We start from the raw sequence: 57,671 nt of genomic DNA, 5'->3' as shown, positions 1-57,671 counted from the left end.
GAGATATTGAGCTGTGTGGAGAGATGTACCTCCTGCCCTATCTGGCGTGCATAGCTCATCACTGCCACATCTGCCGCAATAACTGCCGAGATGCCCGCCGCCTTGGCTGCATCTACAATAGTGTGCATCAGGGGAATATCGTTGTCGTAGATAATAGTATTTACCGTAAGATAACTCTTCATTCCATGCTCGTCACAGGTCTGTGCTATCTCACACAAATCGTCGATAGTGAACGTATTAGCAGAACGGGCACGCATGTTCAGGTTCTCAATACCAAAGTAGATGGAGTCTGCTCCTGCCTGAATAGCTGCGGCAAGCGATTCACGCGAGCCAACAGGCGCCATAATTTCGAAATCATTTATATTAAAACCCATAAGATATGTAGAAAGCTAATTTGATTTAGGGCAAAGGTAGGCTTTTTTCCGTACTTTTGTAGCGGAATAATCATTTAGTAACATTTTATACATGAAAATAAGCCATATAGAACTAAGCAAATACCCCATCCTCCTCGCCCCCATGGAAGACGTCACCGACCCTGCCTTCCGCCTCATGTGCAAACGGTTCGGAGCAGACATGGTATATACTGAATTCGTATCTGCCGATGCACTCATCCGCTCCGTCAGCAAGACCGAGCAGAAGCTGAACATCAGCGACGAGGAGCGTCCTGTGGCTATACAGATATACGGCAAAGACACAGATACGATGGTGGAAGCCGCACGAATTGTAGAAGAAGCTCGTCCGGATATACTGGACATCAACTTCGGCTGCCCCGTAAAACGTGTAGCTGGAAAAGGTGCAGGTGCAGGCATGCTACAAAATATCCCCAAGATGCTCGAAATCACCCGTGCCGTAGTAGATGCCGTAAAGATACCCGTCACCGTAAAGACCCGCCTGGGCTGGGATGCCAACAGCAAGATTATCGTAGAGCTTGCCGAGCAGTTACAGGATTGTGGTATCGCCGCCCTCACCATTCACGGCCGTACCCGTGCGCAGATGTACACCGGCGAAGCGGACTGGACACTGATAGGCGAAGTGAAGAACAATCCCCGTATGCACATCCCCATCATCGGCAACGGAGACATCACCACGCCCCAACGCGCCAAAGAGTGCTTCGATCTTTATGGTGTAGATGCCATCATGATAGGTCGTGCCAGCTTCGGTCGCCCGTGGATATTCAAGGAAGTGAAGCATTATCTGGAGACAGGCGAAGAATTGTCCCCTCTCAGCTCTGAATGGAGACTGAACGTACTCCGCCAAGAAGTAGACGACAGTGTCAAGTTGCTGGACGAACGCCGGGGCATCCTGCACGTACGCCGCCACCTTGCTGCCAGTCCGCTATTCAAGGGAATACCCAATTTCAGGGATACAAGAATAGCCATGCTACGAGCAGAGACAAAAGAAGAGTTATACGATATCTTCGACAGTATCGCCCCGTTGCTCCCTTAACGAAAGCTGCTATAATCTCATTTGAACATCGGCTGCGCAAACCATCGCTTGAACATCCACGTGGCCACTATATAAATGGCGAAAGCAGAGATGAAGCCTACGATAGAGTCTATCAGATAATGCGCCTGAATATAGACTGTAGCTCCACACAGCAACAAATAAAAAGGCAGCAGGCAGGTAAATAAACGCTTACTTCCACGCCACGCCATAATCATCAGGACAGTGGACATCCCCACGTGCGAACTGGGGAAAGCCGCCGTAGGACGTTCGCCCACTTGCTGGGAGCCTTCTACCAGGTTATAGAAGAAACCATGGTCATAGCCCGGTCCGGGCAATAGTTCCTGATGGTGGTGAAAATAATCGCCGATAGAAGGGAAGATACCTTGTGTCACATTGTCATCGCCAATAGCAGGGAAATAGAACTGCGGACCGGCAACAGGCACGAATATATAGATGAGATAATAGATAAAGAAAGCAGTAACCACAACAAACGACACCTTTTCGAAAAGGTCGTAGCGATAAATAAAGTACCACACCACTACCACCAGTATCATTGGATAATAGGCAAAGTAACCCATATTAAGCGGCTCGCTCACCCACATCTCGGGGAACTTGGCACAAAACCATACAGCCGGCTGACCTCCGAAAATCCATTGCTCGGCCGAAGCAAACACGTGGTCGAGATTAGGGAATACCCGGTTGAACTCAAAAGTATCTGGATACCAATAGGAGAGCAGGGACATCTGAATAGCGATACGTATAAACGCGGAGAATTTACAGGGCGCCAAACGATACAGATACATCAACAGGAACGTCATTCCTGCAATCATAGCACGGTCTAAGAGCATCTGCCCCGGATGATCCATTTCCTGATAAAGAAATAGAATGAGAATAGATGTCAATAGATTATATATCAACGTGATCTTCTCGACTGCAAAAAGCCCTTTACGGGTTTCCACCCTTTTAAATAAATCTAAAGCCATCCTTGTTCTTTATACCAAGCAATTGTTTCTTTTACTCCCCGCTCTAAATCGTATTCAGGACTGTAACCCAGTTCCTCGACTGCCGGAGTAATGTCGCACTGCCAGTTGCGTTGTTTCATTATTCTATATTTATCCGAATTGAGCGTACTGGTCGTATGCTGACGCTTCGCCCAAAATTCAGCGAGCAAAGATACTACTTTCAGAACAATTAACGGACATCTGAAGCGAATAACAAACGGATTACCCAATTCTTTCCTTATTAAATCGGAAAAAGTACGACTTTGGTATACCCCGCCGTCCGCCAAAAAGTAAGAACGGCGGCACACTTGTTTGTCGATTCCCAGGAATACTGCCTGCACTATATCTTTGACATAGACAAAAGTCAGGTCTTGCCGACGAAAACCCACCGCAAAATCGGTATGTTGCTGAATGGACTTCGCCATTAGGAAATAATCTTTCTCACGTGGACCGTAAACACCGGTAGGGCGATAAACGACGTACGGAAAGCCCGGTATACTCTGCAAATAAAGTTCGGTTTTCAGTTTACTGAAGCCATATGCCGTATTGGGCACGGGACTATCATCTTCTGCTATCGGTGTGAAATTTTTCTCACGGGCAGGACCGTATACGCTCAAAGTACTGATAAAGATAAACTGCTTCGGAATCATATTCAGTTCTCTCAGCGTATCTACAAAGTATTTGGTTTGCAGGAAGTTCACCCGGTCGAAATCGTTCTTATCGACGCATTTCGTAACGCCGGCACAGTGAATAATGTAATCGAACTTATTATATGTACCCTTGTGTCCGGATAATTGCGCCCGGAGTTCGTTGGGATGTGCAAAGTCCAGTTCCAGGATATGTATCTTACGGTTCTGCAAGTATTCACGACTACTGGAGGAGCGAACGCCTGCCCATACACCAAACTTACGCCTCAACGCCTCTTCAACGATGAAACTCCCGATAAATCCGCTTGCACCTGTAATTAGAACCGATTCCATGAATTTAATATATCATTTAGCGTTATAATAAACAAATCACTTATAACTCTCCCCTGTCTTCTTCCTTTATCGGCTCTACGTGGATACCGATGTGAGTACCCCTGCCAAATTGCTCCCTCAACTTGTTCTCAATAGCTGTTGCCGTACGATGAGCTTCTTCCAATAGAATTTTACCATTCATGCGCACATGTACTTCGATAGCATAATAATTACCAATACGGCGTGTACGAAGATGATGCGGCGAACTCACTCCGGGAAACGAGAGAATGGTTTCCTCTATTTTTTTCTCTACTTCGGCAGGTAAAGATTTCTCCAGCAATTCTTCGACACAAGGTATCAGCAACTGAACAGCCACTTTCATAATGAAGAAGCTGACGATTACTGCTGCTACCGGGTCTAATACCCGCCAATGACTGCCCAGAAGAATGGCTCCGCCAATACCGATAGCGGTTCCAATGGACGAAAGAGCATCGCTCCGGTGATGCCATGCATTGGCCAAGACTGCTTGGGAGTTTAGTTTCTTCCCCTCGTATATAGTATATTGATAAAGAATTTCTTTTGAAACAATGGATATCAATGCTGCAATAAACGCAAACATTCCCGGTTCGGGCAGAGAAGCGCCATTCAGGAAATGATAAATGGACGTAGCCCCATTCCAAAAGATGCCGAAACCAACAAACAACAAGATTATACCAATGATGGCAGTTGCCAACGTTTCATATTTACCATGCCCATAGTCATGCCCTTCATCTTCGGGTTTCGAAGAGATACGGACAAAAGCAATGACAATAATATCTGTTATAAAATCGGAAAGAGAATGAACTGCATCGGCAAGCATAGCCGCACTGTGTCCCATGATTCCTGCGAAGAACTTAAAGATAACCAACAGAAAGTTGACCAAACTTCCTACTATTGTCACCTTATAAATACCTTTTTCCCGTGCAACGTCTTCCGGATTCTTGTTTTGTTTTTCCATTTGCTCATTTGCTTAGTCGTTGCAAAGATAATGCAAACCGAGAGTAAAAACAAGCAAGCTTGTTTTTACCTTGGCGCAGCTCATCTTTGCTGCGCAAATATAGTACATAAATCGATTACGAGCGGTTGTTCTACTATTATTTTAGCAGTATAACAAGATTTTAGGGAAAGATTGAACGAGTAAATGCATTTATTTGTTTACTTTGCATTGATCTAAATATAAAATGTTATGGCTAAGAATAAAGAAAAGAAAGCCGGCAAGCGAATGAAGAAGAAAGAACTTGTCAAAATCGTGCTGGAGTTTTTCCATGCAAAGCAAAATGAAGTACTGTCCCTGAAATACATCTTTGAACAGCTCCACCTTACAACACATCCTCTGAAAATGTTGTGTATGGACATCTTGTCCGAATTATCTGACGACGACTATATCACCGAAGTAGATAAGCATAAATATAAACTGAATAATCATGGGGTTGAAATGACCGGCATCTTCCAGCGCAAAAGCAATGGAAAGAACTCTTTCATACCCGAAGGTGGTGGCGACCCCATCTTCGTTGCCGAACGCAACTCGGCACATGCCATGAACAATGACAAGGTGCGCATCGCCTTCTACGCCAAACGTCGCGGACGCGAAGCCGAAGGAGAAGTCATCGAGATATTGGAACGTGCCAACGATACGTTTGTAGGCACACTGGAAGTAGCTAACTCATACGCCTTCCTGGTGACGGAAAACCGCACGCTTGCCAACGACATCTTCATCCCCAAAGAGAAGTTGAAAGGTGGCAAGACCGGCGACAAAGCCATTGTAAAAGTAGTAGAGTGGCCCGACAAAGCCAAGAACCCCATCGGACAAGTGATTGACATCCTAGGCAAAGCAGGTGATAACACCACCGAGATGCACGCCATCCTTGCCGAATTCGGGCTGCCGTATGTATATCCTTCTGCCGTAGAAAAGGCTGCCGACAAGATACCCGCCGAGATCTCCGAAGAAGAGATTGCCAAGCGTGAGGACTTCCGGGGTGTAACCACCTTCACCATCGACCCCAAAGATGCCAAGGACTTTGACGACGCCCTCTCCATCCGCCACCTCAAAGACGGACTTTGGGAGGTAGGCGTACACATTGCGGACGTCACCCACTACGTGCTCGAAGGCGGCATCATCGACAAGGAAGCCGAGAAGCGCGCCACTTCCGTTTATCTGGTAGACCGCACCATCCCGATGCTGCCCGAACGGTTGTGTAACTTCATCTGCTCCCTCCGCCCCGACGAAGAGAAGCTTGCCTACTCTGTTGTCTTCGACATCACCGAAAAGGGAGATGTAAAAGACTCGCGTGTAGTGCATACCGTCATCAAGAGCGACCGCCGCTTCACTTACGAAGAGGCTCAACAAGTCATCGAAACCGGCAAAGGCGACTATAAAGAGGAAATCCTCGAACTGGACAAGCTAGCCAAAATTCTGCGCGAGAAGCGTTTCACCGCCGGTGCCATCAACTTCGACCGCTACGAAGTGAAGTTCGAGATAGACGAGAAAGGCAAACCTATCAGCGTCTACTTCAAAGAATCGAAGGATGCCAACAAGCTGATCGAAGAGTTCATGCTACTTGCCAATCGCACCGTTGCCGAGAAGATAGGTCGTGTGCCCAAGAACAAGAAGGCGAAGGTATTGCCTTACCGTATCCACGACCTTCCCGATCCGGAGAAGCTGGACAACCTGGCACAGTTCATCGCCCGCTTCGGCTACAAACTGCGCACCAGCGGAACGAAGACCGATATATCCAAATCCATCAATCACCTGCTGGATGACATTCAAGGCAAGAAGGAGGAGAATCTGATAGAAACCGTCTCCATCCGTGCCATGCAGAAAGCACGCTACTCGGTGCACAACGTAGGACACTACGGCTTGGCATTCGATTATTATACGCACTTCACTTCGCCCATCCGCCGCTATCCGGATATGATGGTGCACCGTCTGCTCACCAAATACATCGACCTGGGTGGTCGTAGCGTGTCCGAACAGAAGTACGAAGCGCTTTGCGAGCACAGCAGTTCGATGGAGCAGATAGCTGCCAATGCCGAACGTGCTTCCATAAAGTACAAGCAGGTAGAGTTTATGACTGAACGTCTGGGGCAGACTTACGATGGTGTTATCTCCGGCGTAACCGAATGGGGCTTGTATGTAGAGCTGAACGAAAACAAGTGCGAAGGTATGATCCCCGTTCGTGACCTTGACGATGATTACTACGAATTCGACGAGAAGAATTATTGCTTGCGCGGACGCCGCAAAAACCGGATATACAGTTTGGGAGACGCGATAACTATTAAGGTGGCACGCGCCAATCTGGAGAAGAAACAGTTGGATTTTGCACTCGAAGAATAAGTCCTGGCAAGCATATACTATATTTAGCAATCTTGAGATAATCAGTAATTGATCTACTAAGTAGTTACTGATTATCTCAAGATTTTTCACAATACAGCATTAACACGTCCGCTCTTTACAAACAAATTTAAACCATCCATTTATATGAAAAGTTCTTTTATACTAATCATTCTGTTATTATGCCTACCCTTTGCAACGATTCATTCAATAGGCAAAAATGACAGAAATACATTACAAGTAAAAGAGAATTTAGACAGTCTTGACAAATATATCCTCCATACAGATATTTATAAAAAACAAAAAGAAGAGAGAATCTCTGTCCTTTCTGAACGATTGAAAGATACAGGCCTCTCTTTGGATGAACAATACAGATACACCTACCTGCTTTTTGACGAATATTCTACTTATCAATCTAAATTGATGTACACCAGTGCTAATCGACTTATCGAATTGTCCTCACGCATGAATGACAAGAATAAAGTAGTTGATTCTGAAATCCAATTAGCATATAGCTATCTTTGGTGCGGAGCTTTTAAAGAAGCATACGAGTATGCTAATACGATTGATACAGTTGGAACTACCAATCACACGAAAGTCTATTACCTGATGTTTCGATTGAATTTGGAATATGAATCTGCCTTATACGTTAAGCCACTTCATTTTTTTCTCCAAAACTACAATAACAGCATGTGCCGGATCATTAATCAATTGGAAAAGCTATTGCCAGCTGATGACGATCACTTACTTGAAGCTCGACAAAAGGCATGTTCGCATAATAATCAATTCAAACAAGCCTACGAATATCTTCAACAACGACTAAAGCACTCATCAGGCGTTTCCCGCGAAATGTCCGCCAAACTGGGCGATGTTGGTTTCTATCACCTGGAAATGGGTGACACAGTAACTGCCATTCAATATATGGTAAAGAGTGCAATAATGGATATTCAAATAGGTTCCAAACAAGCACCGGCTCTTAGAAAAATAGCGGAAGCCATCTATCCCGATGGAGAAGTGGAGAGGGCCTATAAGTATATACAATTGTCAATGGAAAATGCAGTTTTCTTTGACTCAAGATATCGCATGTACGAATCCAGTATTACTTTGCCCTTAATCGACAAAGATTTATATGAACTAACAAAGAAGCAAAAAGATACTCTGGCCATTACTGTTTGTTTCATTATCCTATTCATTATTACTCTATTTATATCTTTCTTGTTTATCTGGAAACAAAACAAGAAACTCAAGAGTTCTGCCCTCTTGATTCAAGACCAGAACATGTCACTACTATCCATGAACGCACGTATGACAGAAATCAATAAGGAATTGCAAGATGCAAATAATATCAAAGCTACCTATTTGGGAAGAATATTGTCAGACAACTCTTCCTCTATCAGCGCAATGGAAGAGCTTGTGAAAGTGGTGAGAATCAAAATTAAGGCCAAGCAATTTGACGATATTATACAATTTATCTATAAACATGACTATCTGAAGAAACGGAAAGACATGTTAGCACGCTTTGACGAAATGTTCCTGAAGTTATTTCCCAATTTCATCGAGAAGTTCAATTCTCTTTTGAAAGAGGAAGACCGGGTGATTGTACAAGAAAAGAATATGTTGACGCCAGAACTACGCATATTTGCTTTAGTCAGATTGGGAGTCACCAAAAGTGACACCATAGCTGAGATTCTAGACTTCTCAGCAAGCACAGTACGCAACTACAAAACTAAAATCAGAAATATCTCAATTGTCCCGAATGAAGAGTTTGACAAATGCCTTTTAGAGATAGAATCTGAACCATAAGCTCTCAAAAGCAACTCCAAAAGAGTCCCTTAATTAAGTTTTTCGCTATTTATTACTGTACTCAACCTGCAACATTAACACGCCATACATCACTGATATTCAGCAGATGTATATAATATTATTGTATACTTGCTGTACTTTTTTTGTAGTTCATGTTTGCCTCCCCTACTTTTGCCTCAAGGAAAAATATCTATTAACCAATTAACTTTAGATTTATTACATGGAACATTTAACAAGAAATGTTTTCCGCACAACTTTAATGCTATTAATGTTTTTATTTGGAGTGGCTACTGTTAACGCCCAAACTCCCAAAAGCGTTAAGGGTATTGTTGTAGACAAGGAAAACAACTCCGTTATCGGAGCGAGCGTCTTACAAAAAGGAACTACTAATGGGGTAGTTACTGACATTGATGGTAACTTTGTGTTAGCAATGCAAGGCAATGCGCCAAGTGTTATCATCATCTCGTATTTGGGCATGAAAGTTCAGGAAATCAATGTGACAAAGGCTGATCTTGGGCGCATTATACTTGCGGAAGATGCCGAACTGTTGGACGAAGTAGTAGTTGTGAGCTACGGTAAGCAGTCAAAAAGATTGATTACCGGATCTGTTCAATCAGTAAAAGCCACTGAATTGGCAGACATGCCTGTAGCACAATTGTCTCAAAAGCTACAAGGCAAATTGGCAGGTGTACAAATCAACCAAATCACCGGTATCCCCGGACAAGGTATGCAAATTCGCGTACGTGGTCAAGCATCTATCTCGGCAGGAAGTGATCCGCTGATTGTCGTTGATGGCTTTCCTATCAATTCTGATCTTGCTAACATCAATCCCGATGAAATTGAAACTATTTCCATTCTGAAAGATGCTTCCGCTTCTTCACTCTATGGTTCGCGTGCCGCCAATGGTGTAGTACTGATTACAACCAAACGTGCAAAAACCGGTTCTTCCTCACTCAGCGTCTCCGCTTACATGGGTGTACAGCAAATTCCCAGTGAACTTAAACCGGACATGATGAATGCCCGTGAGTTCGCACAATTCAAGAAAGAAATTGCCGAAGAGAACGGTTGGGATGTACCTGATATGTTTAAGAACCCTGAACAATATGGTAAAGGAACAGACTGGATGGACGTTATCACGCGGTCGGCCTTAATGCAGAACTACTCCATCAACTACACTACTTCTACTGAAAAGTTCAGTACTTCGGCTATTGCCGGTTACATGAAACAAGAAGGTGTATTGCTCAATTCAGATTACGACCGCCTTTCATTGCGCATCAACTCTGATTATAAGTTCAATAATAAAGTAAAGATAGGCTTCAACTTTGCCGGTTCATTAACGACCAATAATACGCCCAACAGTGACGGTACGTGGTATGACTCCCCTAGTGTCATCCAAGGTGCATTGCTCACTTCACCGCTTGCGCCATGGAAGAACGAAGACGGCACAATACCTATCAATGCCGATGATTGGTCCGGTCATAGTTATGGCGCTTCCGCCGGACCGAACTGGTACAATCAAGTACAAATCGTTAAAAATACGGGAAAGAACATCAATGCTACTGCCAATGCTTTTCTGGAGTATGAGCCAATCAAAGGTTTATTCCTGAAGACCAGCCTCAACGGCGAGATATTGAGTTCGGTGGGAGACGCATTTACTCCTTCAACCGCCGGTGGTATATTCAATCCGGGTAGTGAAACGGATGCTTCACGTATCTCTGGTAGTCATAGCAACAACTATACATACTCATGGCTATGGGAAAACACTGCTAATTATTCTTTCAACTTATTCGAAGACCACAACTTCGATGCATTGGCAGGTTGGACTGCACAAAAGGCACACACAGAGACTGGTGTAATGTACGGAAAAGATTATGCGGACAACACCATCCAAACTCTTAACGCCGCCAAGACCATTACAGGTTCCACTGACATTCAATCGTGGACATTGCTTTCATTCGTGGCTCGTCTGAACTATAACTACAAGCATAAGTATTTGCTTTCATTATCTTATCGTACAGATGGTTCCTCTAAATTCGGTGTAGACAACCGTTGGGGAGGATTCCCTTCTGCCTCAATAGGATGGATTGTCTCAGAAGAAAAGTTCATGAAAGCCATTAAGCCTATTTCTTACATGAAACTGAGAGCCAGCTACGGTGTGGTAGGTAATAATAATGTAGGTAATTACACCCAATATGCATCCATGGTCAACACTAACGCCGTCATCAACAACCAGTACCTGAGCGGCAAAAGCCTGGGAGGTTTCAATAACGCAATGTTAGGTTGGGAAAACACCAAGGAATGGGACTTAGGCGTAGACTTCGGTTTCCTTAACGGTCGTATTAACTTCAGCTACGATTACTATCACAAGACAACAGAAGACTTACTCTACAACGTAGAATTACCCATATCATCGGGATTCACCAACTTCAACACCAATATTGGCAAACTCGCATTTTGGGGACATGAATTCATGGTAAGCACACAAAACTTTATTGGAACTTTCAAGTGGAATACCGATTTCAATATCGCTTTCAATGATAATAAAGTGCTGGCACTAGGTACTGCAAATGCCACCCTTTATGGCGATAATACCATCAATGAAGTAGGGCAACGTATCGGGCAACTCTGGGGACTGATTCAAGACGGTGTATACTGGAACCAAGAAGACTTTGACAACTCACCCAAGTATATCGGTGCACAAGTGGGTACTATCAAATACAAAGATATGGATGGAAGCAAGGATATCACCAACGATGAGCGAGACAAACGCCCCATCGGACGCACATCACCGGTTGCAACTTTGGGTATGACAAATACTTTCAGCTATCGCAACTTTGATCTTTCCATTGTGATGTCAGGAGCCTTCGGTCATAAAATGTACAATAACATGGAACGGTTTGTTACTAACCTCGACGGTTCGTTCAACGTATTAAGAGAAGTGAACGATCGCTGGCGTTCAGAAGACAATCCGGGCAGTGGAAAACACGGCAAGGTGATTTCGGGTACAACCGGCCAGGAAAGAGACTGGTTCAGCACCAACTTTGTATATGATGCGAGTTACCTCACAATTAAAAATATAACATTGGGCTATACCGTGCCATTGAAAAAGTCTGCTGCTATTAAGAACATGCGTGTCTACGGCAGCATACAGCAAGCTTTGGTTATTACAGGTTATCCGGGCAATAACCCCGAAGCATCGGCATCAGGTGGCGTATCGGCAGGTATCGACCACACAAGATATCCCGTTCCAAGAACCTTTACCTTGGGTATAAACTTAAACTTCTAATCAAATAATACTTCAAGTGATATGAAAACAAAAACAATATTACTCGCACTTCTTACTGGTTTTACAATCAGTTCGTGTAGCGATTTCCTTACGCAACTACCAGAAACCAGCGTACCCAAAGAAAACTTCTATAAAACAGAAGCCGACTTTGCGCAAGCAAACATAGGTATCTATCAAATGTTACGTACCATTTATGGAGCCGGTGCCGCCAATTATGGTTCATGGATGATGGGGGAGATGCGTTCTGACAACACAACTTATCTATATAATCTGGAAAATCGTGGATATGCAGATAGAGAATATATAGCTCTTTTCACCGATGATGCTAATGGAGGCGCTGTTAGTAATAAGTACAACAATACGTATTACATGATTCAGCGAGCTAATCAGGTTATCCAATATATTGAGGATGCCAATATCAGCGAAAGTGCCTATAAGAATTATAAAGGACAAGCTCTCTTCCTTCGTGCACTCGGCTATTTCGACCTTGTACAATATTTTGGCGGAGTTCCGTTGATTACTGTTGCCCCTACGTCTTACGGGCAGACTATGGTCCCTCGTAATTCTGCAGACGAAGTTTATGCACAGGTTATTGCCGATGCCACCGAAGCAGCCAACATACTACCACCCGCAGCCGAACAACAAAAAGGCTATGCTTCACAAGGATCTGCAAACACTTTGTTGGGTAATGTATATATCGTGTTGAAAAGATGGTCTGATGCCGAGACCGCACTCAAGAAAGTGACTGGGTATAGCTTGGTAAACAACTACGCTGCTATTTATGATCCAAACAATAAAAACAATGAAGAATCTATCTTCGAGATTCAATATTGGGACGACCAAGCAGCCGGTCAACAGAGTGATTTTGCTTACAATTTCCTGCCAATACTCTCTAACCCCGGACTGGTAGAGGGCTTCCCGGATGGCAATACAAATAACTACGCAGGTTGGAACATACCTACTCCAGAAATGATTGCCGCTTACGAAATAGGTGACAAGCGCAAGGAAGCATCCATCGGTTTTTTTACCGGAGATCCTGCTCACAACTATATTGACTTCCCTTATGTCAAAAAGTATGTGCACGGTGCCGTACAGGCAGGTTACTGTAATGATAACTGGCCGGTATATCGTTATGCCGAAGTATTGCTTTTCCTTGCCGAGGCACTCAACGAACAAAATAATCCTGAAGCACTGGGTTACCTCAACCAGGTACATGCTCATTCACGCACAGGTTTGTCACCTATTACTACTACTGATCAAGCTGAACTGAGAGAACTCATTCAGAAAGAACGTCGTGTGGAGCTGGCATTTGAGAATAAACGTTGGCCGGACTTAGTACGTACAGGTAAAGCCATAGAGGTTATGACTGAATTTGGTAAAAGGTTCAAGGCAGACCCTACAAAGTACTACTACCCTAAAAATGTTTTCCCGGCCAAGGAGGCCTTTACAGTGACTAAAGATCGCTTGTTATTTCCCATACCGCAGCGTGAGATTCGTCTGAATCCGGACATTATGAAACAGAACCCAGGTTACTAATTAGTCAAATGTGGGATATGTACTCATATCCCACATTTTAATATCTTTTATCCATGGAACGACGTACCTTTCTAAAGATTATATCATCCGCAGGCATAGTGAGTCTGGTTAGTCCCGCCTTTGCAATAGAAACTTGTAGAAACCTATCATCTGCCTCCTCCACTACACTTTCGGAATCTACCTTCCTAAATCCACCTTTCTCATCGGGAGTATATACCTGGTGGCACTGGATGAATGGCAATATAACCAAAGAAGGAATAACCCGCGACCTTGAAGCCATGAAAGCAAACGGCATTGCAGGTTATCAACTTTTTGAAGCAGGAAGCGGCATACCAGTCGGTTCGGTAGAATCACTTAGTAACGAATGGATAGACCTCATTCTGCATACACTCAAGGAATCAGAGAGATTAGGTCTGGAGTTCGCAATGCATAACTGCCCTGGCTGGTCATCCAGCGGTGGTCCGTGGATTACTCCGGATAAAGCCATGCAAAAGATTACATGGAGTGAGACAAAACTAACAGGAGGCAGAGAGATTAGCCTGCAATTATCTATTCCTGAACATCTATTCAATTATTACATAGATACCTACTGCTTGGCAATTCCTGCAAATACTGGGGTTGTATCGAGATCATCCGTCATAGACCTCACGAATCAACTCAAAAAGGATGGCATTCTGAAATGGAATGCTCCTACCGGTGAGTGGTTAATTCTACGTTTTGGCCAGACAGCCAAAGATCAAAAGAATCATTCAGCTCCCACTAAAGCGACCGGATTGGATTGTGACAAATTCAGCACCGAAGCATTAGATTATCACCTGGATTGTATGTTCAAGAAACTAATGCCAACAATGCAGAAAATAGCTAAGCATTCCAAAGTTGGCTTACTCATTGATAGTTATGAAATGGGTGATCAAGATTGGACACGTGATATGCCAGATTATTTCGAGCAAAAGCGTGGATATTCTCTGTGGTCATTCTTGCCTGCATTAGCAAATAAAACCATAGAAAGCAAAGAAAGCACACAACGCTTCCTATTCGACTTCCGTCGTACTCAGGCAGACATGTTTGCGGACCGTTATTACTCTCACTTTCAAAAGCGCTGTAAGGAGAAAGGAATCATCACCTATACCGAGCCTTATGGCGGCAGCATGATGGAAGAACTTCAAGTAGCCCAACGGCTCGATATTAATATGGGAGAATTCTGGTGCGGTCAAACAGTACTTTGGCCCAATTTCCTACTCAACCGTACCGTTAAGCAAGTGGCATCCGTAGCACATACTCTCGGAGGAAATGTGGTAGGTGCCGAAGCCTTTACATCTGAGCCCGATTCTGACAAATGGCTACTATACCCATACGCTTTAAAGTCATTAGGGGATTTTATGTTTACCAAGGGACTTAGTAGAATTTATTTCCATCGCTACGCCCACCAACCACATCCAACTGCTGCACCCGGAATGACAATGGGTCCTTGGGGATTGCACTTTGACCGCACCAACACATGGTGGAAACCCGGGAAAGTATGGATTGATTATTTGAACCGCTGCCAACATATATTCCAGTGTTCCACTTTCTATGGCGATATTCTTTATCATAGCGGTGACAACACTTTTGGTACTACCATTGAGCCGGAACAGACTCCATTGGCCCCTCCTGCAGGATATGACTACGATATCATTAATACCGAAATACTCAAGAAAGCGCATATCAGGAATAAAAAGATAGTTCTTCCTGCTACACGCTTTGAAGGATACAAACTTTTGGTTTTACTCCAGTCGGAAGCAATGTCGCTTGAGACTCTGCGAACGATAACCCGGTTAGTAGAAGACGGCATGGCGCTCATAGGTCAGAAGCCACAACATACACTTGGACTGCTTGATGGAGATAACGAAAACGAATTCAAGACATTGGTAAACCTAGTCTGGCAACATTCAAATGTGTATCAAACTGAAGATTTACAAAACGTGCTTACCCAACTGAGCCTGTCGCCGGATTTCAGCTACCATTCCACAAACGCAAATACAGCTATTCATGCAGTTCATTACCAACAAGAGGAAACAGACATCTACTTTGTTGCAAATCGCAAACGAACGTATGAAAAAGGAACGGCACATTTCCGCATAAAAGGTTATATTCCTGAACTTTGGAATCCATATACCAGTGAAATACAACACTGCCCGGTTTATAGAATCGACAATGAAGGTATAAGCATATCACTCAATCTTGCTCCTGCCGAATCCATGTTCATCGTTTTCAGGGAAAAGTACAAGCATCAAACGTGGACCGACATAAAGTACAATGGCATATCTCTGTATCCAACACCCGAAACGTCATTGGCGGAAACTCCCATCTCAACAAATTTCAGTATAACCTGTTGGATTAAACCCGAGGCAGACATCGCTTTGACGGAAGAGCAAGAGTTTGGCAGTATAAGTACCAGATGTTTCGCCATCTATCCATCGAACGGTGAGAGACGATACGGGAAAGGACATAGTATCGTCGGATTATCCGTTGGTCGAAACGGAGTTGTCGTATACGAACGGACTGCACTCAACAAAGCGGTCTACAGACAAGTTATGCCATTATCGGGGTGGACACACTTGGCCCTTGTGTACAAAGATAATACACCACACCTATGGATAAACAGCCAATATATTTCAGCAGGAACACCCTCAAACAGCACTGTGCACATAGAAACGAACATTTCAGATCATCTGGGCAAAGCTGACGCTTATGAAGGTGAACTATGCAACCTATGCATTCATCCATTTGCTATAAGCCAATCAGATATTACTGATAATCATCAAAAAGGGATACCTGAACCATCTCTACAGAACGAAACAACGATTTCATGGTTACCCGATTACCGGTTTATAGCATGGGAAGCGGGTGTTTACGAACTAACTTCAACACACACAAACCTACAAAAATATATCGATAATCTTCCTGCTTCCATACCTTTAAAAGGAACTTGGACAGTCCGGTTCCCTAAGAATATGGGAGCTCCTGAAGAGATTACCCTAACGAATTTACATTCATTGCACTTGGAAAAGGACTTTGGTGTACGCCACTTTTCAGGCACGATGACCTATCTCTATTCGCTATCTTTGGACGATTTATACTTGCAAGATAATCTCCGCCTTCGTTTGGATTTGGGCAGGGTGGAAGTGATTGCCGAAGTACGGGTGAATGGTAGTATTGCCGACACCTGCTGGGCACCGCCTTATACCACTGATATACAACATCTGTTGCATAAAGGAGATAATGAAATCGAAGTTCGTGTTACCAACTTATGGGTTAACCGCCTGATTGGCGATGAACACTTGCCTAAAGAAAACACCTACAATTACCAGCCTGTTTCGGATAAATTCTCAACTTTATACAATGGTGGTATTGAAAAGCTACCCGACTGGTATGTACAAGGCAAACCCAAACCTCTAAGTGGCAGAATAGCATTTACCACTTGGAAGCATTATGATAAAACATCGCCACTCGTAGAATCAGGCCTGCTAGGACCGGTAGTATTAAAAGTGGGAAAAATAGAAAACATAAAAATTAGTGAATCATGAAGAACTGTATTTTATTCATCTTAAGTTTAATATTCCTCACTGCTTGTTCAAGTGAAAAATCCCTCTCTACTTGGTCGGATAAGGATTTTCTGAAAACAGATGGGAAACTCATCCGGAACAATCATGGTAAAGGGGATACTGTCTTACTGAAAGGAATCAATCTTGGTGGTTGGCTGTTACGTGAAGGATGGATGGATCCTATCGGATTTGATTATACAAGTACCGAAGAAACATTGGATGACTACACCTCACGCCAGATCATGATGGAACGCTTCGGCGAACAGGTAACCGATGAAATGTTGGATATATATCAAAAAATATATATTCAAGCATCCGATTTGGATGTTATCCAATCATTAGGACTAAACTTCGTGCGTGTGCCTTTCTACTGGCAGGAGGTGATGAACCCACGGGGAGAGATCAAGACTTATGGTTTCGACCAACTTGATTGGGTAATCGAAGAATCCAAAAAGCGTGGAATGTATGTTATCATCGACCTACACGGTGCACCAGGCGGACACTCCGACGGTTACCTCACCGGCGGACAATCCGGTTCTAACCTGTTATGGACCAATCCTACCTATCAGCAATGGACAGAGACTATTTGGAAAACAATTGCCAAGCGCTATAAAGAAGAGCCTGCTGTACTTGGTTACGATCTTCTCAATGAGCCCGTAGCATCCAAAGAGAGTAATCTTTCTATCATAGACATGTACGATAGACTATATAAAGCAGTGAGAGCCATTGATCCAGATCATATTATCTTGATGGGAGCCTTTTATAACTTTGAATTTCTATGCAATCCTGCCGACAAAGGTTGGACAAATGTCGTTTACCAGACACATCCTTATGGAGCGGATAATCGTGACAATAAAGAAGTACAAAAGGAATTTATGACGGGACAACTGGCATATCTGAAGAAGTTTCGTGACGAATGGAATGTACCTGTTTACGCAGGCGAATACAACCTCTGGATTCATTACGACCTTTGGGAAACATGGATGACTTCTCTTACAGAAGAGAATATCATGTGGAGTAGCTGGACATATAAGAATATCGAATGCTCTCCAATAAATAATTGGGGCATATACATATGTAATGAGAACCCTAAACCCGATGTCCGCCACGACGAGCAGGAGGAAATTATTAAGAAATGGCAGATGTTCAGTTCGTCTCACTATAAGAAGAATGACGAGCTCTACAAGATAATACAAAAATGTGCAATGAAATGAGAGACTATTTGAATATGAATAATTATCGGCTATTATTGGGCTTAATCACCCTACTTTACCTTGTCCCGGCTTCGGCACAACAAAAAGTCCCACAATTAGGATCCTCATCTATAGATGAAGTGGTGCGGGCAATGACGTTGGAAGAAAGGATCACATTACTCATTGGTGGCGAGATGGGTGGAAAAGCAACAACTATCGGTGCTACGGGAGTAACCCAAAACCTTGTTCCCGGAGCAGCCGGCACAACGCATGCTATCCCCAGATTGGGCATCCCCTCTATTGTGCTGGCCGACGGACCTGCCGGTTTACGTATTCAGCCAATGCGAGACAATGACTCCGCCACCTATTACTGCACTGCATTCCCCATAGCCACCTTGCTGGCTTCAACCTGGAACACCGAACTGGTGGAACAAGTGGGACAAGCCATCGGCCAGGAAGTAAAAGAGTACGGAATAGATATTTTACTTGCCCCTGCACTCAACATCCAGCGCGACCCACTCTGCGGGCGTAATTTTGAGTACTACTCCGAAGACCCTTTCCTTTCCGGAAAGATAGCTACATCCATGGTTCGCGGAGTACAAAGCCACGGAGTAGGCACTAGCATGAAGCACTTTGCCGCCAACAATCAGGAAACCAATCGCATGGCAACCAACGCCATCATTAGTGAACGGGCGCTACGTGAGATTTATCTCAAAGGCTTCGAAGCAGTGGTTCGTGAAGCACAACCCTGGACAGTGATGACTTCATACAACTACATCAACGGCATTTATGCCTCGCAAAGCCGCGAACTCCTGACGGACATCTTACGAGAAGAATGGGGATTCAAAGGTTTGGTAGTAACCGATTGGTTCGGCGGACAAGATGCAGCGGCACAGATGCATGCAGGCAATGACCTGCTTATGCCGGGACGCCCCAACCAATACGACGACATACTGGCAGCCGTGAAAAATGGCAGACTGAGCGAAGAGGATATAAATACGAACGTCTGCCGTATGCTGCAACTGATACTCGCTTCTCCCCGTTTCAAGAAATATCCTTTCAGCAACCAACCCGATTTGAAAGCTCATGCAACCATAACCCGCCAATCAGCGACCGAAGGAATGGTATTACTCGAAAACAAGTTGCAGACTCTGCCACTTGCCGCTTCGGTGCATAACATCGCTGCTTTCGGCACAACTTCCTACGACTTCATTGCCGGAGGATCGGGTGCGGGCGATGTTCACGAGGCTTATACAGTATCACTGGTAGAGGGTCTTTCCAATGCAGGCTATCATCTTGACAAAGCAGTCTCCAGTTGGTATAAACAATATATGGCCGAAGAATCCGTAAGGATGAAACCACAAGGTACAAATCCTCACTTAGCATTCTTCAATCATCCGCGTATAGGTGAAAGCGTTCCGCAAAAAGAACTATTGGAGAAGAGTGCAAAAACATCCGATATGGCCATTATCACCATCGGACGCAATGCCGGGGAATATGTAGACCGCAAGGTAGAAAATGACTTCCAGCTCACTGCCGAAGAAAGAGCCCTCATGCAAAATGTGTGTCTGGCTTTTCATGATGCAGGCAAGAAAGTAGTGGTTATTCTTAATGTATGTGGTGTTGTAGAAACTGCTTCATGGAAATCACTCCCCGACGCCATCTTGCTGGCTTGGCAAGCAGGACAAGAAGGTGGTAATTCGGTTGCGGATATTCTGAAAGGTAATATCAATCCGTCAGGCAAGCTGCCAATGACCTTCCCGTTACAATACATGGATGTTCCTTCGTCTGCCAACTTCCCTTATAATTATGAGGCCGATCCCGAGCAAATAATAAACTCCATCTTTACCAACCGCGGATTAAAACATGAACTGCGCAATGTCGATTATACCGAATATGCCGAAGATATTTTTGTAGGCTACCGCTACTTCGACACCTACCATAAAGCAGTCTCCTATCCCTTTGGATATGGATTATCCTATACTCAATTCAGCTTTGGAGAGCCTGTTGTTCAGCAAACAAAGGAAGGCTACACAGTCTCAGTTGAAATTACCAACAAAGGACAAAGAGCCGGAAAAGAGGTGGTGCAACTCTATGCCAAGGCGCCTAAAGGTTCCCTCACTAAACCGGAGAAGGAACTGAAAGCTTTTGCCAAAACCAAACTGCTACAACCCGGAGAGACGCAAACAATATTATTGATATTAAAAACTGTCGATCTAGCCTCGTACGATGAAGGCAAACATGCATGGGTCGCAGATACAGGTTGTTATCAATTGAAGATAGGCAATTCTGTTGCCAACATTACATGTAGTTCCGAAATAGTAATTCCATAAATATTCTATCATGAGAAAAATATACTTCCTGCTGATACTGTACTGGGCAGCATCAATGAACGCTATGACCTCCATTTCCAATCTTCGCGTGCAAGGCATCAAAGAACCCCTTGTTATCGAAGATGCCCGCCCCCTATTTAGTTGGCAAATACTCTCGGATCTTACCGGACAAGAGCAAAAAGCTTATCAGATTATCGTCACCCGCGAAAGCGATAACCGCATGGTATGGAATAGCGGAAAAGTAGAATCGGGTATCTCAAACAACATTAAATATCTTGGTTTGGCGTTACAACCAGAAACCGGATATTCATGGGAAGTAACTGTTTGGGATGTAAACAATAAAGCCTATACAGAAGCATCCCGCTTTGAAACCGGACTGATGAATCCAACGATTGCAGCATGGGAAGGGGCGCAGTTCATCGGCTCGAAGGCTATTTCACTGGATGCCGCTTCGCACAACTATTTTGAGATCTCCACCAAGTTTCAGTTGCAAAAAGGCAATAAAGCTTCTCTTATTCTGGGAGCAAACGATTTCCGGTTGGCAGATGCTTTTCAGAACCCTGATAACCTGGCAGGAGAGAACTATGTCCGTGTGGAAATAGACCTTTCAGGAGTAGGCAGCCCACAAGGAGCAATATTAAATATCTATCGTGTAGGTTATGCTAAGAACGACCGGGCTGATAGCCCTTTTATCAGCCTTTCGGCAGCCAACTTTCCACAAACCAATATCAATGAAATCTTCACAAGCGAAAACAAAGGAGCAGAGCATACATTTTCGCTCTTTATTGAAAACAGCAACATCTATTTCGTTATTGATAATAAAGACGTATTGAGCGTTCCCACACAATATCATGCTTTCTCCTCGGGTTTCTCAGTAGGTAATTCGAACCTGAAAGTACGCAACGCCACACGTTTTCAAATAGGTCCCTGGGGGAATACACACGACTATAACACATTACCCAATCTCTGCTCGGTAGGTTTTGCCGCCATGCCCGAATGTGAAGTGGTATATACTGACTATCAAATAAAAAACTGCGGACACAGCATAAGTAACATTGCTTTCGATGAAAGACACTACGCCGCTTTCAAAGAAATACCAAACACGAAAGTGCTCGGCAACAAGATTGTAGTCAGCAACCCTGCAAGTAAAGCAACAATAGGTTACGCCGACCCCAGTCATGGAGCGTTGACCATGCTACGATCTACCTTCAACCTGACCAAGAAAATAAAGAAAGCCAAACTATATGCCACAGCAATGGGTGCTTATGAAATGTTTATCAATGGTAAACGTATAGGTGAAGATTGGTTTGCTCCCGGCGATAGTCAGTTCAGAGAGATTCTAGGGTATCATGCTTACGATGTAACGAACTTGGTAGATAACGGAATGAACTGTATAGCCGCACAACTCAATCCGGCATGGTACATCGGCTATATGACATTCACTATCAGCAACTTCAACTTCTTTGGTGATAACGAAGCTCTATTGGCTAAATTAGTCATTACTTATGAGGATGGCAGCAAACAAGTAATTGTTTCTAATCCGAATTCTTGGAAAGCATACAATGACGGTCCTGTACGTTATGGTAGTTTCTTCAATGGTGAACGCTATGACGCCAACAAGGAAACCGGTATCATAGGTTGGAATACCACAGCCTTTAAGGATGAAGAATGGAAGAAAGCCGATCCCATAGCGTGGCGCGATTGGATTCATTTCGACATCCATGCACGTTACGATTCGCCAGTGAAAGTACGTGAAACTCTTACAGCCATCAAGCAAATGCCTGCACATAGCAGAGACCAATATACCTACATTTATAATATGGGAGTCAACATGGTGGGTGTTCCCTCTATCAGTATTCCTGCAGGGTGGTTGAAAGCAGGTGACACTGTCATTCTCCGTTATGCAGAACAACTCTATCCCGGTTTTAAGGGAGACGAAAAGTATTATATCGATACTTACGGAAGTAAAGGCAAAAATATAGCAGGCAGACCACTTTACGAAACGCTACGCGCCGCATTGGTCACTGATTTCTATACTGCCAAAAACAGTGATGCGGTAGTTATACAGCCCAGCACAACTTACCGTGGTTATCAATACATTCAAATCACCCTCCCCAGCCACAAAGGTGCTTTACCCCTCGAAAACATAAAAGGTCTGGTACTTTCGTCCGATGAAATATCGACCGGTACTTACGAAGCAACCACCAGTGACGGAAATAAAACAGCCGGACTGGTCAACCAACTATTCAAAAATATCCAACGCAGCCAGCTTGGTAACTTCTTCACCATTCCTACCGACTGCCCGCAACGCAACGAGCGCATGGGATGGACCGGTGACGCCCAAGCTTACACACGAACCGCCACTTACAACTCGGATGTAATGAACTTCTTCCGCCAATGGATGATGTCTCTCCGTGCCGATCAGGGAATTGGAAGCGCTACAGAAGCACCGGGCGGTATAGGCAGCACCGTGCCAACTTACAATCAAACGGATGACACCAACTTTGCCGACGGCACCACTTGGGGAGCAGCTATTTGTATGGTTCCCTGGCAACTTTACAGTCAATATGGCAATACACAAATCATAGAAGAAAACATCGAACCGATGATGAACTGGCTCAATGGTATGGATTTTTATGATTTCAGTGAAACCTATCCGCATCTTTCAGACAAAACAACCGGATTGGCCGACTGGCTGGCAATGGACGAACGAACTCCGGCTGATCTGGTGAACAATGCCATTTATATCTACATGATGGAACTCACAGCCCGAATGGCAGATGCTATCGGTAGGGCAGATTATGCTGACATCCTCCGCAAACGTCATGCGCTAGCAAAAGCCGAATGGAACAAGGCTTATGTAAATCCTGAAACCGGCAAAACAAAAGCTGTTGACGGCACTCTTATCCATTCACAGTCCTCGTATGCCACCCCACTCAGTTTCAACTGCTTCGATGCAGTGAACCAGCCTAAGGCAGAGGCTTATTTGGCTGAACTTGCCGCTAATCCGTCGGCAAGCGGTTTGGGCGAGAAGAAGTTCCCTGCATATACAATTACCACCGGTTTTTCGGGCACACCCAACATTCTTCCCGCCCTCAGCCGAAGTGGACGCACAGAGCAAGCATTCCGCATGTTTACATGCACCGATTTCACATCGTGGCTCTATCCCGTAACCAAAGGAGCTACTTCCATTTGGGAACGATGGAACGGTTACGAGGTAGCATTTGGCGAGAAGAACGAAAACCACATGAATTCCTTCAACCACTTTGCTTTAGGTGCTGTAGGGCAATGGATGTACGAATACCAACTGGGTATTACCGGAGGGGAACAAGGGTACAAGCATTTCATTCTTCAACCGAGTGCCGGAGCAAACTACACCTCTTTATCCGGTAGCTACAACTCTAATTATGGAATTATACGCAGCGCCTGGACTGCCGACGGGCGAGGTACAATGCTGAGTTACAAGGCAACCGTACCAGCCAATACAACAGCCACACTCTTTCTACCCGTTACTCTGTCAACAGACAAATTTGACTCAGCACCAGGTGTGAAGTTTATCAGAAAAACAACTCACTTCAATGTTGCAGTTGCTGAATATGAGTTAACAGCCGGTTCCTTTGAGTTCAATATAGAGGAAGGAAAAAGTGTCACAATCAGAAATTGAAAGGAAAATGACCTTACCCATTGTATACATTAGGAAAGTTGCGTAACTTTGTCACAACATGAAGACAATTACCATTACAGACCCTGCCCAGATTGAGGAAATTATTCGCAAATGTCCTTACTGCACGGTTGGAATTACCGACCGTGAGGGCAACCCCTATTTAGTGCCTATGAACTTCGCTTATTGTGAAGGAGTCATTTACCTGCATTCAGGCCCCGAAGGGGGTAAAGTAGAAATGGTTACACACCATCCGCAAGTCTGCATCAACTTCTGCGAAGGACACGAGCTGGTATATATGCACCGGCAAGTGGCATGCAGCTACAGCATGAAGTCGCGCAGCGTCACCTGCCGCGGCAAAGTGCGCTTCATCGAAGATATGGACGAAAAGCGACGGATACTCGATATACTAATGAAACAATATACCGAGAATGAATGCGGATATGCCGAACCGGCCGTACGCAATGTGAAAATATGGGAAGTACGGGTAGAGGAAATGAGTTGCCTATCCTTCGGACTACGACCTAGTGAACTCTAAGCTTTTTGCCGCATCTCCTAACCACTTTCCTTGCGACAATTAAGTCGTTCCGATGCCACGTTTTATTCTTTCCACCGTGGAGATAGTTTCTCATGGTGGAAAGAATAAAACGTGGCATTCTTATCTCTTAAACCATACGAGTACGATGATTAGCTTTCGCAAGATCAATACCTACTGATTACAGCGGATATTCCTCAAACGCATAGAGCAGTGTCGAGAGATATCGCTCCCCTGTATCCGGCAATAATACAACAATCGTTTTACCTTCATTCTCGGGCAGCCTAGCCAATCGGGTAGCAGCGCTGACGGCAGCGCCCGAAGAAATGCCCACAAGTAAGCCTTCATCTTTTGCCAATTCACGACCTGCACGAATGGCATCGTCATTGGATACCTGCAAGATTTCATCTACTACGGCACTATTGTAATTCTTAGGGATAAAGCCCGCACCGATACCCTGAATTTTGTGCGGACTTGGTTTTCCACCCGAAAGAACGGGAGAAGCCTCCGGTTCTACAGCAACAATTTTCACCTTCGGATTAAGTTTCTTCAAAGCAGCTCCTACCCCGCTCACTGTTCCGCCGGTACCTACACCAGCAACAAAGATATCCACCTGCCCATCCGTATCACGCCATATCTCCTGCCCGGTAGTACGCTCGTGAATAGCGGGATTGGCGGGGTTATCAAATTGTTGCAGAATCAGTGAGCCGGGATGAGCCGCTTTCAGTTCTTCTGCACGGGCGATGGCGCCTTTCATGCCATCGGCACCCGGAGTTAAGATAAGTTCTGCGCCCAAGGCTTTTAAAAGATTACGACGTTCCAGGCTCATAGTGTCGGGCATAGTCAGTATTAGTTTATAACCTTTGGAGGCGGCTACAAAGGCAAGTCCCACACCGGTATTGCCGCTAGTGGGTTCTATGATGACAACGCCGGGTTTCAGTAGTCCTTTCGCTTCGGCATCTTCTATCAAGGCAAGAGCGATGCGATCTTTCACGCTACCGGCGGGGTTGAAATATTCCAACTTGGCTATGACATGGGCTTTCAGTTCCTTCTTTGCGTTATAATTGTTAAGCTCCAACAGAGGAGTATTGCCTACTAAATCAGTAAGGCGTTTTGCTATTTTCTTCATAACTTATATGGTTTTTAAATTTACTATTTTCTGATACGACAAAAGTAGCATGAAATTAGTTCAGGGAAAATACCATAAATATGGTAAATCCATACTATAAATGAGGGATATGTAGGATATTTGACGACTATTTTATACCTTTGTAGCCACTTTAAAAAACTTAAGGATATCATAAATGAGTCCACTCAACTTTACCCACATCTTGACACAGGCAGTCGATGAGCTATCGGAAAGCGAATCTTATAAAGGACTGTTTCACCAGCACACGGATGGCAACCCGCTGCCTTCGGCCAAAGCCTTATGCGACATCATCGAACTGGCACGTGCCATCATCTTCCCCGGATATTTTGGAAATTCTACGGTCAACAGTCGTACAGTGACTTATCATATCGGTGTTAATGTTGAACGTTTATTCGACTTACTAACTGAGCAAATCCTTGCCGGACTCTGTTTCGGCAGCGATGGCGAATGCAGAAGCTGCACAGAGATGCAACGGGAAGAAGCTGCATTGCTCGCCGCCAAATTCATCAGCCACTTGCCCGCCATGAGACGCATTCTTGCTACAGATGTGGAAGCGGCCTACAACGGTGACCCCGCTGCTCATTCGTTCGGGGAGGTTATCAGCTGTTACCCTGCTATTCGAGCCATCAGTAATTATCGAATTGCACATGAGTTGCTCCGTTTGGGAGTTCCTCTTATTCCACGCATCATTTCCGAAATGGCTCACAGCGAAACCGGAATTGATATACATCCGGGTGCTGAAATCGGAAGTCATTTTACCATCGACCATGGTACAGGTGTGGTAATTGGCGAAACTTGTATCATCGGCAATCATGTGAAGTTGTATCAGGGAGTAACATTAGGTGCCAAGAGTTTCCCGCTAGATCAGGACGGAAAGCCGATAAAAGGTATTCCACGCCATCCGATATTGGAGGATAATGTCATTATCTACTCCAATGCCACCATATTGGGACGCATCGTCATAGGACGTGACGCAACCGTGGGAGGTAATATCTGGGTAACAGAAGACGTACCTGCCGGAGCAAGAATCGTGCAGACAAAAGCAAAGAAATAGAGAATATTAGTAAATAGTCAAATAGTAAATTATTAAATGAGCGAACAACCATTTGAAATGATTGCCAAAACCTTCCAAGGATTGGAAGAGGTACTGGCACAAGAACTAACCTCACTAGGAGCCAATGACATTGAAATAGGACGTCGTATGGTGTCTTTCAGTGGTGACAAAGAAATGATGTACAAAGCAAACTTCTGCCTGCGTACTGCCATCCGTATCCTGAAACCCATCAAGCATTTCAAAGCCAAAGACGCTGATGAAGTTTACGAGCAGATTAAAGCCATCCACTGGGAAGATTATTTAGATACTGATAGAACCTTTGCAATCGATGCTGTGGTATTCAGTGAAGAGTTCCGCCATTCCAAGTTCGTCTCTTACAAAGTGAAAGACGCTATTGTGGACTATTTCCGCGAGAAATATGAAAAGCGTCCCTCCGTTCGCATCAGCAAGCCGGATGTATTGTTGAACATCCATATTGCAGAAACGAAATGTACGCTCTCGCTCGACTCTTCGGGTGAATCACTGCATCGCCGCGGTTATCGCCAGGAAGCAGTAGAAGCACCTTTGAACGAAGTACTGGCAGCAGGTATGATTTTGATGACCGGTTGGAAGGGTGAATGTGATTTGATAGATCCGATGTGTGGTTCAGGTACTATCCCTGTTGAAGCCGCTCTGATTGCCCGTAATATCTCTCCGGGAGTATTCCGCAAGGAGTTCGCTTTCGAGAAATGGATTGATTTCGATCAGGACTTGTTCGACACAATCTACAATGACGATAGCCAGGAACGTGAATTCGAACATAAGATATATGGTTATGACAATAGCCCGAAAGCAAACGAAATAGCCATAAATAATATAAAAGCAGCAGGCGTCAGCAAAGATGTAGTACTTAAATTACAGCCTTTCCAGCAGTTTGAACAGCCGGCTAAAAAGTCCATCATCATTATGAATCCACCATACGGAGAACGTATTTCAACAAACGATTTGTTGGGTTTGTACTCCATGATAGGTGAACGCTTGAAACATGCTTTTACAGGTAATACTGCCTGGATTCTTTCATATCGCGAAGAATGTTTCGACCAAATCGGTTTAAAACCGACTCAGAAGATCCCTTTGTTTAATGGTGCATTGGAATGTGAATTCCGCCAGTATGAAATCTTTGATGGAAAGTACAAGGAGTTTCGTGACGGAGGAGATGAACTGAATAAGGAACGTAAAGAGTTCAGACCTGCATCGGGCGAACGCGGAGAAAGAGGAGAACGCAGAGAGTTCAGACCCAGAGAACGCCGGGAATTTAACGGAGACCGTAAACCGAGAGAATTCAGCGGTGATCGCAGACCGAGAGAGTTCAAAGATGGTGAAAAGCGTGAATTCAAGCCTAGGGAAAGACGCGAGTTCAAGGATGGCGAGAAGCGCGAATTCAAGCCTCGTGGTGAGTTCCGTAGACCTGCCGATGGCGAACGTAGAGAGTTCAAACCTCGTGAGCGGAGAGAATTCAGTGGTGAGAAACGGGAGTTTGGTGGAGAGCGCAGACCGAAAGCAGAAACTTATCCGGAAAGAAAGAGAAGAGAAGCTGGGAAGAAGGAAGAGGAATAAGGCGAACTAGCCGCAAATTGCGACCAGTTGTTAAGCAAACTTTCTGGCAGTCTGTTTGAGGTCGCAAATTGCGACCTCAAGTAAAATAGCTAATAATCAAAGAGAATGAACGTGAAGAAAATAAATAAAGGTATTGCAGTACTGCTATTGGCAGTGCCCACCCTATTTACAACAAACGTTATGGCACAAGAAACGAAAAAGCCGACTTTGGAAGACCTCATTCCGGGTGGAGATACTTATCGCAAGACCGACAATAAACAGTATCAATGGTATGCCGACGCTGCATGTCTGGAGCTGGGTGCAGAACGTATCGAGGGAACTTGGACCGTGAATGGAGTAGGAGCAAAAGCAGGCAATACGTTCACTGCAATCACCTTGGAAGAAGCCAACAAGTTACTGGAAGAAAAAGGACTTGGCAAGCTCTCCAATTTCTCCAAGACACAATCTCTAAACCAGCAACGCCCCGTAATTGAAGGAATACTGTTACAGATAGATCCGCTTATCTTGGTAAACACCGGGAAGAACCGCGCTATCATCGACTGGAAGAAAAAGGAAATCATCTGGAGCCAACCTATTCCTGAGAAGGCTGCCAATGAGGACTGGAATGAAGTAAGTCGCCACTTAGCCTATACTATAGGCAATAATCTCTACGTAATGACCGATAACGGAAGCATGCTTCAAGTAACCAACGAACCTGAAGGCATCGTTTGCGGACAGTCGGTACATCGCAATGAATTCGGTATCTCCAAAGGAACATTCTGGAGTCCGAAGGGTGATTTACTCGCTTTCTATCGCATGAATGAAAGTATGGTGACACCCTATCCTCTGGTAGACATCACTCAAAGAATTGCGGTAGTCGATAAAGTCCGTTACCCAATGGCGGGCATGCTGAGCCATCAAGTAAAAGTAGGTGTATACAACCCCGCAACGCAAAAGACTGTCTATCTGGATGCAGGAGACCCGAAAGATCGTTACTTCACTAATATCAGTTGGGCACCCGACGGCAAAACTATCTACCTGATAGAATTGAACCGCGACCAGAACCACGCCAAACTATGCCAATACAATGCAGAAACCGGCGAATTGATGGGCGAGATTTACGAAGAAAGACATCCTAAGTATGTAGAACCTCAGCATCCCATCATCTTCCTGCCTTGGGACAGCAGTAAATTCATTTATCAGAGCCAACGCGACGGATACAATCACCTGTATCTTTTCGACGTGAAAACCAACGACATGAAAGGTGAGACATACGGCAGCCAAAACGGAGGAACCTATTTTCAGCGTCAGAACGTGACACAACTGACACAAGGTCCCTGGCTTGTGAAAGATGTGTTAGGCTTCAATACCACAAAGAAAGAAATCATCTTTACCGCTACCAAAGAATCTCCCCTGCAAAGCAATATATATAAGGTAAGCATCAGTAATGGCAAAATCACCCCGTTGGACAACGGCACCGGCGTACACAGCGCACAGCTTTCGGCATCGGGGCATTACCTTATAGACAATTATTCTTCACCGGAGATGCCACGCAGTATCGACCTTATCACCGTAAAGAACGGGAAGAGCATCAACCTGCTGACAGCCAAAGATCAATACGAAGGTCTCACGATGCCCTCCATCGAAGTAGGCACCATCAAGGCTGCTGATGGAAAAACCGATTTATACTACCGCATGGTGAAGCCCGCCGACTTTGACCCTACAAAGAAATATCCCGCTATCATCTATGTGTACGGTGGTCCCAAAGCCCAAATGGTAACGGGCAGTTGGATGTATAACGTCCGTGGTTGGGACATCTACATGGCAAACAAAGGTTACATCATGTTCACCCTCGATAACCGGGGCAGTGATAACCGTGGATTGGAATTTGAGAACGCCACCTTCCGCCAGCTCGGCATCGAAGAGGGCAAAGACCAAGTGAAAGGTGTAGAATTCTTAAAAGCCCAACCTTATATCGACGGTGACCGCATCGGCGTACATGGCTGGAGCTTTGGCGGACACATGACAACGGCATTGATGCTGCGCTACCCCGAAATCTTCAAAGTAGGCGTAGCCGGAGGCCCCGTCATCGACTGGAGTTACTACGAAATAATGTACGGTGAACGCTACATGGACACCCCGGAAAGCAATCCCGATGGCTACCAGCAATCGAACCTGAAGAACCTTGCCGGAAACCTGAAAGGACACCTGCTTATTATACACGACGACCATGACGATACCTGTGTGCCCCAACATACTCTTTCCTTTATGAAAGCCTGTGTAGATGCACGCACCTATCCCGACTTATTTATCTACCCCACGCATAAGCACAACGTAAGCGGACGCGACCGTGTGCATCTGCATGAAAAGATAACACGTTACTTCGAAGACTATTTGAGTAAGTGATTAGTGGTTAGTGATTAGCTAAAGAAACAAAATATAAATATAACAAACCATGAAAGTATTATTATTAGGTTCAGGCGGCCGCGAGCACGCCATGGCATGGAAAATTGCCCAAAGTCCGAAAGTAGAAAAGCTATATATCGCTCCCGGAAATGCCGGAACAAGCGCAGTAGGCGAGAACGTAGCCATCAAAGCTACCGACTTCCCCGCACTGAAAGCCTTCGCTCTTGAGCAGAAGATTGACATGATTGTTGTAGGTCCCGAAGACCCGCTAGTGCAAGGTATTACTAATTCCTTCAAAGGCGATGCTGCATGCAGCCACATCGACATCGTAGGTCCTACCGCCGAAGGTGCACAACTGGAAGGTAGCAAGGAATTTGCCAAGCAGTTCATGGAACGCCACAACATCCCTACCGCCCGTTACAAGAGTGTGACCGCTGCCACACTGCAAGAAGGTTTGGACTTCCTCAAAACCCTCGAAGCTCCATACGTACTGAAAGCTGACGGACTGTGCGCCGGCAAGGGGGTACTTATCCTCCCCACGCTGGAAGAAGCACAACATGAACTGAAAGAAATGCTTAGCGGCATGTTCGGCGACGCCAGTGCAACGGTAGTCATTGAAGAATTCCTCAGCGGCATCGAGTGTTCCGTATTCGTACTTTCGGATGGAAAGAACTATAAAGTACTTCCCGTAGCCAAAGACTACAAGCGCATCGGCGAAGGAGACAAAGGACTCAACACTGGTGGTATGGGTAGCGTTACCCCCGTACCTTTTGCCGATGAAGTGTTTATGGAGAAAGTCCGTACACGCATCATCGAACCTACCATCAACGGTTTGCTGGAAGAAAAAATCGTTTATCAAGGCTTCATCTTCCTGGGACTCATCAACGTGAAGAACGAACCGATGGTTATAGAATACAACGTCCGCATGGGCGACCCGGAAACGGAAAGTGTCATGCTGCGCATCAAGAGCGACTTTGTAGAACTTCTGCAAGGCGCCGCCCAAGGTAATCTCGACCAACGCACAATGGAACTTGACCCGCGTGTAGCAGCCTGCGTTATGCTGGTAAGCGGCGGTTACCCCGAAGCTTACGAGAAAGGCAAGGTTATGACCGGCTTCGAACAAGCTGCCGGAACCGACAGCATCCTGTTCCATGCCGGAACCGCCGAGAAGGACGGCAATATAGTGACCAACGGCGGACGCGTCATTGCCGTATGCTCCTACGGTGAAACCAAAGAAGAAGCGCTTGCCAAGAGCTACCGGGTAGCCGGAATGATAGATTACGACAAGAAATACTTCCGTCGCGACATCGGATTTGATTTATAAATAAAGAACGAGGAATTCTCTATCAGATGCCAAGAAATAAACGATTTCAGAACCAGATTGCGGCGGGTCGCCTGACGCTTCCCATCGCAATCCTTATTTCAGTAGCCTGCTGGATACTGACTGCCGTTCTGTTACCCGACCTGAAAGCTCAACAAGATAACTATCCGCTTTGGAAGTCAATCAGTGACTTCTGTATTCCCACTTGGGCAAGTCGATTTTGCAGTTTTATCTTTTACAGCATCGTCGGTTATTTCCTGATTGAACTGAACAATTCATTTGCTCTGATCCGTATGCGTGCCTCGGTGCAGACAGCTATCTACTTTCTGCTGATATCCGTTTGTCCCAGCATACATCTATTATATGCAGGAGACCTGGCTGCCGTCGCTTTCCTCATTGCCATATTTTTCCTGTTTAAGAGTTACCAGCAGACACGACCGTCAGGTTGTCTGTTCCATGCTTTTGTTTTCCTAGGAATAGGTAGCATACTATTTCCCCAGCTTATGTTTTTTGTGCCCATCTTCTGGATTGGAGCCTATAACTTCCAGTCGCTTCATCCGAAGAGTTTCTTTGCCTCACTGATAGGTTGGAGTCTCCCTTACTGGTTCCTTTTGGGACATGCATTCTATTACGGGCAGATAGAGTTATTTTATCAGCCATTTCAGGAATTAGTGACCTTTACGCCTATCCACTTCAGCTACCAGCCTTGGGAAATGGCAACTATCGGATATCTGTTAGTCCTGTTCATTGCCAGTTCCGGACATTGCCTGGCAGCAGGATACGAAGACAAGATACGCACACGCAGTTACCTGCATTTCCTGATATTCCTGAACTTCTGTATCTTTGTATATATCGGACTACAGCCTGAGCTAGGCGTCCACCTGCTACCTATCTTGCTGATTGGCGTCAGCATCCTTGCAGGACACTTATTTGTATTAACTAATAGCCGTACATCCAACCTATTCTTTATATGTGCACTTGTAGGGCTGTTTCTTTTATTCGGATTTAATATATGGACGCTTTTGTAGACACTCTGATTCAATTGCTGATAGACTGGGGATATCTTGGACTATTCATCTCCGCTTTGTTGGCGGGAAGTATTATTCCGTTCAGCTCCGAGCTGGTGATGATAGCGCTGGTAAAGGTCGGACTAAGCCCCGCACTTTGTGTGCTTGCCGCCACTCTGGGTAATACGATAGGTGGTATGACGTGCTACTACATGGGGCACTTGGGCAAGATAGACTGGATTGAGAAGTATTTCAAGGTCAAAAAAGAGAAGATAGAGAAGATGCAGCATTTCCTGAAAGGGAAAGGTGCATTGATGGCCTTTTTCGCCTTTTTGCCTTTTGTGGGCGAAGCTATCGCCATAGCGCTGGGTTTTATGCGGAGTAACGTACTGCTGACTACCACATCCATGTTTGTAGGAAAGTTAGTACGATACATCCTTATGTTACTGGCGCTGCAAGGGGCAATTTCAGTATTTGTGTAATCATCTCTATATGAGAGCGTTGTTGGATGTATACTTCCAACGCGTTGGACATATAGATGCAGCACGCTGGATATATACTTCCAGACCGTTGGATATATACATCCGGATTGTAGAATAAATAAATGGAACGAATCATAGAAAAAACCGAAGACGGAAGCGCAACATTGTTTGTACCGGAACTGAATGAACATTACCATTCAGTAAAGGGGGCACGTACAGAATCGCAGCATATCTTTATCGATATGGGGCTGAAAGCTGTGACTGCTGCCGAACCGTGCTTACTCGAAATCGGTTTCGGCACCGGCCTGAACGCCCTACTCACCCTCGAAGCTGCCGAAAGGGAGCAACGCCCTGTTCATTATATCGGCATCGAGCTATACCCCCTAACTTGGGAAGAAGTAGATGCACTTGGATACAGCAACAATCCGCTATTCAAAACTCTGCACACTGTGCCTTGGGAAGAAGACGTAGCAATCACCCCTTATTTCACTTTAAGAAAGATACAGGCCGACGCAACAAATCACTTATCACTAAACACTAACCACTCTTTCGATGTTATATACTTCGATGCCTTTGCACCCGAAAAGCAGCCTGAAATGTGGGACGAACAGCTCTTCCGTAATCTATACGCGAGTATGAACACCGGCGGAGTAATGACTACCTACTGTGCCAAAGGCACGATTCGCCGTATGCTACAAGCTGTAGGGTTCAAAGTAGAGCGTCTTCCCGGCCCTCCGGGAGGAAAACGTGAGATACTCCGCGCAACCAAAGACTAAAACATAGAAGAAACTAAGAACGAAAACATTAATTTGAGAACGAACAGATGAAAAAGAAATATTTATTCCTCCTTATAGCCCTCCTGACCGTTTCTTGTAAACAAGCAGGAACCCAGCAAGCCAAAAGCGATGATGACAAACCCATTATCACGGTCACTATCGACCCTTTGCGTTACTTCACCGAAGCCATTGCAGGAGATCAGTTTACCGTTGTGAGCATGGTGCCCAAAGGTTCCAGTCCGGAGACTTACGATCCCACCCCGCAGCAACTCATCGACCTTGCCAAGAGCAAAGCTTACTTCCGTATCGGCCACATCGGTTTTGAACAAACCTGGATAGACAAACTAACTGACAATGCCCCCCATCTGCAATTCTTTGATACATCACAGGGAGTAGACCTTATTTATGATAATTCCCATCCCCATATACACCACGATGGCGACGGAAAAGAGTCAGGAGATGTGCATCATCATGCCGGTGGTGTAGAGCCACATATCTGGAATTCCGCAACCAATGCACAGATCATTGCCCGAAATATACTAACTGCCTTGTGCACTATAGACAAACCCAACGAAACATTGTATGTGGAGCGTTACAACAAGCTTTGCAGGCAGATAGAACAAACCGACAGCCTCATCCAAACATTACTTGCAAACCCGGCTGCCGACCACGCCTTTATGATATATCATCCGGCGCTCTCTTACTTTGCCCGTGATTATAACCTGCACCAGATTCCTATCGAAGCCGGAGGAAAAGAGCCTTCTCCCTCCCACTTGAAAGAGCTGATAAACACTTGCAAACAAGAGAAAGTACGCATCATCTTCGTGCAACCGGAGTTCGACCGCCGCAATGCCGACCTTATAGCTCAGCAGACTGGAACAGAAGTTATCCCCATCAATCCGCTTGCCTACGACTGGAACACAGAGATGCTGAATACAGCAAAGGCACTGATAAAGCCGGATTCTAAAAAGTAGAAATGTAGATACTAAAACCGTATAACCTAATGGATGCCAACCCGATTATTGAAATAAAGAATCTCAGTGCCGGCTACGATGGTCGTACCGTATTGCGTGATGTAAACCTGACCGTTTACCAACGCGACTTTCTGGGCATCATCGGTCCGAATGGTGGAGGAAAGACGACCTTGATAAAATGTATTCTGGGTCTATTGAAACCTACAGCCGGAGAAGTGATTTTCCACTCCAGCCGCGCAGCCCATTCTCAATTCACCATGGGTTATCTGCCACAATACAATACTATTGACCGTAAATTCCCCATCACAGTCGAAGAGGTTATCTTATCAGGATTGAGCTGCAAGAAATCTCTTACCTCGCGTTTCTCTGCCGAACTGCGTGAAAAGGCTCACGAGGTGATAGCCCGCATGGGATTGGATGGTTTGGAAGATCGTGCCATCGGGGCTTTAAGTGGCGGTCAACTTCAACGTGCTTTACTGGGCCGTGCCATTATCTCCGACCCGGAAGTCGTTATACTCGATGAACCCAGTACCTACATCGACAAACGATTTGAAGCACGACTCTACGAGCTATTAGCCGAGATTAATAAGGATTGCGCCATTATCCTTGTCAGCCACGACATCGGTACGGTATTGCAGCAAGTAAAGTCGATAGCTTGTGTCAACGAGACACTGGATTATCATCCCGATGCAGGCGTTACAGGCGAGTGGTTGGAGCGCAACTTCCAATGTCCAATAGAATTGTTAGGTCATGGAGCATTACCACACAGAATACTAGGAGAGCATAAACACTCTCATGAATAATACCAAACATGAAAGAGGGAAGTTTAATCATCTTAGTATGAATAAACTTCCCTCGCTTTGTTATCCTCTTTTTCCTAAATTAGAAAGCAGCAGCAGATGTCTCCCATCCTTTATTCTGTACCAATACACCATTAGACAGTAAAATCTCATTATTAGGAATCTGCATAAAACCACCAGTCTCGCGATAGCGTTTATCAATATCCTCAAAGTATTGTTTGCACTTTGCATCGAACGCATTACTTGCCAGCGGAGTTCCGTCAATAGTGGTCGCCATAGCATTATTGTAAATCTTACAACCACGCAACGTTTTCTGAATTTCCTTACCGGCATCTTGTCCATACCAACGCATCATATCCTGATACCTTAGCCCCTCGAATGCCAGCTCCCAACGACGCTCGTTACGCAGCGCTTCATCGGTATAAGCTGCAATCGGTTCCAGTCCTACACGGGCACGCACCTTGTTTATGCCGTCTGTGGTCTGCGACAACTCAGAGTGCATTAACAACACGTCGGCAAAACGAATAACGACCCAGTCCTGCGTATTGTCCAACTGGTAATTCGGTTCGCGACCGTAAAGAGGACAACTATAGTTACAAATGACTTTATTTCCACTGGAATTGGTCATGCGTACATTAACCGGGAAGTATTTCTTAATGAAATAACCCGTCTCCTGCATGGCTTCCCATCCACCCAGTCTGAATCCGCTTTCACCGGCGGGCACGTTGACTCCGTCTACTGGCACACCTTCATTCTCCGTATCATAAATATCCAGCACACTGCCACGCTTGCGGATATCGTTATCCGACCATTCATTCCACATGTTAGTATTCACTCCACACATGCCGTAACCGCCGCCGAAGTTCATCAGCGTCATTCCACGGAATCCCAGGAACAAAGCAAAGGAATTTCCTAGATACGGAGCATTGGGAGATGCCCAGCCTGCCGTGCTGGAATACTTCACAGCAAACACAGTCTCTGTATTGGCACCCTCTTCTCCTACCCAACGCAGTTTGTTATCCTTGGCATATTTATAATCAGCTTCGGGTATATCAACCGCATACGGCCATTGATTACGAAACTCACCCAATAGGGAGTAACCACTATTCTTAATACAATCGTCCAAGCCGGATATAACATTCGCCTTCGTCAACGTTCCCTCTCTCAAAGCTACGTCCTGACGCTGATTGTTCTTATAATATCCATCGTAAAACAGATAAGCACGAGCCTGTAGCGCTTGGGCAGCCCAACGGGTAGCGTGTCCCATTTCAGAAACAGGTTGCACTTTCGATGGCAACAATTCAATGGCTTTGCCCAAGTCTGAAAGAATGAGCTTGAACATTTCTTCACTGCTTGCTTTCGGGTTATTCTGTGGTTCGGGTGTAGTAACGATAGGTACTGTGCCGAATGTTACAGCCATAAAATAGTAATACATCCCTCTTAAGTAGTAAGCCTCTCCTTCTATTATCTTTCTGGAATCGGTATCTTCCCACTTTATCAAATCCAAGCTATTTAATAGCATATTGCAACGGTAAATACCCATATAGAGTTTTGTCCAAGAGTTGGCATAGTCAGTAGTATTCTGATAGCGATGGAAGAAAATAGGTAAGCTGGTATCGCTTGCACCGCCTCCGCCTAAGCAGTCGCCGGACAACATATTATCCATCAGATAAGGATGGGTGGCACCGAAGAGTTGCCACAAGGGAGCATAGGCTCCAGTCAGAAGTTCATCTACTTCGTCTTTGTTAGTAGGACAGTTCGAAGTGTTTTTCTTAACCAGATTCTCGGTATCCAAAAAGTCTGCGCAACTTGTCACACACAAGGAAACAGCCGCAGCATAAAGGAATAATAATATCTTTTTCATATCACAGAGTTCTTTTAGTATTAAAATTTAATTGAAGCACCTACCATCAATGTACGTGGAGTAGGATAAAAACCATAGTCGATACCACTTACCCAACCTTCGGCCGTAGAAGAACCTATTTCAGGATCCATGCCCGAATAGCCGGTTATGGTAAACAGATTCTGAGCCGTGAAATAAAGTCTGAACTGTTCTACCGGAAGCGAACGGAACAGGCGCTTGAAGTCGTAACCGATAGTCATGTTGCTCATCCTCCAGTAAGAACCATTCTTCACAAAGAGGTCTGAAATGTAAGTTAAGTTCTGGTGTTTCTCACCCGTGAGGCGGGGAATACTGTTCGAAGTTCCTTCACCATGCCATCTGCCCAAGATTTCCGTAGTATAGTTATGCTCAATGCTATCAGGATTTCTCCACATATTAAAGATGTCATTACCCAGCACACCATTCGTTGCAAAAGAGAAGTCGAAGCCTTTGTAACCGAAGTTCATTCCAAAACCAAAGTTTACGTCGGGATTTGACTTACCTATCATCGTCTTATCGCTTTCATCAATAGTGCCGTTACCATCCAAATCTACAAAACGTACGTCACCCGGCTGTGCATTCGGCATAATCAATTTACCATTCTTGTCTTTATAACTCTGTACCTCGGCTTCATTCTGAAACAAGCCCGCTGTTTTGTAACCATAGAAGTAGCCGATAGGATATCCTTCCTGGGCATAAGCAAACTGATAAGAGCACTGTTTTAATTCAGAACGAATGATGCCTTCACTGTTTGCAATACGGGTTACTTCATTCTTGTTATGCGAAATATTTAAGTTAGCACCATACGAGAAATCGCTTATCTGATCTCTCCAACCCAATGACAACTCAAATCCTTTGTTTCTTACATCACCACCGTTGATATAAGGAGCGCCGGTACCATAACTAGCCAATACGGGAGCTTGTACCAACCAATCCTTGGTAGTCTTGATATAATAGTCGAAAGCCATACTCAAACGTGAATTGAAGAATCGGGCATCAAAACCGAAGTCCCACTGTTCGGATGTTTCCCAAGTTACATCCGGGTTGGCAAGGAGGTCGGCATAAGAACCCGGTGTCTTATGTGACTTATCCGGACCAAAGTAATAGTCATTGTCGGTAAAGGCTATTGTAGCCAAATATTGGAATGGAGAAATGGACTGATTACCGTTCTGTCCCCAACTGGCACGCAATTTAAAGAAATCCATAACGCTTGTAACCGGCTTCATCCAGTTCTCATTGGTCACTACCCAACCGGCAGATACCGAAGGGAAATATCCCCATTGTTTACCTTTGGCAAAGTTGGACGAACCATCGGCACGCATCACCACGGTAGCCATGTAGGTTTCTTTGTAGTCATAGTTCACACGCCCAAAGTAAGACATCAGTCCACCTTTCTGCCAAGGACTTCCTCCCAGGCTGGTATTGTTGGAGTTTATCATTTTGGTATTATCCAGATAGGCATGCTCGAAGTCTTCGAAGATAGAATTCCTGTTTGTGCCACTCATATTATCTCCCAATCCCGAACGTTCGGCCGACATACCAATCAAAGCATTAAACGTGTGATCTTGCTTCACTTTGAAGTCATAGGACAATGTATTTTCCCATGTCCAACCGAATCCCAGACCCATGCTTTGAGTCACACTATTTTCCGAAGACTGGTTGCGTTCTCCCAAGTCAAATTTCGGAGTAAACTGGCGATAAGCAGACCCACTCATGTTGTAACCGAACGATGTCCTTAGCTTCAAGTCTTTGATTGGTTCAAGTACAGCATAAAAGCTACCATTCAGAGAATGGTTCTTGCTGAGGTTATTGCCATGCTGGTAAACCATCATACCTATCGGATTGGCCGAAGTATTATTGCCGGGAAGCTGCTTATGATATTGTCCCACAATGAAGTTACCACTACTATCCCGTTCCCACAAAGGCATCAACGGAGTCATCTTCAAGGCGGCACTCAAGTCATTGTAGTACATGTTGCCAATGGCAATACCACTCTTTTCACTATAAGAGTATGAAATGTTTTCACCTACGGTAAGAAGATTGGTCTTGCCGTTCTTCAACAGAATGTGTTCGGAGTTCACGCGTGCCGTGTAGCGGCTATAATCTGGTTCCACGGGCTTTCCGTAGATACCTTCCTGAGATGTATATGATAAACCTATTGAATAAACTGAGCGTTCGCTACCTCCTGATATGTTTAATGAATGGCTTTGGATAGGAGCATTCTTGTTCTCCATCTCATCTACCCAGCTGGTACCCTTCCAGCCTTCCTGTAGGCGCTTGTAATCACCTTCAGCCATATCCTTTTCAAAGTTAATGGGGTCCATTCCACTGTTCTTACGACCTTCTTGCTGAATCATTACGAATTGTTGGGCATCCAGCAATTCAGGTCTTTTATAGACATTCTGCACACCGAAGTAACCGTCGTATTGAATAGAAGCTTTTCCTGTTTTACCTTTCTTAGTAGTAACAAGCACTACACCATTGGCAGCACGGGCACCATAGATGGCGGCAGATGCAGCATCCTTCAAAACGTCCAATGATTCGATGTCAGCAGGGTTCAGATAGTCGATATTACCACGCGACACACCATCTACTATATATAACGGACTGGAACTACCGGTAGTACCCAATCCACGTATCACCACTTTAAATCCTTCACCCGGTTGACCGGAAGTCTTAGTAATATTTACACCCGGCGTCTGACTTTGGAGGGCCGATAAAGGAGATACCGTATTCAATTTAGCTATATCATCACCTTTAACCTGAACAGTAGCACCTGTTACAAGTTTCTTCTTCTGCACACCATAACCTACTACTACTACTTCATCCAATACTTTTGCGTCTTCTTGCAAAACCACTCTCAGATTAGTTTGATTGGTAACCTTCACCTGCTGGGGAATATAGCCGATATAACTGATATCCAATACCGCACCAGCATTTACATTCAGCGAGAAGTTTCCGTCAATATCAGATATTACTCCATTTCCGGTACCTTTCTCCAATACATTAGCACCAATAACAGGTTCTCCATTTTGATCGATCACGGTACCCGTTATTTTTCTGATCTGTTGAGCTACTTCGGAAACTTCGTTCGGAAGAGCAGCAAATGAGAGTGGAACATAGCCCAGTGTAAGGGCAATTCCTACACCTGTACATAATACAGTTTTCTTAAAGTTTGAATTCATAGTAGTTAATTTCATTGTTTATTATCAAAATAACGGAAGCAAATATAAAAGCAACCGATCTACTAAGAGTTCGAAAATCGTTTAGAGTAGTTTGCTAATCACCAATTAGCAGATAACAAACCTTTTTTAATTATTAGGAAACTAAAACAGAGTGTAATAAGAAAGGTCACCACAAGTAAACTTGCAGTGACCTCTCTATTTGTCCAAGTAATGATTCGGAAATCTTTCTACCTACTCCCTTTCAAACATCCATTCATCCACTTTCAGCTCTTTACCTTTAAATAAGAAATAAAGATCGTGTACGCCGTCCTTCTCTTTGGTAATCTTTGTGGAAACAGTCTGCAAGGAATCTGCATCAGACGAAACGGAAGCCAGCATTTCTCCATCCGGTTTGTCAAGGCGAACCTCCAGGATACCATGCCCCGAAGCTGTGGCTTTAAACAAGCAGGGAGCACCCGAGAAGAATACGCCCCGCACAGCAATAGCCGACTTCTCTCGCCCGGAACCTACTGCCAGCATGTTGCCCGATGTACCTGCCGGTTCAAAGCATATACCCAACGTGGCGGCCACGGTCTCGGCCTGCTGATGGATAAAGGGGTTCACAGGCTTGATTTGGTCTACCCCTTTCAGGGTAGCTTCACCCATCTCTAACTTCATATCCTTTTCGTTCACTTGGAGTTTGTTCACGCACAGGCTACGGAAACCGCCTTTGGTACCCTTATATTCCTGCAAGCACATGTTATGGTATAACAAATAATAATCTCCCTTATACTTGTGCAAGTGGGTGTGGTTGTTGCTGAAGCCCATGCCATAGTCTCCGGGATTCTTAAAGAAGTTGCCTACATACTTCCAACTGTCGGTGTCCAATGGTGTATGGGAAGTCATGTAAGACATGCAACAGATACTTGGTTTTTCTATTCCCTGATGAGGCCACTCTTTGCGCTCCTTCCAGTCGGTATTATACGTATAAATCCAGGTGCCATTCCAATAATTCAGTTCGTTGGCTTCGAAGTGGTAAGGCGCCTTTATCTCAGCAATCTCACTGTCTAAACTGATGAGATCTTTACCTAAGCGTACAATGCGGGCATCTCCAGGCATGTAGTCGGTGCCTTTCTCGCCCTTGCCTCCTCCGCCAAAAGACAACCAGCCTGTTCCTTCTTCATCTATCACAGCGCCAGGATCAAAAGGGGCCTTGCACTCACCTAGTCCCTGCGAGAACTGGCTCACCAACATACGTCCCAACGGGTCGGTCCATGGCCCTACGGGAGAAGTGGCGGTAAGTACCCCTACGCCTGCACCGCTATTGGAGTAATAAAGGTAGAAATGTGTTTTACCATCTGCCTCCACCTGAGAAATGATGGTAGGTGCCCATGAAGCTATGCCCCAGGGCGAAAGTGCCTTCACATCAATCAAACCGTGATAGGTCCAGTTCACCATGTCATCCGTAGATAACATAGCCAGCGAATGTATGTACTGATAAGTATTCTTGCCATCTTTTCCTACGCTATCCAACTGCTGGGTGTCATTAGTACCATATACATAGAGTCGGCCATTGTATTCTATACTCGTAGGGTCGGCCACAAAAGCGAAATCCAACAATGGATTAGTATTTCCGGTATAAAACTTAGGTGATTCCACCGAACCCGTGTCTTTCTTTCCTAAACCGGAGGCAGCCCATACATTGTTTCCTATGGCAAAGGCCATCAACAGCAAAGCTGCCACAAATAACTTGATCTTCTTCATTTTCTTATTTATTACTATTCAATATCTTCTGAGATGCCAGAACCATATACATAAACCAGGTAGCATGTCCGCCCAGGCAATATTCACCTTCCTGCCATAAGAAGGGGAAATGAAGCAATTCGGGCAGGTCGGGACGAATCAGGTTTGTACCCGGAGATACTCCACCGGGGATATACGACCAGTCGGCACGGTTCACGCCATAGGCGGCTTTCATTGTCTCGGCACCCACACCGGTAACAAAAGCAGCTTGATTGCGTCCGGGATGCATACCCAAGAGGTATTGCATGGAATCGTAGATGTAGTCCGGTGCAAACAAGTCGGGATAAGCAGCATTCAAATAGCAATAATTGTAGCCCAAGTGTTGCGGTTCCCATGAACCGGATGAGCGGTTACCCCTATCATGAGGTACACCATACGGGGTTTTGCTGCCATACTCCTGATACATAGCCTGCAATTGGGGCAATGCTTTACGAATGGCTTTGCTGAAACGTGCATTACCTACCGCCTTATCGAAACGTCCAATGAACCAACCCGTCTGACGGATATTCTTGCAAATGAGATCTTGCTGCTGCAAAACGAAGTCGCGATACTCTGCGTCTTTGGTTGCCAGATAAAGTTCTACGGCGACATGTGCTTTCACAGTCAATAACCGGTTGTCTTCACAACGGGTAATCTTGAACAACTCACAGGCTATCTCCAGACAATCGGCACTCAATGCATCATTATGTCCTTTCAAGACACGCGAAATACCTGCCAGCCATGCGGCAACCTGCAATTCACGTCCGGGATTATCTTCGGTAAATACCCAACGGTCATCGGCTGTTCCGCTGAAGTGATCGGTATGGGCGGATGCATCTCCCAAATGCGCATATTGGCGCACGGTAGGACATAAGATACCTCTGTAAAGACGTCCCAACGCTTTCCAACCGGCTACTATGGTCAGTGCACCATTCTCTACTTGTTGCAGGAAGTCGTTCTTTCCATCCGGCTGGTGTATCTCTACAATCTGTTTGCCGAAGTCGATGGAAGTCTCATCCCAGTAAGCATTGAGGTTCTCGCAAGCCATCGCAAGGATATAAGCCTCACCAGCCTGGGATTCGATACGCAAGTCATAGTCGCCTGCATCGTGCCAACCGCCTATGTTCAATCCCGGAACCTGTTCGCCGGGCTTATATTTACACAGAGTAGAAGGGCCCTGAGTATATCCGTCTATATGATTGATATCCGTCTTTGCCATGAGGGCATCGTCCTGATGGCAGAAGTCATGCCATACACGATATTTCTCGTTTACACGCATGTGACACATCTGTACAGGTAAGAAATACTCTATCTCTGCCTGCCAGATGCCTTTATCCCACACATCATTGGCTATACGAAATACGGGAGAAGCTACATCACCGTACATCACCTGATAAAGCCCGCCTTCAGTCACTTCCGTAAAGTCGAACTGCAAATAATGGTAACGCAAGAAATTCCCCCAATCTTTAGCTGCCTGTTGCTTTACCAACTTCCTGCCATCAGCTGCGATACGGTAAAGGGCGGGTTGCTTGAAGTTTGTTTCACGTCCATCCAGTTCTATAACAGCAAGCTTCTTCTGTGCAGGATGATAACCCACTTGTGAAGTTTGCACTACCGGAGCATACCGCCACTCTTTGGTAACCGTAGGGCGGATAATCCACTTCACGGCACCCGACTTTGTTCCTGCCGGGAACTCCGAACGAAGCACAAACCAACCATTATTGTGGTTGATTCGTCCGTCATACAGCAACAGATTGCCTTTCTCACTCTCAATCGTAATCTTTGCCAGTTCGTCCTGCGGATTGAGTACGAACTTCTTTCCTTGGGCAAAAGGAGCGGAGACAATGTCATCGGCAATCATCGGATTATACGTCTTCCTATCTAAGAGCAACTGATCCAAATCAGCTTTCCCGTTGGGATTGAAATCTCCGATATGTTCCATGTTGGAAGTCTGTTTCATGGTAGGCCCCATTGCCTGATGAGGGAACACTCCTGTCTGATTATCCATGATCCAGGGTTTGCCCAGTAAAGTAGAGGGCACCAACTCCAGATTAAATCCCAGTTTTCCGGCAAAGCGATCAGGTACCGGCTGATCCAGATCAACCGTCAACACCAGATAATCCTTCTCACCTTTTACTTTGATGGTGTAGCCGAAAACGAAATCAGGATAAAGCATCGGATTGAAACCCGTCATGTGCTTGGTTGAATCGGGATAATTCAGTGTGACACAAATCTCGTTGTTAGCCTCATCCACGATGCGGCTTCTCATCTTGGGCAGTCCTTGCCACTGTCCCTGCGAGATTTCAAAACGCACATCACCACCTGCGGCTCTGCGGTCTCCATTCAAGACCAGAGTAACACCTCCTTGGTGTCCTTCAGGATAGACATCACTGAAAACCATCACATTGGCTCCCTGGTTCTCAAAATATCCCGAAGGGTTGATTTTGAAATCCTGAGCTTGTAAAGTTGCACAAAGCATCAGTGATACCGCACCTATTATCAATTTCTTCATACGTATTATTTTAAACGGTTATTTACTTCTACTCCCAAGCGTACCGTGTGATACGGACAACGCCACATGCTCACCTTTGGTGCATCTTTCTTGGGCTCTCCGTCGAAACAGTCGCTATACCATTCTCCATATTCCTTGTCTATCATATTGTTCTTTACAAAGGTCCAGACGATATCAGCCGATTGCAGCCAGGCTTCATCTCCGCTGATTTGCCAAGCATTGATGCAGGCTATCATGGTTTCAATCTGTCCCCACCATGAAGCATGTTTGGTCTTCCTATCGCCTTTCTTCTCATAAATCATATAGCCTTTGTCACTCAAACCTTCGGCCAGGCAAGCACCCGTCACATCCAGTGCAAGCCGGTTAGTCCGTTTTATCAGATTCTCATCTTCCAGTGTACGGGCAGCCTCACAAAGTAACCATCCGGCTTCAACGTCATGTCCGTAAGAGTCCATTTCTACCAGACTGTTCCACTCATTATCAAAGAACAGATTGAAATGCTTCCTCGAAGGATCATATATACGGTTTATGAACAAATCGACGTTAAACTCAAGCCTATCCTTCAATCCTTTGTCTTTCCAACACTGATATAGAAGAGTGTAAGCTTCCAGTACATGCAAATGGGCATTCATGGTCTTGGGAGCGTTATTATCATATTTGTCTTGTTGTTTCCAGTCTTCTGTGAAAGATTCCACATAACCATCATACAACGGTTCACGTCCTTTTTCCTCCAATGTACGATACAGGCTGATGGCTGTTTTCAAACTCTCGTTGTTGCCCGTCGCCAAATAGTGTTCTGCCAGTCCATAGATGGCGTATGTCATGGCGTATGTATATTTAGAAGCATTCAGCACTTCGCCGTCGGGATTGACCAGCCAATATACTCCACCATTCACCTTATCTATAAATGTATCCATGAAATAACGCTGTGACCTGTCGGCAAGCTTCAGATAAGATTCATCGCCAAACGTACGGTATGCAGCAGAAAAACTCCACAGAATCCGGGCATTCAATACTCCTCCCCTGGGTGCATCCGCCACCGGGGTTCCATCTCGCAATACGGCTCCGTAAAAGCCGTCACCGGGCGCCACTACATTATCCATCCAAAAAGGTATCACACTATCCTTGACATTTGCAACCACCTCTTTGCATAGACGTGTTTGCATGTCTGTACTCCCGCAACCCTGTTTACAACCAGCCAGAAAAATCACAGCCAGTAGTGCTATCCAATACAATCTCTTTTCCATAACTATACTCTAAAACAATCAACCTATTTCTATATAAATCAAGGGAGTTCTATCCCGTTTGTCAGACACTGGTCTTTGACCTGATAGACACTGGCGTTTGTCACGTCAGGCACTGGTGTTTATCGCGTCAGACACTGGTGTCTATCACGTCAAAGTCCAGTGTCTGACAAACAGGGAAAACTCCACCTATAAAAACATCATTATTAGCTACTTAAGCCAACACCTATTAATACCCCGGATTCTGGTCTTCCTGATTGATGAGCGGATTAGTCAGAATCTCGTTCGTCGGAATCGGGAACAGTTCCTGATAGGTTTCATGCTCAAAGTAGCGGAATGAATCGCCGGTTAGCAAACAAGCCTCCGGTGTAGAACTCGCTACCGTCTTCGGGTATTCAGCTTCAAACCATTCTTTACACATACCCATGCGACACAAGTCATGATAAAGTGAGAATTCAGCATTGAATTCATGGCGACGTTCTATAATCACTGCTACTTTCCATACAGGAGAGCTATACCCTTTGGCAGCCTTATAACTTGTATAATAAGCTTCGGCATCCGGTACTTCCACGGTTTGTGTACTCAACATGTCTGCGGGCAGATCAATCATGGTTGCCCCGGCTTCCAGATTACCCCAAGCCCGGTTACGAATCTGACGAATCATGTCCCATCCGGTAGTGTCATCACCTGTTTCAAAACAACATTCTGCATAATCGAGTATAACACCCGCATAACGTTTCAGCGTCAGAGAGATAGGATTGAATACCTGATTGTTTGAACCCGGCTTGCATCTCCAATATTTCAAGGAATAAACAGTAGGCATATTCTCGGAGCCCTGGAAGAGTCCGTCGAAACCGCTTGTCACACCCACAGTCTGCTTTGTGATGGGATGTGTATCACCTTTAGCTACAGCAGAGTATTGACGACGTTTGTCACCCGGTTCAAAAGAGCGTACAAACTCCCAAGAGAGACAAAGAGAGCCCCAGCCTCCCCATTCGGGAGCTGCGCACAAATATCCGTACCACATCATGGCATCCGAAGAGTTGTCGGCACCCCATCCCATGTAACCTTGGTCGTGGTACATTACTTCAAACACAGACTCTTTCGTCCAATGTGTATCCCAAGCATGAAGATTACCAAAACAAGGTTCCAAAGAGTAGGTCTTGCTATCTATGATATCCTTCAATTCTGTCTTGGCACTTGTGAAGTCTTTCCGCAACATATAAAGTTCAGCTAAATAAGCTTTGCAGAATCCTTTCGTGACACGTCCGTACTCGCCTTTCATCGGTAACCACTCCAAATGGTCGCGTCCGAAGATTAAATCTTTCTCAATAGCCTCATACGTCTGATCCACCGACTCCGGTCGTGCTTTACCTGCCGAAGTGGTATAAGTCTCACCAGTCAGAAGCATCGGTACACGTCCGAATATCTTGGTCAGATACAGATAGTTATAGGCACGGATGGCACGTGCTTGTGCTTCAAAGAGGGTTTTGGTATTGCTATCAGAAAAGACGGAAGGATCCGCAGTCTCCAGTCCGGCAAGAAAACGGTTGGCACGGTCCACAGCTCTATAACTCATCCGCCAGGCGGTTTCCAAAGAACCTTTGTCGGGTTTCCAAGCATGGCGTTGCCACTCTGCATCCCATCCCGAGGCTTGGCAGTCCATAGTAGAATGATTGGCGGCAAACACCTGAGGTTTAAATCCCCAAACCTCGTCGTCACTACCACTGACGCCATGCTGGTCTGTATAGAAAGTATCGTAAATACCATTCAGTCCGGAAAGTATATTCGCTTCTGTTTTGTACATGAAGTCCGATGGAAGGATATCATAATGATCCACTTCCAGATAATCGTCACAAGATGCAAGGGCGCCCAAAGTCATTACCCCCATCAACAGTTTATATAAGTTTTTCATAATCATCGTTTTTTTATCCATTACTTTAGAATTGTACACTCAAACCGAAGGTAACCGACATCGGGAACGGATAGCGTCCACCATCGAATCCGGAGAAGAGCACATTAGAATCACCTACTTCCGGATCTCCGAACTTATTATAAGAAGAAATGGTGCATACATTGTCTACGCTGGCAAACACACGGGCATTCTCCATCTTCACCGGTTTCAGCAGATTCTTCGGGAATGTATATCCTATCTGAATATTTGAAATCTTCAGATAATCTCCTTTCTGGATATAAGCATCGGATACACGCAGATTCTTGTTATAATCGGTCTTACTGATGCGCGGGTATTTAGCGTTTGTATTTGAAGACGACCATGCATTGTTCACATATTCTTTCAGTACATTCTGGTAACCGCCATCGGGTCCGTAAACAGAAGTCAAACGTGCCGAAGAGTATGAAAGGATATCCATACCGGCTACTCCATACAGATTCATTGAGAAGTCGAAGTTCTTCCAAGAGGCAGTGAGGTTCATGCCGTAGGTAAACTTAGGATATCCATTGCCGATAGTAGTGCGGTCGGCATCGGTAATCTGTCCGTCGTTGTTCAAATCGACAAACTTATAGTCACCGGGTTGGGTAGTAGGATCTTGATAAAAACCACTCGCCACTCCCTTTTCAACAGCAAGTCTGTTCATCTCATCAATTTCGGCCTTGTCTTTGAAGATACCGGCTACCTTCCAACCATAGTAAGAACCTACCGGATAACCGTTCTGTGTAATGGAGTGGTTGTCCCAGTTGTCACCGTCTTGAGCAGAACGGGATTTACTGAATATGGGATCGCCCACTTCAATTGCTTCATTCTTCAGGGTAGAACCATTCAGTCTGATACCGACATTCCAGTCACGGAAGCTCTTGTTCCATGCAGCAGTAAACTCAAAACCGGAGTTACGGATATGTCCTGCATTGGTATATACATTGGAGAAACCTGTGGAAGGACGAATCTGACGATACAGAAGCAAATCCTTCGCATCACGGATAAAGTAGTCGGCTGAGAAGGAAAGTTCATTGTTCATAAATGCGAAGTCAATACCGATATTAGTCTGCTCATTGGTTTCCCACTTTAGATTGGTGTCAATTTCTTTTTGTTGGGCGATACCGGCGGCATTTCCTACATTGATACCGTTGAAAATCCAGTACATAATATTGGCCGAAGACAACTGAGGCATAGATAAGTTGGTACCACCACCCGCATTACCGGTCTGTCCCCATCCGGCACGCAGCTTCAGGTTGCTGAACAAGTCCAGATTTTTAATGAACTTTTCTTCAGATAGACGCCATGCAACCGAAGCAGAAGGGAATGTACCGTAACGATTGCCTGAACCAAAGTTTGAAGAACCGTCGCGACGTACCGTAGCAGTAACGATATAACGGTCGTTCAAGGTATACGTCAGACGTCCGAAATAAGAAAGGAATCTTGTCTTCAGGTCCAAACCACCGTCCGTCTGTTTGGAGGAAGGATCGTTTGTCAGTGAAATCAGGCGGATGTTATCTGCCGGGAAGTCATTGGCGCTGGAGTTCAGCCAAGCACCGTTGGAATCGCTGGTAGAGAAACCAACCATTGCATTCACACGATGATGGTCATTAGACCAGTCGTAATTCAGGAACGCTTCCAGACCGAGCGAGGTAGCTTGACTTTGATTCAGCGAGAATGAGTCTTTACGGTCTTTTGAGCCGAAGGTTCTGCCATTATAAGCCGTATAGCCGTTGTAACCTTTGGTAGAATAATTATAGCTGGCAATTGTCTTAAAGGTCAAGCCTTTATACAAGTCGAGTTGCAGGAAAGCGCTGGCAAGTATGCGGTCCCATTTATTGATATTGTCGGCGGTCTTGGCAGCTGCAACCAGGTTATCAGCTCCCTTGTTCACGTCACCGTTACCTTCTTTTTTATAATGTCCCCAAGTACCGTCAGGCAGAACGATAGGCATGGAATAAAAGACTCCGTCTTCTACATAATCCATGGTTGGGATGGCTTGTGCATAACTCCTCAAGTTACCGTTACCCATCTTTTCAGAATGAGAGTAGTTCAGGTTCAAGCCTACATGCATGAAATCCTTTACTTTATGGGTAATGTTTGCACGGGCCGTCAACCGCTTGAAATTCGATTCAATGACAATACCTTCATTGTTCAAATAACCCAAAGACAAGTTAGCCTGGGTGTTTTCACTACCTCCCGAAGCAGAGAAGTTATAATTCTGCTGCAAAGCCGTACGGGACATTTCATCTTGCCAGTCAATGTTGTTCAGTTTGCCTATGTAATTCTCACCGTATGCTAGATTGGTCATGCCGATACCGTCATTTTTAACAGCAGAACGCACGGCACTTGCAAACAAATCGGCATCGGCCACATCAATCTTGTTGGCATTGAACTGGAGGGCGAAGTTGGCAGAGAAGTTCACCTTTGCCTTACCCTTGCCACCACTCTTGGTTGTTACCATGATCACACCGTTTGCACCACGTGTACCATAGATAGCCGTTGCCGAAGCATCTTTCAGGATCTCAATGGACTCCACGTCATTCGGATTCAGGAAATCAATGGAAGTTCCCACCTGCACACCGTCCACCACATAAAGCGGATCGGCAGAGCCATTAACCGTAGCCACACCACGGATACGGATGGAGAACCCACCTTCAGGGTCGCCGGAAGAGCGGATGACTGAAACACCAGCCGCCGCTCCCTGCAATCCTTGTCCCAAGTTCACCGGGTTACGCTTCATCATCTCTTCCGCATTGACGGAGGCCACAGAACCTGTCAAGTCGGACTTCTTCATGGTACCATAGCCTACAACCACCACTTCGTCCAGCGTTTCAGTATCTTCCTTCAGAACAATCTTCAGGGAAGATACATCGGGGGATACCTTTACTGATCTCGACAAATAGCCGATGTAGCTTGTCTTCAAAGTAGCCCCTGCCGTTGCCGTCAGAGTAAAATAGCCATCCAGATCGGTTATTACACCGTTTGTCGTACCCTCTACAATGACATTGGCTCCGATAATAGGCAGACCGGCCTCATCGAGAACTTGTCCTTTCACAGTAACTGCTTTCTGCTGCACAATGGCAACACTTGCAACTGATTGGCCTCCCGCGGCAAATACGGGGCCGGTGAGTGTCAATGACATTGACACAACGCCCAGATACTTCAATACATTTTTCATAAATACTAAATACTTAGGTTTAACAAATCAGATAAAGATCAATAAAGGAATGATTCTAGAAATTCAAAGTCGTGCCTTCCACTTGGTTCAAGAGTTGTGGTTTACCTTTTCCGCAATCTACTTTCACTGCCTGGATACGGTTATCTGTAGGCAAACAAATCAGTCCTTCCGCTTGCTTCTTATCTGCACTATATACTTTCAGGCTTATCTTACTCCAATCCATCTCGGCGGTAGATTGTGCCAACTTCAGGTGAGGTAAGACGGAACCGTCGCGAACCAGCATAATAATAGGCAGTTCACCTGCTTCAATCGTTTGCCAGCCACCTTCATATATCTTGTTGGTCTGGTAATCAAGCCACTTACCTTTAGGCAGATAAACCGTGCGGCTATTGATTCCGGTTTCCAGCAAAGGAGCAACGAATATCTGAGAACCGAACATGTATTCATCTTCCACCTTCCATACACCCGGATCATCGGGGAACTCTACAAACAAAGCTCTCAACATCGGCAAACCTTTCTCTGTACACTCCTTGGCTTGGGCGTAGACGTATGGCATCAGTCGGTACTTCATCTCCGCACTTTTGCGGAAGACATCCTGTACTTGTTTGCTCTTATATAACCACGGCTCAGTAGGAGGTGCTCCATGTGCACGGGTATGCGAGGTGAGGAAACCGAAAGGTAACCAACGGCAATACAACTCATCGGGAGTAGATTTTACAAAGCCGCCCATATCGTGACTCCAGAAAGAGAATCCTGAAAGACCAAAGGATAAACCTGCACGAAGCGTACCCAGCATACCGGTATTCGTAGTAGCTGCATCACCACCCCAATGTAACGGATAGCGTTGAGAACCTGCCCATGCGGCACGAGCCCATATCACATTCTCATTGTGCAACTGTTTGGTGATTCCGGCTACTGCCATATCATAGCGAAGAGGATAAAGATTGTGTTCGTACCAGCCACTCTTGCCGGATGCATAAATACCGTTCAACGGAGCAGCTTCTCCAAAGTCTACCTTAATGGCGCTTACACCGATATTCATCAATCCTGCCAGTTTATCCTGATACCATTTTACGGTTTCGGGGTTGGAGAGGTCAAGTACTACGTCTTCGTATGGCAACTCACCATTGCCATTCTTCACATACATATTCTTCTCTATCAGTTCCGAGAAGTAACGGTTTTTCGGAGTGAAGTAAGGCAGCTGCCACAGAGATACGTGGAAGCCTTGTGTTCTCAAATCCTTCAACATCTGCTCGGGATTCTGGAAACGGTTTTCAGAGAACTTATAGTCGCATTGCCAGTCTACATCAAACCAGCCCGTATCAAAGTGAATCACATCACAAGGATATTTGTTCTTGCGGATATTGGCAGCAACCTCATAACCTTCTTTTTCGCTGAAGTAAGTAATGCGGCTCATCCAAGTACCGAAAGACCACAACGGAGGCATACCCGGCTTTCCTACCAAGTCGGTATATTCATCCAGAATATCCTTCGGCTCACCAAAGAAGACGAATAAGTCCAGATTCTCATCTCCCATGAACATTTTGTTTAAACCGATATAGGTAGCTCCAAAATCACAAGTTACAGGTGCGGAGGTGTGCATAAACATACCGTAGCCTCTGCTGCTCATAAAGAATGGAATGGGTTTATACATCTGGTCTGTTTCGGGTCCCTGAGGATCGGTCACAAACAGATTTACTTTCTGACCCACTTTATTCAAACCTGTAGCAGACTCACCACAACCGAAGATCATTTCATCGGCAGTAATAGAGAATACAGGGTTGATGCGCCGGGCATTATCACTGCCACGTTTCACAAAGCTAAAGGGAGTATACTTCACCTGCGTAGAATCTGAATCGCCCAGTGTAGCAGTCTGGCTCAGGATGCGACCGGCTTTATCTTTCAATACAATACGCCAAGGGTTCTTATCAATCTGGATAGTTCCATAGTCGTTGGTATAGACAATAGCGTTACCTGTCTCGGTTGCTTTCCAGCTGGCATCCTTTCCCGGTTCTTTTGCCAGCATAATGGAAGTGGCAGGTTTGGGCTCTACAGGAGTAGTCAGCATACGAATGCGCACCGTACGAGGAGTAATAAAATCAATCTTGAATTTCAGATTAGGATCGTTCTCGTAGGCGGCATTAGGGAAATCGAGCATTCTCATTTTGCGAGGTTGTGCACAATTGGTATTGAATGCCTGACGAGGAACCAAGTGTCCACGCTTCCAGTTCACTAACCCTTCACCGGACTTGGCATCGAAGGATTCCAAATGATCGGCAAAGAATAATGTATTACTCAAGTCCAGGAAGTCGGCACTCATGTCCATGGCTTGATTCATCAAATAAGAAGTACCATTATTTACCTGAGGCTGTGCCGAAGAGTTGCCACACACAGATAACAGTACTGCAATCGCTAAGAATTGTTTCTTCATACTATTGGATTTATAAAATTATCTTTTGGCAAATGTATTCGCTATCTTTCAGATGCAGGTATCGTAAAATAGTCTTTTCTCACCCGGTTTTGTTTCATTGCATGCCCGTAAAAGAGTTAGGAAACAAAATAGATACTCATTTTCATCAAATGAGAGACCTCTTCTTCTTCGGATAGAGATATCCCCTCTTGCCCGTTCGGATGATTATGAGTAAGTTTGCATATCCAGTTTGTCGGATATATATATGCAGCGTGCTGGACATATACATGCAGCGCGCTGGATATATACATGCAACACGCTGGATGTTAACTTCCAGCAAATCGAAAAAAAGTAAGCTTCATTTAACTCACAAATGCTATGAAACGAGTATTTCTATTCTTACTGTTCGTTCTGTCTTTCTTCTTTGTTTCCTTTGGGAATTCAATGGAGACTCCCCCTTCGGTCATGTTCAAGCAACTCTCCACTACCGAAGGACTGTCCAACAATAGTATCCGAAGTATCTTTCGTGATAGCAGAGGCTTTCTTTGGATAGGCACAGAATCCGGGCTCAACAAATACGACGGCTATTCTTTCTGCCAATATTACCGTAACAACTCCGAACTACCGGATGATGCCATCAGTGCCGTATTTGAAGATCCAAACGGCAATATATGGATCAGAATGTCGAATGGTTACAGTATCTACGACTACAAGACCGGACAATTCAACAATGACTATAAGCTAGTACTGGAGGAAATGAAAATCCCTAGTAAGAATGTACTCAGGGTTGGCATGACTCCTAAAAATGAGCTATGGGCTTACGACCAGACTAAACTCTATATTCGTAGTGCGGACAATAATTCCATCAAAGCTTTCCCCCTGCAAATAAAAAATATATCCAACCTGATAGTAGGAGCACAATACATTTATATAATGTATACCAACGGTACCCTATACAGTATCAATAAACAGACTTCCGAAAATAGGGAAATCACCATCCCGATACTCTACAAACCTCTACTGGACAACCACGAACCGTATGTATATGTAGACCAAAACGAAAGTATATGGGTTTATACCAGCCAAAACAGTCTGCTGCTACATAAGAACAACTCCACTCAAACATGGGAAAGCATTAGCCTGAATGACCAGGGTATTCAGTATAACCGGGTACAACGTATTCTTGATATGGGTGATAGTAACGTATGGATTCTGACTAGCCACAAAGGTCTCTTCATTTACAATACACTCAGTAAATCACTCACCAACCTTGTGCATAACCCGCTGAAACCACATACCATTGCCAGTAATAACCTGAGTACCATCTATCAGGATAAAGACGGTATTGTATGGTTGGGGAACTTCAAGCATGGTATATCCTACTATAGTCCCATGTCGCAAATTGTTTTAGGTAACAAATCATTGGAGTATGATGATGTTCTTACCTTCTGTAAAGACGCCGGGCACGAATTTATCTATTATGGTACCGACGGAACAGGACTGATACGCCAATCATTGCTAACAGATATATACGAGAAAATACCCACTCCTGCCAATGTCGTTGTCGATCTATCTACCGATTCAAAGAACCGGATATGGATCGGTACTTATCAGAAAGGGTTAATCTGTTACTCCAAAGGGCAAATCAAGCAATATACCACCGCCAACAGCCAACTTCTGGAAGATAATGTCTATACCATAGAAGTAGATAAGAACGGATTTGTCTGGATAGGAACCATGAGAGGATACATACAACGGCTAAACCCCGAAACCGGGCAGTTCGATACCATCTTATACCGCCCCGAGGAGTTCTTTGTCCGTGATATGTACTATGACAACGACCACCATCTCTACATCGCCACCAGTGGAGGACTTATCGTGGTAGATACGGAAAACCAAGCATATAACATCTATTCGGAAACAAGCCGCTTCAAGGAAAACACCATGCTGACCGTTTACAAAGATAGCCGCGACCTTATCTGGATAGGACACCCGCATGGCCTGAGCATCTGGGATCAGAAAACCGACTCCATCCACTTCATTGACCAGAACGATGGACTTGCCGCCAACCTTGTCCGGGCAATAACCGAAGATAACAACCAGCAAATGTGGGTTTGCACCGGCAATGGCATTTCACGCATCAACCTGAATAATGGAGCATACTCCATCGTAAACTACTCCGTAAGCGACGGGTTAATATGCAATGATGCAAACGTACATGCCATTCTTAAGCTGGATAACGGCAATATCCTGATAGGTACCACAAAAGGATACCAAACCATCATTCCCCAGGATATACTGACTACCGGCTACAAAGCTCAAATCTATCTGACTGGAATAGAACTCAAATCAGAGAAAGTTCTTAAAGATGTACTTGGAGGCAACTCTCCCGAATGTACGCAGAGCCTGACCCTTACCGAAGAAAGTAACTCCTTCACGTTATCTTTCTCCGCTCTCGACCTTATTGAACCTGACAAGATAAAGTATGCCTACCGGATAGACCAAAGCCACTCCAACTGGATCTATGCGGAAAACAACAGGATCAACCTATCCATGCTACCCGTCGGAAGTTATACTTTATTAGTTAAGGTATGCAATTCGCAGGGTGTATGGAGCCCCAATATCAAGACTCTGAAGATTAATATCCTTCCACCTTGGTGGCGCACTTCCTGGGCTTACATCCTCTACAGCTGCATCTTTCTGTGCCTGATTCTACTCATTGTCCGCTACCTACGCATGCGGCACAAAGAGAAACAAATCCTGCAAGCCATCGAAATCGAAAATGAAAGGCAACAAAAGGTCAGCAACATGAAACTACAATTCTTCGCCAATATCAGCCATGAATTGAGAACGCCTTTATCGCTCATCATCAATCCTCTTGAAGAGTTCTTTGAGAATTATCCCGAACACCGCAAAGGCATATTGGACATGGTGAAGCAGAACGCAGATTACTTACTGGAGCTCATCAACCAATTACTGGACTTCAGAAGGCTGGACGCCAAGGCGGAAACGTTGAAATGCAAGCACGATAATATCCTCATCATCTTGAGTGAGATATTCCACTCTTTCGATCCCATCGCACAGAAAAGGAATATCAACTATACTTTGAAAAGTCCTCAGCACTCCATCTTTATGGATTTCGACTACGACAAGATACGCAAGATAATGACGAATATTCTTTCGAACGCATTCAAGTTTACTCCAAACAAGGGAAGTATTTCTTTGAGCATAGAGTTGGAAGGCTCTCACTTGAAGCTTGTTTTTACAGATACAGGCTGTGGCATAGATGATGAATCGAAGGAAAAAGTATT

General features: G+C 45.0%; 33 protein-coding genes (2 of these 33 cut by a window edge). 20 read left to right on the top strand and 13 right to left on the bottom strand.

Annotated elements, in window-relative coordinates; all coding sequences use genetic code 11:
• Nucleotides 1-374, bottom strand: the beginning of a protein-coding gene (locus Q1W14_RS17620) for a peptidase U32 family protein (RefSeq protein WP_300703757.1). Its footprint begins 916 nt before the window's first position; the window shows 374 of its 1,290 coding nt (coding positions 1-374); the start codon lies at nt 372-374; its stop codon lies off the left edge, out of view.
• A gap of 91 nt (nt 375-465) precedes the next feature.
• Between Q1W14_RS17620 and dusB the strand changes: the two genes are divergently transcribed.
• The gene (gene dusB / locus Q1W14_RS17615; RefSeq protein WP_300703756.1) at nt 466-1,446 is read left to right on the top strand and encodes a tRNA dihydrouridine synthase DusB; all 981 of its coding nucleotides are present in this window, start codon (nt 466-468) and stop codon (nt 1,444-1,446) included.
• Between the two features lie 17 nt (nt 1,447-1,463).
• On the opposite strand, the gene Q1W14_RS17610 is transcribed toward dusB, so the two are convergent.
• The 3 genes from Q1W14_RS17610 to Q1W14_RS17600 are packed head-to-tail and all read right to left on the bottom strand — an operon-like array spanning nt 1,464 to nt 4,403.
• Entirely contained in the window at nt 1,464-2,429 is a 966-nt protein-coding gene (locus Q1W14_RS17610) for a phosphatase PAP2 family protein (RefSeq protein WP_300703754.1), read from the bottom strand.
• A complete protein-coding gene (locus Q1W14_RS17605) occupies nt 2,420-3,427 on the bottom strand; it encodes an NAD(P)-dependent oxidoreductase (protein ID WP_300703751.1) in 1,008 nt (335 codons plus the stop codon). Before Q1W14_RS17605 ends, Q1W14_RS17610 begins: the two co-directional genes overlap by 10 nt.
• Nucleotides 3,428-3,467: 40 nt before the next feature.
• Nucleotides 3,468-4,403: a cation diffusion facilitator family transporter gene (locus Q1W14_RS17600; RefSeq protein WP_300703749.1), complete on the bottom strand. Its 936-nt coding sequence runs from the start codon at nt 4,401-4,403 to the stop codon at nt 3,468-3,470.
• A 228-nt stretch (nt 4,404-4,631) separates the two neighbouring features.
• On the opposite strand from Q1W14_RS17600, the gene rnr reads away from it, so the two are divergent.
• The 9 genes from rnr to Q1W14_RS17555 all read left to right on the top strand — a co-directional run bounded on the left by rnr (nt 4,632) and on the right by Q1W14_RS17555 (nt 24,710).
• Entirely contained in the window at nt 4,632-6,779 is a 2,148-nt protein-coding gene (gene rnr, locus Q1W14_RS17595) for a ribonuclease R (protein WP_300703747.1), read from the top strand.
• A gap of 144 nt (nt 6,780-6,923) precedes the next feature.
• Nucleotides 6,924-8,579, top strand: coding sequence for a DUF6377 domain-containing protein (locus Q1W14_RS17590; protein WP_300703744.1), 1,656 nt, complete (start codon nt 6,924-6,926; stop codon nt 8,577-8,579).
• A gap of 220 nt (nt 8,580-8,799) precedes the next feature.
• Complete coding sequence (locus Q1W14_RS17585; RefSeq protein ID WP_300703742.1) at nt 8,800-11,865, top strand: TonB-dependent receptor; 3,066 nt, start codon at nt 8,800-8,802, stop codon at nt 11,863-11,865.
• Between the two features lie 21 nt (nt 11,866-11,886).
• Nucleotides 11,887-13,401: a RagB/SusD family nutrient uptake outer membrane protein gene (locus Q1W14_RS17580; protein ID WP_300703740.1), complete on the top strand. Its 1,515-nt coding sequence runs from the start codon at nt 11,887-11,889 to the stop codon at nt 13,399-13,401.
• 53 nt (nt 13,402-13,454) lie between these two features.
• Complete coding sequence (locus Q1W14_RS17575; protein ID WP_300703738.1) at nt 13,455-16,967, top strand: glycosyl hydrolase; 3,513 nt, start codon at nt 13,455-13,457, stop codon at nt 16,965-16,967.
• Nucleotides 16,964-18,199 carry a cellulase family glycosylhydrolase gene (locus Q1W14_RS17570; protein WP_300703737.1) on the top strand — a complete coding sequence of 412 codons (1,236 nt, stop codon included), beginning with the start codon at nt 16,964-16,966 and terminating at the stop codon, nt 18,197-18,199. Before Q1W14_RS17575 ends, Q1W14_RS17570 begins: the two co-directional genes overlap by 4 nt.
• Complete coding sequence (locus Q1W14_RS17565) at nt 18,196-20,511, top strand: glycoside hydrolase family 3 N-terminal domain-containing protein (protein ID WP_300703735.1); 2,316 nt, start codon at nt 18,196-18,198, stop codon at nt 20,509-20,511. Before Q1W14_RS17570 ends, Q1W14_RS17565 begins: the two co-directional genes overlap by 4 nt.
• A 10-nt stretch (nt 20,512-20,521) precedes the next feature.
• The gene (locus Q1W14_RS17560) at nt 20,522-24,175 is read left to right on the top strand and encodes a family 78 glycoside hydrolase catalytic domain (RefSeq protein ID WP_300703733.1); all 3,654 of its coding nucleotides are present in this window, start codon (nt 20,522-20,524) and stop codon (nt 24,173-24,175) included.
• A 58-nt stretch (nt 24,176-24,233) separates the two neighbouring features.
• Nucleotides 24,234-24,710 carry a pyridoxamine 5'-phosphate oxidase family protein gene (locus Q1W14_RS17555; protein ID WP_300703730.1) on the top strand — a complete coding sequence of 159 codons (477 nt, stop codon included), beginning with the start codon at nt 24,234-24,236 and terminating at the stop codon, nt 24,708-24,710.
• Nucleotides 24,711-24,888: 178 nt separating this feature from the next.
• Here the strand turns inward: Q1W14_RS17555 and cysK are convergent, their stop codons facing one another.
• Entirely contained in the window at nt 24,889-25,836 is a 948-nt protein-coding gene (gene cysK / locus Q1W14_RS17550; protein ID WP_300703727.1) for a cysteine synthase A, read from the bottom strand.
• Between the two features lie 175 nt (nt 25,837-26,011).
• Between cysK and epsC the strand changes: the two genes are divergently transcribed.
• From epsC to Q1W14_RS17505, 9 genes are all read left to right on the top strand, one after another.
• Nucleotides 26,012-26,911 (top strand): serine O-acetyltransferase EpsC, encoded by a 900-nt coding sequence (epsC, locus tag Q1W14_RS17545; RefSeq protein ID WP_300703725.1) that lies wholly within the window; start codon nt 26,012-26,014, stop codon nt 26,909-26,911.
• A 36-nt stretch (nt 26,912-26,947) separates the two neighbouring features.
• On the top strand, nt 26,948-28,507 hold the full coding sequence (locus tag Q1W14_RS17540; protein ID WP_300703723.1) for a THUMP domain-containing protein: 1,560 nt from the start codon (nt 26,948-26,950) through the stop codon (nt 28,505-28,507).
• A gap of 105 nt (nt 28,508-28,612) precedes the next feature.
• Nucleotides 28,613-30,892: a S9 family peptidase gene (locus tag Q1W14_RS17535; RefSeq protein ID WP_300703720.1), complete on the top strand. Its 2,280-nt coding sequence runs from the start codon at nt 28,613-28,615 to the stop codon at nt 30,890-30,892.
• Between the two features lie 49 nt (nt 30,893-30,941).
• Complete coding sequence (purD, locus tag Q1W14_RS17530; RefSeq protein ID WP_300703718.1) at nt 30,942-32,216, top strand: phosphoribosylamine--glycine ligase; 1,275 nt, start codon at nt 30,942-30,944, stop codon at nt 32,214-32,216.
• A 26-nt stretch (nt 32,217-32,242) separates the two neighbouring features.
• Nucleotides 32,243-33,241: a hypothetical protein gene (locus tag Q1W14_RS17525; RefSeq protein ID WP_300703716.1), complete on the top strand. Its 999-nt coding sequence runs from the start codon at nt 32,243-32,245 to the stop codon at nt 33,239-33,241.
• Nucleotides 33,226-33,702, top strand: a complete 477-nt coding sequence (locus Q1W14_RS17520) for a YqaA family protein (RefSeq protein WP_300703714.1) — start codon at nt 33,226-33,228, stop codon at nt 33,700-33,702. The genes Q1W14_RS17525 and Q1W14_RS17520 overlap by 16 nt, the downstream gene beginning before the upstream one ends.
• A gap of 122 nt (nt 33,703-33,824) precedes the next feature.
• Nucleotides 33,825-34,478 carry a tRNA (5-methylaminomethyl-2-thiouridine)(34)-methyltransferase MnmD gene (gene mnmD / locus Q1W14_RS17515; protein WP_300703712.1) on the top strand — a complete coding sequence of 218 codons (654 nt, stop codon included), beginning with the start codon at nt 33,825-33,827 and terminating at the stop codon, nt 34,476-34,478.
• A 47-nt stretch (nt 34,479-34,525) separates the two neighbouring features.
• Nucleotides 34,526-35,452, top strand: coding sequence for a zinc ABC transporter substrate-binding protein (locus Q1W14_RS17510; protein ID WP_300703709.1), 927 nt, complete (start codon nt 34,526-34,528; stop codon nt 35,450-35,452).
• A 29-nt stretch (nt 35,453-35,481) separates the two neighbouring features.
• Nucleotides 35,482-36,255: a metal ABC transporter ATP-binding protein gene (locus tag Q1W14_RS17505; protein ID WP_300703707.1), complete on the top strand. Its 774-nt coding sequence runs from the start codon at nt 35,482-35,484 to the stop codon at nt 36,253-36,255.
• A 79-nt stretch (nt 36,256-36,334) separates the two neighbouring features.
• On the opposite strand, the gene Q1W14_RS17500 is transcribed toward Q1W14_RS17505, so the two are convergent.
• The 8 genes from Q1W14_RS17500 to Q1W14_RS17465 all read right to left on the bottom strand — a co-directional run bounded on the left by Q1W14_RS17500 (nt 36,335) and on the right by Q1W14_RS17465 (nt 54,381).
• Nucleotides 36,335-38,116 (bottom strand): RagB/SusD family nutrient uptake outer membrane protein, encoded by a 1,782-nt coding sequence (locus Q1W14_RS17500; protein ID WP_300703705.1) that lies wholly within the window; start codon nt 38,114-38,116, stop codon nt 36,335-36,337.
• Nucleotides 38,117-38,136: 20 nt separating this feature from the next.
• Entirely contained in the window at nt 38,137-41,319 is a 3,183-nt protein-coding gene (locus Q1W14_RS17495; protein ID WP_300703702.1) for a TonB-dependent receptor, read from the bottom strand.
• Nucleotides 41,320-41,550: 231 nt separating this feature from the next.
• A complete protein-coding gene (locus Q1W14_RS17490) occupies nt 41,551-43,062 on the bottom strand; it encodes a glycoside hydrolase family 43 protein (protein WP_300703699.1) in 1,512 nt (503 codons plus the stop codon).
• Nucleotides 43,063-43,066: 4 nt separating this feature from the next.
• Nucleotides 43,067-45,592 carry a glycoside hydrolase family 9 protein gene (locus Q1W14_RS17485; protein ID WP_300703698.1) on the bottom strand — a complete coding sequence of 842 codons (2,526 nt, stop codon included), beginning with the start codon at nt 45,590-45,592 and terminating at the stop codon, nt 43,067-43,069.
• Between the two features lie 5 nt (nt 45,593-45,597).
• Nucleotides 45,598-46,839 carry an AGE family epimerase/isomerase gene (locus Q1W14_RS17480; RefSeq protein ID WP_300703696.1) on the bottom strand — a complete coding sequence of 414 codons (1,242 nt, stop codon included), beginning with the start codon at nt 46,837-46,839 and terminating at the stop codon, nt 45,598-45,600.
• A gap of 226 nt (nt 46,840-47,065) precedes the next feature.
• Entirely contained in the window at nt 47,066-48,751 is a 1,686-nt protein-coding gene (locus Q1W14_RS17475) for a RagB/SusD family nutrient uptake outer membrane protein (RefSeq protein WP_300703694.1), read from the bottom strand.
• A 25-nt stretch (nt 48,752-48,776) separates the two neighbouring features.
• The gene (locus Q1W14_RS17470; RefSeq protein WP_300703691.1) at nt 48,777-51,950 is read right to left on the bottom strand and encodes a TonB-dependent receptor; all 3,174 of its coding nucleotides are present in this window, start codon (nt 51,948-51,950) and stop codon (nt 48,777-48,779) included.
• Between the two features lie 55 nt (nt 51,951-52,005).
• Nucleotides 52,006-54,381, bottom strand: coding sequence for a TIM-barrel domain-containing protein (locus tag Q1W14_RS17465; protein ID WP_300703689.1), 2,376 nt, complete (start codon nt 54,379-54,381; stop codon nt 52,006-52,008).
• Between the two features lie 357 nt (nt 54,382-54,738).
• Here Q1W14_RS17465 and Q1W14_RS17460 point away from each other — a divergent pair, with 357 nt between their 5' ends.
• Nucleotides 54,739-57,671, top strand: partial view of a two-component regulator propeller domain-containing protein gene (locus tag Q1W14_RS17460; protein WP_300703687.1) — the 5' portion only. Its footprint extends 1,018 nt past the window's final position; 2,933 of the gene's 3,951 nt are visible here — the first part of the coding sequence; its start codon is at nt 54,739-54,741; the stop codon falls past the right edge of the window.

Origin of the sequence: Bacteroides sp., from assembly GCF_030151085.1 — a bacterium.
Taxonomy (GTDB): Bacteria; Bacteroidota; Bacteroidia; order Bacteroidales; family Bacteroidaceae; genus Bacteroides.
This window is presented reverse-complemented; position numbering and strand designations above follow the sequence as displayed.

Bases quoted from the DNA above. Each gene is read 5' to 3' on its own strand.
- rnr (WP_300703747.1), top strand. From the start codon at position 4,632: ATGGCTAAGAATAAAGAAAAGAAAGCCGGCAAGCGAATGAAGAAGAAA.
- Q1W14_RS17560 (WP_300703733.1), top strand. From the start codon at position 20,522: ATGAGAAAAATATACTTCCTGCTGATACTGTACTGGGCAGCATCAATG.
- Q1W14_RS17465 (WP_300703689.1), bottom strand. From the start codon at position 54,381: ATGAAGAAACAATTCTTAGCGATTGCAGTACTGTTATCTGTGTGTGGC.
- Q1W14_RS17600 (WP_300703749.1), bottom strand. From the start codon at position 4,403: ATGGAAAAACAAAACAAGAATCCGGAAGACGTTGCACGGGAAAAAGGT.
- Q1W14_RS17470 (WP_300703691.1), bottom strand. From the start codon at position 51,950: ATGAAAAATGTATTGAAGTATCTGGGCGTTGTGTCAATGTCATTGACA.
- Q1W14_RS17495 (WP_300703702.1), bottom strand. From the start codon at position 41,319: ATGAATTCAAACTTTAAGAAAACTGTATTATGTACAGGTGTAGGAATT.
- Q1W14_RS17500 (WP_300703705.1), bottom strand. From the start codon at position 38,116: ATGAAAAAGATATTATTATTCCTTTATGCTGCGGCTGTTTCCTTGTGT.
- Q1W14_RS17525 (WP_300703716.1), top strand. From the start codon at position 32,243: ATGCCAAGAAATAAACGATTTCAGAACCAGATTGCGGCGGGTCGCCTG.
- Q1W14_RS17540 (WP_300703723.1), top strand. From the start codon at position 26,948: ATGAGCGAACAACCATTTGAAATGATTGCCAAAACCTTCCAAGGATTG.
- Q1W14_RS17490 (WP_300703699.1), bottom strand. From the start codon at position 43,062: ATGAAGAAGATCAAGTTATTTGTGGCAGCTTTGCTGTTGATGGCCTTT.
- Q1W14_RS17505 (WP_300703707.1), top strand. From the start codon at position 35,482: ATGGATGCCAACCCGATTATTGAAATAAAGAATCTCAGTGCCGGCTAC.
- Q1W14_RS17475 (WP_300703694.1), bottom strand. From the start codon at position 48,751: ATGAAAAACTTATATAAACTGTTGATGGGGGTAATGACTTTGGGCGCC.
- Q1W14_RS17565 (WP_300703735.1), top strand. From the start codon at position 18,196: ATGAGAGACTATTTGAATATGAATAATTATCGGCTATTATTGGGCTTA.
- Q1W14_RS17520 (WP_300703714.1), top strand. From the start codon at position 33,226: ATGGACGCTTTTGTAGACACTCTGATTCAATTGCTGATAGACTGGGGA.
- mnmD (WP_300703712.1), top strand. From the start codon at position 33,825: ATGGAACGAATCATAGAAAAAACCGAAGACGGAAGCGCAACATTGTTT.
- epsC (WP_300703725.1), top strand. From the start codon at position 26,012: ATGAGTCCACTCAACTTTACCCACATCTTGACACAGGCAGTCGATGAG.
- Q1W14_RS17590 (WP_300703744.1), top strand. From the start codon at position 6,924: ATGAAAAGTTCTTTTATACTAATCATTCTGTTATTATGCCTACCCTTT.
- Q1W14_RS17575 (WP_300703738.1), top strand. From the start codon at position 13,455: ATGGAACGACGTACCTTTCTAAAGATTATATCATCCGCAGGCATAGTG.
- Q1W14_RS17585 (WP_300703742.1), top strand. From the start codon at position 8,800: ATGGAACATTTAACAAGAAATGTTTTCCGCACAACTTTAATGCTATTA.
- cysK (WP_300703727.1), bottom strand. From the start codon at position 25,836: ATGAAGAAAATAGCAAAACGCCTTACTGATTTAGTAGGCAATACTCCT.
- Q1W14_RS17555 (WP_300703730.1), top strand. From the start codon at position 24,234: ATGAAGACAATTACCATTACAGACCCTGCCCAGATTGAGGAAATTATT.
- Q1W14_RS17570 (WP_300703737.1), top strand. From the start codon at position 16,964: ATGAAGAACTGTATTTTATTCATCTTAAGTTTAATATTCCTCACTGCT.
- Q1W14_RS17485 (WP_300703698.1), bottom strand. From the start codon at position 45,592: ATGAAGAAATTGATAATAGGTGCGGTATCACTGATGCTTTGTGCAACT.
- purD (WP_300703718.1), top strand. From the start codon at position 30,942: ATGAAAGTATTATTATTAGGTTCAGGCGGCCGCGAGCACGCCATGGCA.
- Q1W14_RS17535 (WP_300703720.1), top strand. From the start codon at position 28,613: ATGAACGTGAAGAAAATAAATAAAGGTATTGCAGTACTGCTATTGGCA.
- Q1W14_RS17605 (WP_300703751.1), bottom strand. From the start codon at position 3,427: ATGGAATCGGTTCTAATTACAGGTGCAAGCGGATTTATCGGGAGTTTC.
- Q1W14_RS17510 (WP_300703709.1), top strand. From the start codon at position 34,526: ATGAAAAAGAAATATTTATTCCTCCTTATAGCCCTCCTGACCGTTTCT.
- Q1W14_RS17610 (WP_300703754.1), bottom strand. From the start codon at position 2,429: ATGGCTTTAGATTTATTTAAAAGGGTGGAAACCCGTAAAGGGCTTTTT.
- Q1W14_RS17480 (WP_300703696.1), bottom strand. From the start codon at position 46,839: ATGGAAAAGAGATTGTATTGGATAGCACTACTGGCTGTGATTTTTCTG.
- Q1W14_RS17580 (WP_300703740.1), top strand. From the start codon at position 11,887: ATGAAAACAAAAACAATATTACTCGCACTTCTTACTGGTTTTACAATC.
- dusB (WP_300703756.1), top strand. From the start codon at position 466: ATGAAAATAAGCCATATAGAACTAAGCAAATACCCCATCCTCCTCGCC.